The 57671-nt window shown below is 34.6% G+C and carries 60 protein-coding genes (2 of these 60 only partly in view); 40 read left to right on the forward strand and 20 right to left on the reverse strand.

Annotation, left to right across the window (positions count from 1 at the left end; genetic code table 11):
- From ligD to KI430_RS02860, 3 genes are all read right to left on the reverse strand, one after another.
- Positions 1-249, reverse strand: partial view of a DNA ligase D gene (ligD, locus tag KI430_RS02850; protein ID WP_248876769.1) — the 5' end (the start) only. The gene continues 1614 nt to the left of window position 1, outside the view; the window shows 249 of its 1863 coding nt (coding positions 1-249); the start codon lies at positions 247-249; its stop codon lies off the left edge, out of view.
- 65 nt (positions 250-314) lie between these two features.
- Positions 315-926: a DNA polymerase ligase N-terminal domain-containing protein gene (locus tag KI430_RS02855; protein WP_248876770.1), complete on the reverse strand. Its 612-nt coding sequence runs from the start codon at positions 924-926 to the stop codon at positions 315-317.
- Positions 927-986: 60 nt separating this feature from the next.
- Complete coding sequence (locus KI430_RS02860; protein ID WP_248876771.1) at positions 987-1766, reverse strand: Ku protein; 780 nt, start codon at positions 1764-1766, stop codon at positions 987-989.
- A gap of 167 nt (positions 1767-1933) precedes the next feature.
- On the opposite strand from KI430_RS02860, the gene KI430_RS02865 reads away from it, so the two are divergent.
- From KI430_RS02865 to KI430_RS02895, 7 genes are all read left to right on the forward strand, one after another.
- On the forward strand, positions 1934-2170 hold the full coding sequence (locus KI430_RS02865; RefSeq protein ID WP_248876772.1) for a hypothetical protein: 237 nt from the start codon (positions 1934-1936) through the stop codon (positions 2168-2170).
- Positions 2171-2373: 203 nt separating this feature from the next.
- The gene (locus KI430_RS02870) at positions 2374-2973 is read left to right on the forward strand and encodes a Crp/Fnr family transcriptional regulator (protein ID WP_248876773.1); all 600 of its coding nucleotides are present in this window, start codon (positions 2374-2376) and stop codon (positions 2971-2973) included.
- Between the two features lie 87 nt (positions 2974-3060).
- A complete protein-coding gene (locus KI430_RS02875; RefSeq protein ID WP_248876774.1) occupies positions 3061-4332 on the forward strand; it encodes an NAD(P)/FAD-dependent oxidoreductase in 1272 nt (423 codons plus the stop codon).
- Between the two features lie 18 nt (positions 4333-4350).
- The gene (locus KI430_RS02880) at positions 4351-4524 is read left to right on the forward strand and encodes a hypothetical protein (RefSeq protein WP_248876775.1); all 174 of its coding nucleotides are present in this window, start codon (positions 4351-4353) and stop codon (positions 4522-4524) included.
- 83 nt (positions 4525-4607) lie between these two features.
- Positions 4608-4838, forward strand: coding sequence for a hypothetical protein (locus KI430_RS02885; protein WP_248876776.1), 231 nt, complete (start codon positions 4608-4610; stop codon positions 4836-4838).
- 179 nt (positions 4839-5017) lie between these two features.
- Positions 5018-7162 (forward strand): catalase, encoded by a 2145-nt coding sequence (locus tag KI430_RS02890; RefSeq protein WP_248876777.1) that lies wholly within the window; start codon positions 5018-5020, stop codon positions 7160-7162.
- A 31-nt stretch (positions 7163-7193) separates the two neighbouring features.
- Positions 7194-8360: a zinc-dependent alcohol dehydrogenase gene (locus tag KI430_RS02895; protein WP_248876778.1), complete on the forward strand. Its 1167-nt coding sequence runs from the start codon at positions 7194-7196 to the stop codon at positions 8358-8360.
- A gap of 75 nt (positions 8361-8435) precedes the next feature.
- Here the strand turns inward: KI430_RS02895 and KI430_RS02900 are convergent, their stop codons facing one another.
- Complete coding sequence (locus tag KI430_RS02900; protein WP_248876779.1) at positions 8436-8891, reverse strand: PA2169 family four-helix-bundle protein; 456 nt, start codon at positions 8889-8891, stop codon at positions 8436-8438.
- A gap of 399 nt (positions 8892-9290) precedes the next feature.
- On the opposite strand from KI430_RS02900, the gene KI430_RS02905 reads away from it, so the two are divergent.
- The 4 genes from KI430_RS02905 (at position 9291) to KI430_RS02920 (ending at position 12995) form a co-directional block, all read left to right on the forward strand.
- Positions 9291-10346 (forward strand): KGG domain-containing protein, encoded by a 1056-nt coding sequence (locus KI430_RS02905; RefSeq protein WP_248876780.1) that lies wholly within the window; start codon positions 9291-9293, stop codon positions 10344-10346.
- An 82-nt stretch (positions 10347-10428) separates the two neighbouring features.
- Positions 10429-11037, forward strand: coding sequence for a ferritin-like domain-containing protein (locus tag KI430_RS02910; RefSeq protein WP_248876781.1), 609 nt, complete (start codon positions 10429-10431; stop codon positions 11035-11037).
- Between the two features lie 77 nt (positions 11038-11114).
- A complete protein-coding gene (locus KI430_RS02915) occupies positions 11115-11951 on the forward strand; it encodes a cyanophycinase (protein ID WP_248876782.1) in 837 nt (278 codons plus the stop codon).
- A 447-nt stretch (positions 11952-12398) separates the two neighbouring features.
- Positions 12399-12995 carry a Crp/Fnr family transcriptional regulator gene (locus tag KI430_RS02920; RefSeq protein WP_248876783.1) on the forward strand — a complete coding sequence of 199 codons (597 nt, stop codon included), beginning with the start codon at positions 12399-12401 and terminating at the stop codon, positions 12993-12995.
- Between the two features lie 7 nt (positions 12996-13002).
- Here KI430_RS02920 and KI430_RS02925 read toward each other — a convergent pair whose 3' ends face one another.
- Entirely contained in the window at positions 13003-13599 is a 597-nt protein-coding gene (locus KI430_RS02925) for a Crp/Fnr family transcriptional regulator (RefSeq protein ID WP_248876784.1), read from the reverse strand.
- A 177-nt stretch (positions 13600-13776) separates the two neighbouring features.
- Here KI430_RS02925 and KI430_RS02930 point away from each other — a divergent pair, with 177 nt between their 5' ends.
- The 11 genes from KI430_RS02930 to KI430_RS02980 all read left to right on the forward strand — a co-directional run bounded on the left by KI430_RS02930 (position 13777) and on the right by KI430_RS02980 (position 24706).
- A complete protein-coding gene (locus KI430_RS02930; protein WP_248876785.1) occupies positions 13777-14076 on the forward strand; it encodes a hypothetical protein in 300 nt (99 codons plus the stop codon).
- A 78-nt stretch (positions 14077-14154) separates the two neighbouring features.
- Positions 14155-14661, forward strand: coding sequence for a CinA family protein (locus KI430_RS02935; protein WP_248876786.1), 507 nt, complete (start codon positions 14155-14157; stop codon positions 14659-14661).
- A gap of 45 nt (positions 14662-14706) precedes the next feature.
- Positions 14707-15468: an SDR family oxidoreductase gene (locus tag KI430_RS02940; RefSeq protein WP_248876787.1), complete on the forward strand. Its 762-nt coding sequence runs from the start codon at positions 14707-14709 to the stop codon at positions 15466-15468.
- 17 nt (positions 15469-15485) lie between these two features.
- Complete coding sequence (locus KI430_RS02945; RefSeq protein ID WP_248876788.1) at positions 15486-16958, forward strand: alpha-amylase; 1473 nt, start codon at positions 15486-15488, stop codon at positions 16956-16958.
- 24 nt (positions 16959-16982) lie between these two features.
- On the forward strand, positions 16983-18500 hold the full coding sequence (locus KI430_RS02950; protein ID WP_248876789.1) for an FAD-dependent oxidoreductase: 1518 nt from the start codon (positions 16983-16985) through the stop codon (positions 18498-18500).
- 16 nt (positions 18501-18516) lie between these two features.
- Positions 18517-19173, forward strand: a complete 657-nt coding sequence (locus tag KI430_RS02955; protein WP_248876790.1) for a DUF6766 family protein — start codon at positions 18517-18519, stop codon at positions 19171-19173.
- A gap of 188 nt (positions 19174-19361) precedes the next feature.
- Complete coding sequence (locus KI430_RS02960) at positions 19362-19937, forward strand: ferritin-like domain-containing protein (protein ID WP_248876791.1); 576 nt, start codon at positions 19362-19364, stop codon at positions 19935-19937.
- A gap of 375 nt (positions 19938-20312) precedes the next feature.
- Positions 20313-20924, forward strand: coding sequence for a hypothetical protein (locus KI430_RS02965; RefSeq protein ID WP_248876792.1), 612 nt, complete (start codon positions 20313-20315; stop codon positions 20922-20924).
- Between the two features lie 15 nt (positions 20925-20939).
- A complete protein-coding gene (locus KI430_RS02970; RefSeq protein ID WP_248876793.1) occupies positions 20940-21473 on the forward strand; it encodes a hypothetical protein in 534 nt (177 codons plus the stop codon).
- Between the two features lie 85 nt (positions 21474-21558).
- Positions 21559-23895 (forward strand): TonB-dependent receptor, encoded by a 2337-nt coding sequence (locus KI430_RS02975; RefSeq protein ID WP_248876794.1) that lies wholly within the window; start codon positions 21559-21561, stop codon positions 23893-23895.
- A gap of 7 nt (positions 23896-23902) precedes the next feature.
- Positions 23903-24706 carry a DUF4249 domain-containing protein gene (locus tag KI430_RS02980; protein WP_248876795.1) on the forward strand — a complete coding sequence of 268 codons (804 nt, stop codon included), beginning with the start codon at positions 23903-23905 and terminating at the stop codon, positions 24704-24706.
- Here KI430_RS02980 and KI430_RS02985 read toward each other — a convergent pair whose 3' ends face one another.
- From KI430_RS02985 to KI430_RS03010, 6 genes are all read right to left on the reverse strand, one after another.
- Entirely contained in the window at positions 24707-25414 is a 708-nt protein-coding gene (locus KI430_RS02985) for a lycopene cyclase domain-containing protein (RefSeq protein WP_248876796.1), read from the reverse strand.
- A gap of 10 nt (positions 25415-25424) precedes the next feature.
- The gene (locus KI430_RS02990) at positions 25425-25880 is read right to left on the reverse strand and encodes a sterol desaturase family protein (protein WP_248876797.1); all 456 of its coding nucleotides are present in this window, start codon (positions 25878-25880) and stop codon (positions 25425-25427) included.
- Positions 25877-26350: an SRPBCC family protein gene (locus KI430_RS02995; protein WP_248876798.1), complete on the reverse strand. Its 474-nt coding sequence runs from the start codon at positions 26348-26350 to the stop codon at positions 25877-25879. Before KI430_RS02995 ends, KI430_RS02990 begins: the two co-directional genes overlap by 4 nt.
- 79 nt (positions 26351-26429) lie before the next feature.
- Positions 26430-27263, reverse strand: coding sequence for a phytoene/squalene synthase family protein (locus tag KI430_RS03000; protein WP_248876799.1), 834 nt, complete (start codon positions 27261-27263; stop codon positions 26430-26432).
- A gap of 5 nt (positions 27264-27268) precedes the next feature.
- Positions 27269-28738 carry a phytoene desaturase family protein gene (locus KI430_RS03005; RefSeq protein ID WP_248876800.1) on the reverse strand — a complete coding sequence of 490 codons (1470 nt, stop codon included), beginning with the start codon at positions 28736-28738 and terminating at the stop codon, positions 27269-27271.
- Positions 28735-29415 carry a MarR family winged helix-turn-helix transcriptional regulator gene (locus KI430_RS03010; protein WP_248876801.1) on the reverse strand — a complete coding sequence of 227 codons (681 nt, stop codon included), beginning with the start codon at positions 29413-29415 and terminating at the stop codon, positions 28735-28737. The genes KI430_RS03005 and KI430_RS03010 overlap by 4 nt, the downstream gene beginning before the upstream one ends.
- A gap of 214 nt (positions 29416-29629) precedes the next feature.
- Between KI430_RS03010 and KI430_RS03015 the strand changes: the two genes are divergently transcribed.
- The gene (locus KI430_RS03015; protein ID WP_248876802.1) at positions 29630-30139 is read left to right on the forward strand and encodes a tetratricopeptide repeat protein; all 510 of its coding nucleotides are present in this window, start codon (positions 29630-29632) and stop codon (positions 30137-30139) included.
- A 53-nt stretch (positions 30140-30192) separates the two neighbouring features.
- On the opposite strand, the gene KI430_RS03020 is transcribed toward KI430_RS03015, so the two are convergent.
- Positions 30193-31119 (reverse strand): DUF4349 domain-containing protein, encoded by a 927-nt coding sequence (locus KI430_RS03020; protein ID WP_248876803.1) that lies wholly within the window; start codon positions 31117-31119, stop codon positions 30193-30195.
- Positions 31120-31326: 207 nt separating this feature from the next.
- On the opposite strand from KI430_RS03020, the gene KI430_RS03025 reads away from it, so the two are divergent.
- A complete protein-coding gene (locus tag KI430_RS03025; protein ID WP_248876804.1) occupies positions 31327-32127 on the forward strand; it encodes a hypothetical protein in 801 nt (266 codons plus the stop codon).
- 62 nt (positions 32128-32189) lie between these two features.
- Here the strand turns inward: KI430_RS03025 and KI430_RS03030 are convergent, their stop codons facing one another.
- From KI430_RS03030 to KI430_RS03040, 3 genes are all read right to left on the reverse strand, one after another.
- A complete protein-coding gene (locus KI430_RS03030; RefSeq protein ID WP_248876805.1) occupies positions 32190-33782 on the reverse strand; it encodes a peptide chain release factor 3 in 1593 nt (530 codons plus the stop codon).
- 606 nt (positions 33783-34388) lie between these two features.
- A complete protein-coding gene (locus tag KI430_RS03035; RefSeq protein ID WP_248876806.1) occupies positions 34389-35915 on the reverse strand; it encodes a SulP family inorganic anion transporter in 1527 nt (508 codons plus the stop codon).
- 158 nt (positions 35916-36073) lie between these two features.
- Positions 36074-37258, reverse strand: a complete 1185-nt coding sequence (locus tag KI430_RS03040; RefSeq protein ID WP_248876807.1) for an MFS transporter — start codon at positions 37256-37258, stop codon at positions 36074-36076.
- 158 nt (positions 37259-37416) lie between these two features.
- Here KI430_RS03040 and KI430_RS03045 point away from each other — a divergent pair, with 158 nt between their 5' ends.
- The 3 genes from KI430_RS03045 (at position 37417) to KI430_RS03055 (ending at position 39912) form a co-directional block, all read left to right on the forward strand.
- Positions 37417-38328, forward strand: a complete 912-nt coding sequence (locus KI430_RS03045; protein WP_248876808.1) for a glycosyltransferase family 2 protein — start codon at positions 37417-37419, stop codon at positions 38326-38328.
- A complete protein-coding gene (locus tag KI430_RS03050; protein ID WP_248876809.1) occupies positions 38325-39383 on the forward strand; it encodes a hypothetical protein in 1059 nt (352 codons plus the stop codon). The genes KI430_RS03045 and KI430_RS03050 overlap by 4 nt, the downstream gene beginning before the upstream one ends.
- 184 nt (positions 39384-39567) lie before the next feature.
- Complete coding sequence (locus KI430_RS03055; protein ID WP_248876810.1) at positions 39568-39912, forward strand: hypothetical protein; 345 nt, start codon at positions 39568-39570, stop codon at positions 39910-39912.
- Between the two features lies 1 nt (position 39913).
- Here the strand turns inward: KI430_RS03055 and KI430_RS03060 are convergent, their stop codons facing one another.
- Entirely contained in the window at positions 39914-40963 is a 1050-nt protein-coding gene (locus tag KI430_RS03060) for an FUSC family protein (protein ID WP_248876811.1), read from the reverse strand.
- Between the two features lie 189 nt (positions 40964-41152).
- Between KI430_RS03060 and KI430_RS03065 the strand changes: the two genes are divergently transcribed.
- The 8 genes from KI430_RS03065 to KI430_RS03100 all read left to right on the forward strand — a co-directional run bounded on the left by KI430_RS03065 (position 41153) and on the right by KI430_RS03100 (position 48429).
- Entirely contained in the window at positions 41153-43480 is a 2328-nt protein-coding gene (locus KI430_RS03065; protein WP_248876812.1) for an ATP-dependent helicase, read from the forward strand.
- A 180-nt stretch (positions 43481-43660) separates the two neighbouring features.
- Positions 43661-44329: an ABC transporter ATP-binding protein gene (locus tag KI430_RS03070; RefSeq protein ID WP_248876813.1), complete on the forward strand. Its 669-nt coding sequence runs from the start codon at positions 43661-43663 to the stop codon at positions 44327-44329.
- Between the two features lie 64 nt (positions 44330-44393).
- Entirely contained in the window at positions 44394-44993 is a 600-nt protein-coding gene (locus KI430_RS03075; RefSeq protein ID WP_248876814.1) for a murein L,D-transpeptidase catalytic domain-containing protein, read from the forward strand.
- Positions 44994-45005: 12 nt separating this feature from the next.
- Positions 45006-45647: a hypothetical protein gene (locus KI430_RS03080; RefSeq protein ID WP_248876815.1), complete on the forward strand. Its 642-nt coding sequence runs from the start codon at positions 45006-45008 to the stop codon at positions 45645-45647.
- Positions 45648-45662: 15 nt separating this feature from the next.
- Positions 45663-46340 carry a RadC family protein gene (radC, locus tag KI430_RS03085; protein ID WP_248876816.1) on the forward strand — a complete coding sequence of 226 codons (678 nt, stop codon included), beginning with the start codon at positions 45663-45665 and terminating at the stop codon, positions 46338-46340.
- Complete coding sequence (locus KI430_RS03090; protein WP_248876817.1) at positions 46337-47242, forward strand: hypothetical protein; 906 nt, start codon at positions 46337-46339, stop codon at positions 47240-47242. Before radC ends, KI430_RS03090 begins: the two co-directional genes overlap by 4 nt.
- A 49-nt stretch (positions 47243-47291) precedes the next feature.
- Complete coding sequence (locus tag KI430_RS03095; RefSeq protein ID WP_248876818.1) at positions 47292-47801, forward strand: hypothetical protein; 510 nt, start codon at positions 47292-47294, stop codon at positions 47799-47801.
- 7 nt (positions 47802-47808) lie between these two features.
- Positions 47809-48429 (forward strand): inorganic pyrophosphatase, encoded by a 621-nt coding sequence (locus tag KI430_RS03100; protein ID WP_248876819.1) that lies wholly within the window; start codon positions 47809-47811, stop codon positions 48427-48429.
- Positions 48430-48603: 174 nt separating this feature from the next.
- Here the strand turns inward: KI430_RS03100 and mgtE are convergent, their stop codons facing one another.
- The gene (gene mgtE, locus KI430_RS03105; RefSeq protein WP_410744665.1) at positions 48604-49866 is read right to left on the reverse strand and encodes a magnesium transporter; all 1263 of its coding nucleotides are present in this window, start codon (positions 49864-49866) and stop codon (positions 48604-48606) included.
- Between the two features lie 123 nt (positions 49867-49989).
- Positions 49990-50565, reverse strand: coding sequence for a pyruvate decarboxylase (locus tag KI430_RS03110; RefSeq protein WP_248876820.1), 576 nt, complete (start codon positions 50563-50565; stop codon positions 49990-49992).
- Positions 50566-50699: 134 nt separating this feature from the next.
- Here KI430_RS03110 and polA point away from each other — a divergent pair, with 134 nt between their 5' ends.
- The 5 genes from polA (at position 50700) to KI430_RS03135 (ending at position 55749) form a co-directional block, all read left to right on the forward strand.
- Positions 50700-53534 (forward strand): DNA polymerase I, encoded by a 2835-nt coding sequence (gene polA / locus KI430_RS03115; RefSeq protein ID WP_248878253.1) that lies wholly within the window; start codon positions 50700-50702, stop codon positions 53532-53534.
- Between the two features lie 52 nt (positions 53535-53586).
- Positions 53587-53856, forward strand: a complete 270-nt coding sequence (locus KI430_RS03120; protein ID WP_248876821.1) for a YciI family protein — start codon at positions 53587-53589, stop codon at positions 53854-53856.
- A gap of 42 nt (positions 53857-53898) precedes the next feature.
- On the forward strand, positions 53899-54252 hold the full coding sequence (locus tag KI430_RS03125) for a bleomycin resistance protein (protein ID WP_248876822.1): 354 nt from the start codon (positions 53899-53901) through the stop codon (positions 54250-54252).
- A gap of 1 nt (position 54253) precedes the next feature.
- Positions 54254-54592 carry an SdpI family protein gene (locus KI430_RS03130; protein ID WP_248876823.1) on the forward strand — a complete coding sequence of 113 codons (339 nt, stop codon included), beginning with the start codon at positions 54254-54256 and terminating at the stop codon, positions 54590-54592.
- A gap of 131 nt (positions 54593-54723) precedes the next feature.
- Positions 54724-55749: a M28 family metallopeptidase gene (locus tag KI430_RS03135; protein WP_248876824.1), complete on the forward strand. Its 1026-nt coding sequence runs from the start codon at positions 54724-54726 to the stop codon at positions 55747-55749.
- Positions 55750-55806: 57 nt separating this feature from the next.
- On the opposite strand, the gene KI430_RS03140 is transcribed toward KI430_RS03135, so the two are convergent.
- Together KI430_RS03140 and KI430_RS03145 are read right to left on the reverse strand one after the other, a co-directional pair.
- Positions 55807-56574, reverse strand: coding sequence for an NUDIX hydrolase (locus KI430_RS03140; protein ID WP_248876825.1), 768 nt, complete (start codon positions 56572-56574; stop codon positions 55807-55809).
- Positions 56552-57671, reverse strand: partial view of an MFS transporter gene (locus tag KI430_RS03145; RefSeq protein WP_248876826.1) — the 3' portion only. The gene runs 44 nt beyond the window's last position; only the last 1120 of its 1164 coding nucleotides appear in the window; its start codon lies beyond the right edge, outside the window; the stop codon is at positions 56552-56554. Before KI430_RS03145 ends, KI430_RS03140 begins: the two co-directional genes overlap by 23 nt.

Consider the following 57671-nt stretch of genomic DNA (forward strand, 5'->3'; position numbering starts at 1 on the left):
AAGCCATTGGAAATTAGGCTTTCCTTTGTCATCATAAGCAACAATTTCCCCATCAAGAACCATATTGTGTTCCTGCAACTTGAGCGAATTGGTAACTTTTTTAAATTTCTGAGAAAAATCGATTCCGTTTCTGGAGTACAATCGGATTTCGTCTTTGCTCAAATCTGCAATAGCACGATAACCGTCCCATTTGATTTCGAACGCCCAGTCTTTATCATCAAAGGCTTTGTCGGAGACTTTGCAAAGCATCGGCTTAATGAATTCCGAAAGCTTTTTTGCACCCGAAAGAGCAGGTGCATAATTCTTAAAGGACTTTATTCCTTCGGATGCGTTATTTTTTTTTTACCGTCTTTCTCAGCGAGATAAGCAGTTACTTTAGAAGTTTTGAGCGTGTGTTCTTCAGCATCATAATCATCTTCCACAGCGTATTTATCTTTATGTTTAATCAGTAGCCAAGCGTTGTCATCCTTAGGATTTTTAATTTTAACCAATGCAAATTCGCCTTTCAGCTTTTTACCGTGGAGAATAAATTTTAAAGATTGTTTATGTAATTCTGCCCGCATTACCAAATCATCACTTTTTCCAGATACCTTTTCAATCGGCTCATAAGTTCCTTCATCCCAAATCTCTACTTCGCCAGCACCATAATTACCTTTCGGAATAGAACCTTCGAAAGTTCTGTAAGAATAAGGATGATCTTCCACCATCATCGCTAATCTCTTGTCAGAAGGATTAAGTGACGGACCTTTCGGAACCGCCCAGCTTTTCAGAACACCTTCCATCTCTAAACGGAAATCATAGTGAAGCCTAGAAGCTGCATGTCTCTGAATCACGAATTTCAATTTCTTTCCACTCGCTTTTTCTTTTCCTTCTGGTTCAGCTGTTTGCTTGAAATTCCGTTTTTTATTATAATCCTCGAGTGCCATAATATATAAATGATAATTGATGAATGATAGTTGATTTTTTTTCTTTTTTCTTAGGTGTTCCTAACCAACTTTTTTCTTTCCTTTCTCCAAACTGGCTTTCAGCATTGCCATCAAATCAGTTGTCTTACCTTCCGGTTCTTTCACTTCTGCCAGCTTGATTTTTTTGCCTTTTGCTTTTTGCTTGATGATTTTAAGAAGATCCGCATTGTAAGTATCTTTATATTTTGATGGATCAAATTCTGTTGCAAGAGATTTTATAAGCTGTTCCGCCATTTTCAATTCGGCTGGTTTTGGAGCGCTTCCGGAAGGGATTTTCAGATCTTCAAAAGTTCGCATCTCCTCAGGATAACGCATTCTGTTGACCATTAGGATTTTATCTTCGTAAGGTCTTATCAGGCAAAGAATTTCCCTTTCTCTCAAAACAAAAGAACCAATTCCTGCCATTTTTGTTTTGATTAAAGATTTTAATAATAATTTATAAGCCGCTTCACCGTTTTTCTGAGGTTCAAGAAAGTAAGGCGTTTCAAAAAGCGCTGTATCCACTTCAGATTCTTTGACGAATTGATTGATACTAAGAATCTTTGATTTCTCAGGACTTGCCGCAGCAAAATCCTCGTCTTCCAAAACGATATATTTGTCCTCTATTTTAAAGCCTTTCACAATATTTTCCCAAACCACTTCTTTTCCCGTATTAGCATTCACTCTTTTGAATTTGATATTACTCAAATCTTTGCTGTCCAGCATATCCAAATCCAATGTGCTAGAGTCTGTCGCCGAATATAATTTGATAGGAATATTTACAAGTCCAAAACCGATGGCGCCGTTCCAAATTGCTCTCATATTGATGATTTTGATTTGATATTAATAATGCAAAATAATTATCTACTTTCTACAATAAATATTCCATAAGTTGATTATCAATAAAATTTAATTGATTTAATTATGATTCAAATCATAAACTACTTATATGCTTCTCTCTAACTTTGGTCTTACCAAAATAAAATTTTATGAAAAAGTTAATCTTTGTCTCGGTAATCGGACTTGTGTTCAGTTGCAAAGACAACAAATCTCAAGAGAACTATAGGTCAGATTCTCTTTCCGTAGCTAATGACCAAAATGATTCTTTGGTCACCTCTTCTTCAATAGATAACACTGCGACTCCAGACAGCAGCAATCTCAATTCCAGCACAACAACTCCAATTGACAGTCTTTCCACAAGAAAAGATTCTGTGAGAAGACGTTAGTTGAAAATAAGATTTTTTTCAATCCGATAGATCATAGCCTTATTAATAATATTTAATGAGGTTATTTTTACGTGTTTGTATATAATTGATTATCAATTTATTGGAATGGTTTTTGTTTTTCTTTCAAAAATGAACTACAACCTTTATTATCATATTTTTCGTGTTTTTAAGAAGATGTAAACTTTTAAGTAAAATCATTAATTATGGTCATAGAAGAGTTAATTTTAGAATCGCTGGGAGCTGACACAGAACATCACGCTGCAGGCAATACGATTTTTTCGGAAGGCAGTACGCCAAATTATTATTTTCAAATCGTAGAGGGCGAAGTTAAACTTAACAATTATAGTGAGGATGGTAAAGAAACGATTCAAGATATTTTAGGAAAAGGACAAAGCTTTGGAGAATCTATGTTGTTCACAGATAATTCGTATCCTGTGAATGCCATAGCCTTGTCATCTTGTAAAATTCTGAAATTACCTAAACAAAAATTTTTAGAATTGTTGGAGAAACATCCTGAGAATTATTTGGATACAATAAAAAGTATTTCAAACTCTATGTATTTCAGGTATGTGATGGGACAATATCTCAGTTCTCAAAATCCTGTTTCTAAACTCCGAACTTTTATGGATTATCTGAAGGGTATGCAGACAGATTGTAGAGAACCTTACTCCTTCCAGATTCCATTGACAAGACAACAAATGGCGAGTTTTACTGGATTGTGTGTAGAAACTACTATCCGAACTTTGAAGGTGATGGAAAAAAATAAAATTGTGAAAATCAAAAATCATAAGGTTCTTTATTAAGTTTAAAATGGATTTTAGTTTTATCAATAGTCCATAATGAATCTTGTATAAGGCCAATTATTGTGAAATCAAACGATAATATTTAATATGAAAAATCGTCAGACAGTTGTAATTATAGGTGGTGGATTTGCTGGAGTTGAGTTAGCTGAGCGACTTCTAAAGGCTGATATCGATGTACACGTCGTATTAGTTGATAAAAATAATTATAATTTTTTTCCACCTTTATTATACCAAGTTGCCACAGGATTTTTGGATGTTTCTAATATCAGTTATCCGTTCAGAAAGCATTTCAGGTCAGCTGACAGATTTTCTTTCATTATGGGAAGTCTGGAAGGAATTATTCCTGAAGAAAACAAAATTATCTTGAATAGTGGAGAAATATCCTACACGAAACTGATTCTCGCAACCGGAACTGTCACGAACTATTTCGGAATTGAAAGCATTCAAAAAAATGCACTTCCAATGAAAACCGTTACGGATGCTATTAATCTTAAAAATACATTACTGGAAAGGCTGGAAAAAGCTTCTAAAACGGATGACGAAAATCTAAGAAAAAAACTGACGACTTTCGTTATAGCCGGAGGCGGTCCAACGGGTGTAGAAGTGGCAGGAATGCTGAGTGAGCTGAGAAAAAATATTTTGTTTAAGGATTATCCTGAACTAAAAAAAATAGCATTTGACATTTATTTAGTCGATGGTTTGCCTAATATTTTGGCGCCGATGAGCAAAGAATCGCAGCAATATGCACAGAAAACTTTAGAAAAAAGTGGTGTAATTATTAAGCTGGGACAAAATGTAAAAAATTATGTTGATGGCGTTGTTCATCTTGCAGACGGAACTTTTATAGCCAGTGAAAATCTGATTTGGACTGCTGGCGTAACTGCTCAAAAATTTAAAGGTTTGCCAGATGAGTTTTATGGCAAAGGGAACAGACTGATGGTCAATTCTTTTAATGAACTGATTGGAATAAAAAATATCTACGCTATTGGTGATACGTCTCTGATGACTTCTGACCCTCATTTTCCACAAGGTCATCCACAGCTGGCTCAGGTGGCTCTGCAACAAGGCAGATTATTGGCAAAAAATATTATAAACGAAAACCGAGGAAAAGACAAAAAATCATTCACCTATAATGATAAAGGTTCAATGGCAATTATCAAAAGGAATAGGGCAGTTGCAGACCTTCCCGCTCCATTCAAACATTTTAATGGATTCTTCGCCTGGCTGATTTGGATATTTGTTCACTTGATGTCGCTCATTAATGTCAGAAACAAAATTACAACTTTCTTCAACTGGCTGAATTCCTACATCACCAAAGACCAGCCATTGCGAATGATAATTGACCCATCCAAAAAGTAATTCAAATAACCATTAATTATGTTCATAAAAGTCTATACATCCGTCAACAATTTTATTTTGGTTAATGTCAACCATATTGTTTATATCAACCCGAGTAATGCTAATCGCGGATGCGCGCTCATTCTTGATACAGGTGTCCGGCTGGATTCTATAGAAGATTATGATGTTTTATTACAGCAAATGATGTATTAAATAAAATCTATGACTCAAATCATAAACCAGCCATAATCTTCTGGCTAACTTTGAAAATACCAAATACCAAAAAATAAATTATTATGAAAAAATTATTTTTAATCTTCGCTACGGGATTACTGTTTAGTTGTAACAGCAATAAATCTTCTGAAAACTCAGAATCTGTATCAATCGACAGTACATCTATGGATACTCAAACTTCTTCATCTATGAACAGCGACACTACAACAGTTTCATCTGGAGCTACCGGAACAACATCTTCTCCAACAGATAGTACTTCTACATCCAATCGGGATTCAGTGAGAGTACGCTAAGCCGAATTAATTACATTAACTCTACATATTTCTAAAGTGAAGTATGTTGACTTGTTTTAATAATTTTTTTCCTAATTATTGATATCAGGAATCAATCCTGATATCAATTCTTTCTATCAATCTCATTCAATGATTTTTGTGAGAAAGGAAAAGTATACCCATTTACCAAAATTTGCAATATGAAAAACGATAAAAATTTTAAAAATATAAAACTGAACCAGCTTCAAAATCACACAACGGATAATACAGATGAAAAACTCACGACCAACCAAGGTCTGAAAATCAACAACAATCAGGACTCTCTCAAAGCGGGAGAGCGAGGTCCGAGTTTATTGGAAGATTTCATTCTGAGAGAAAAAATTACACATTTTGACCACGAAAGGATTCCGGAAAGAATTGTCCACGCCAGAGGTTCCGGCGCACACGGTGTTTTCAAACTGAATCAAAGTCTGGAAAAATATACAAAAGCCAAATTCCTGACAGAAGTTGGAAAAGAAACACCGGTTTTTGTAAGATTTTCTACCGTTGCAGGATTCAGAGGAAGTACAGACTTGGCCAGAGATGTGAGAGGATTTGCGGTTAAATTTTATACTGAGGAAGGTAATTATGACTTGGTTGCGAACAATATGCCCGTGTTTTTTATTCAGGATGCAATTAAATTTCCAGATTTGGTACACGCTGTGAAACCGGAACCGGATACAGAAATTCCACAAGCTTCTTCGGCGCACGATACTTTTTGGGATTTTATTTCATTGATGCCGGAAAGCATGCATATGATTATGTGGCTGATGAGCGATAGGGCAATTCCTAGAAGTTACCGAATGATGGAAGGTTTTGGCGTTCATTCTTTTAAGTTTATAAATAGTGAAGGCGATTCTCATTTTGTGAAGTTTCATTTCAAGCCGAAGTTGGGTATCCATTCTGTTGCTTGGGATGAGGCGACAAAGATTTCGGGTAAAGATCCGGATTTTCATAGGAGAGACCTTTGGGAAGCGATAGAAAGCGGGGCTTTTCCGGAGTGGGATTTTGGCGTACAATTGATTCCGGAAGAGAATGAGCATGATTTCGATTTTGACCTTCTCGATCCGACTAAGATTGTTCCTGAAGAATTGGTTCCTGTTCAACTAATAGGAACTTTAACCCTTAATAAAAACCCGGACAATTTCTTTGCTGAAACAGAGCAAGTGGCTTTCCATCCGGGACATTTAGTTCCTGGAATCGATTTCAGTAATGATCCACTATTACAAGGCCGATTATTTTCCTATACTGATACTCAGTTATCGCGATTGGGTTCACCAAATTTCCACGAGATTCCAATCAACAGATCAATCAATACAGTTCATAATAACCAGCGAGATGGACATATGCGTCAGCAAATTGTTAAAGGTAAAGTTAGCTACGAACCGAATTCTATCGGTGGCGGATGTCCTTTCCAGGCAATGATGAAAGACGGCGGATTCACATCGCAGGCAGAACGTGTGGACGGAAACAAAGTCCGTGCGAGAAGCCAAAGTTTTGTAGATCATTATTCTCAAGCCAAATTATTTTACAACAGTCAATCTGAGCCGGAAAAAGTTCACCTTCAAAATGCATTAATATTTGAATTGTCCAAAGTGACGATTCCAGCCATCAGAGAAAGATTAGTTGGTCAGTTGTTATTCATCAACAAAGATTTAGCTTCAACTGTTGCTAAAAAAGTAGGTGTTGATGTAATTAAACTGAAACAACCGAACGCCAGTATTCCCGCAGATGCCGATCCAAAAACTTTACAGAGCAAGGAAAGAGAGCCAAACTTTCCAAGTTCCGAAGCTTTGAGTATGGCTAATACGGTAAAAGATACCATTAAAAGCAGAGTTGTAGGTTTTATTATGGAAAATGGTGTCAATGGAAAAGAAGTAAGTCAATTACAATCCAAATTAGAGAAAGAAGGTGCGATGGTTCAGATAATTTCTGGTAGTCTTGCACACATAAAAGCGGATGATGGAACGGTTTACGAACCAAAGCATACTTTGACCAATACAGCCAGTGTTTGCTTCGATGCTTTATATCTCTGTGGTGGAAAAGAATCAGCTAAAAATCTACTGAATCCGGAAAACAAGGCAGGAACATTACTTTTTGTGAATGAAGCTTACAAACATTGTAAGGCAATTTATTTTGGTTCTGATACAGACCAGATTTATATCGAAAGTAATATCAGTCTGAAACAGCACGAAGACTCTGCTATTGTACACGCTACGGAAAAAGATAGCGATAATCTCTTCATAAAAGCTGTTGCCAATCACAGGGTTTGGGAGTTTGAACAGCAAAGAAATAATCCTGCTTAAAGTAAAATCAAATCACCAAAATATTAAAGTTATGAAAGCAGCAGTTTTCCATATGCCGGGTAAGATTACCTGCGACACGGTAGATGATCCCATTATCGAGGATCCCAATGATATTATTCTTAAAGTGACTTCCACGGCCATTTGTGGCAGCGATCTCCATATGTATTCCGGAGGAATGCCTCAGCTAAAACCAATGGTTATGGGCCACGAGTTTATGGGAATAGTGGAAGAAGTCGGAGCTAATATTTCTCATCTTCAAAGAGGAGATAGAGTCGTTGTTCCATTCCCGATAGCCTGTGGTGGCTGTTATTTTTGCCAGCACGATCTTCCTTCGGCTTGTGAAAACAGCAATCAGGATCATTACGGACCAGAAGGTGGAATATTAACAGAAAAAGGCGGTGGAATGTTCGGTTACACAGATTTGTATGGCGGTTACAGTGGCGGACAGGCACAATATGTTCGTGTTCCCTATGCCAATTTTGGACCTCGAAAAGTTCCTGATGTTTTAACCGATGAACAAGTTCTTTTCCTGACCGATATTTTTCCCACAGGCTATACCGGTGTAATGTGGGGTGAACTGAAAGGCGGCGAGTCGGTTGCAATTTTCGGCGCCGGACCCGTCGGATCTATGGCGGTAAAAAGTGCTATTCTTCACAATGCAGGAAAAGTAATTGTAATTGATACTTTGCAATACAGACTGGACCAAATCAAAAAATTGACGGGCTGTGAAACGATTCTTTGGGAGGACGCAGAACAAACTGTGGAACAGATCCGGGATTTGACAGAAGGCAGAGGTGCAGATCTTTGTATCGATGCGGTCGGGTTTGAACCGGAAAGAAATTTATTGGATAAAGCTAAGGCCGTTCTCAATTTCGAAAAAGGCTCTATCAAAGTTTTAGAAGCCTGTATGAGCGGTGTTCGTCGTGGTGGAATTGTTTCTATTCTGGGCGTTTATCCAGTGAATTATGATAATTTTAAAGTCGGACAGATTTTTGACAAAGGAATTACTCTGAAAGCTGGTCAATCACCGGTTCACGCTATCGTTGACAAGCTTCTGAAATATGTAGAAACCGGACAGGTGAAACTAGACGATATCATCACGCACAGACTTTCTCTAGACGACGTTGCAAAAGGTTATGAAATTTTCCATAAGAAAGAAGACAATTGCGTTAAAGTTGTGTTGGATCCTTGGAAATAAATTTAATTATTAGATATCCAACGAGAACAGGAGACCTCAAAAAGTCTCCTGTTTTTTTATTTGCAATCAAGTCTTTTATTTTCTTAGCTCCAATTTCCCTTTGAATTCGTGGGAAGAATCTTTAATTTTTTTCAGCTGTTCAGATACTACTTCTTTACTTGCTTCATCCAATTCTCCAGTATCAAGCGCTTCCTGATAAGCTTGTATGGCTGCATTTTCTCCAAACAAAACATTTTCTAAGGTAGCAGATTCCAGACTACTAAGCAAGACAGAATTTTTAATATCAATCCAAGCTCTGTGGATCGTTCCTGCGACTGATGCAGAATCATCCGGTTTTCCGCCTCGCTCGGTAATTAGATTTATCAATTCATTTTTGAAAACTTTGGTCTGGGAAGTCATATGCTCATAATCGTCCTGCAGATCGTGATTCATTTCCCATATTTTACCTTCTACTTTTTCAAAACCTTCGAGCCTGTCGTTGCTAATATGAAGAAGGTCATTCAGTACTTCAATTGTCTTTTGATTTTCCATTTTAATATTGATTTAGTATAAAGTGAAACTTACAAGAATAATGCCTTTGATTTAACATAATATTTTTAATGAAAAATAGATTTTAAATTATTTAATAGAATGTTAAAATGCAATTTATTATGTTAAATGTTTGATTAACAATTGCAATCTAAATAGTATTAATTTAATTTTTAATTATCTGATTTGCATACAGTTATTGTTGGTTTGTAAATAATTTTGAAAACTTAATTAATACAAAATTTATAAATGGATTGATTAGTATGACTCAAATCATATGCTTACCGATGTCATTGTGTTTAGCTTTGGATTACCACTTTTCACAAACAAAGTTGCTGTTCTAAATACTAGTCACAGACCAGCAATTTTATCACTAAATATTAATATAAAAAATTCAAAGTTATGAACACTAGAAATTCAAACAGCCGTTCAAACAATTCGTCCAATTCTTCAAACGATGCAAAGTCTGTTTTTGAAGAGATTTATCAACTAGGTTACGACCACGGTTTCAATGATGCCTCGGAAGATGAGGATTACGATGATGACTTCTCAGATTACGAGGACGAATATGATGATTACGAAATATCAAATTATGATGACGACGATGAAGAAGATTATGATGATGAGGAATATGACGACGAAGAAGACTATGATGATGACGAAGAAGATTACGATGACGAGGATGAAGAATATGAGGATGACGACGAGGACGATGAAGATAGTCGTGGCGGCTCACGGGGCGGAAGAGGCAACCAGCAGCGTGACAGTCAAGGAAGATTTACATCTGGTGGTGGACGTTCTGGAGGATCACAAGGTTCTAGAGGCAGCTCACGGTCTGGTTCACGGGGCGGCAATTCCGGTTCAGGAAGCGGAACATCCAGAAGAGGTTTTGCATCTATGAGTAAATCAGAACGTACAAGAATCGCAAGAATGGGCGGTGAAGCGTCCCACGGCGGCGGCAGATCATCCGGCTCAGGAAGATCGGGTTCTAGTTCTTCCAATTCAGGTCGAGGAGGTAACTCCGGGTCTGGTGGAGGAAGATCCAATTCTGGAAGATCAGGAAGTAATTCTGGTTCAGGAAACGGAACATCCAGAAGAGGATTTGCATCTATGAGTAAAGCAGAACGTACAAGAATTGCAAGAATGGGTGGTGAAGCGTCTCACGGTGGCGGCAGATCATCCGGCTCAGGAAGATCGGGTTCTGGTTCTTCTAATTCAGGTCGAGGCGGTAATTCCGGATCAGGTGGAGGAAGATCCAATTCAGGAAGATCACGCGGAAACTCTGGCTCAGGAAACGGAACATCCAGAAGAGGATTTGCATCTATGAGTAAATCAGAACGTACAAGAATCGCAAGAATGGGTGGCGAAGCTTCTCACGGCGGTGGACGATCTTCTGGCTCAGGAAGATCATCAGGATCTGGTAGATCTGGCTTCGGAGGAAGAAGAAACAATTCTTAATTTTTAATCCTTCAGTTCATTATATGTTTGATTACCTCTCTTGGGAGGTAATCATTTTTAAACTCATTAAAAATCAATCATTATGGCTACCAAAACAGAAAATAATACAAGTTCTACAGTTAAGAAAGATATTGTAGAAAATTTAACTCAAACACCTTTACAATCAGAATCCAAAGATAAAGATCAAAGTATGGCAGAATCGCCTTTGCATAAGCTTTTTGTGGATGCTCTGAAAGATATTTATTATGCGGAAAATGCAATTGTGGACGCTTTGGAAAAAATGGAAGCAGCCGCTACAACGGAAGAACTGAAAGATGCATTTGAAGATCATCAACTTCAAACCAAAAAACACGTCAGCCGTTTGGAAAAAGTATTCAAACTTATTGGTGAACAACCAGAAAAAAAAGAATGCAAAGCTATTGTAGGCATCATCAAAGAAGGCGAAGAGATTATCAAATCTACAGAAGAAGGCTCTATGACCCGGGATGTAGGATTGATTATCGCTGCTCAGAAAGTGGAACATTATGAGATTGCAACTTACGGTGGTCTTGTTCAATTGGCGATTACAATGGGGCACGACAAAGCTGCTGATCTCTTGGAAAGAACGTTACAGGAAGAAGAGGATACAGATTTGTTATTGACAGATATTGCAGAGTCTTCTATCAATATCAATGCGGAGCAGGAAGATTAATTTTAAATTTTACAATGTTGAGCCATACAAACCTGCTTTTGTATGGCTTTTATTTATCAATTAATTAAATTAAAACTATGGTACCAAGAGGCAGATTAATAATTATTGGCGGAAAAGAAGACAAAAGCGAAACCGATTCTGAAATGGAGGACGTTAATCACGGTTTTATTCCCAAAGAAATACTTAAACTAATTATTGAATCCAAAGATGACCGAATCGAAGTCATAACAACCGCAAGGTCTGATCCGGAAGATATGAAAAAAACATATACGGATACTTTTAAAGGGCTTGGATACACCAATTTTGGATTTCTGTATATCACAGATAAAGCAGATGAAGAAAGTTTACAACGCATTGAAGATGCAGAAACGGTTTTCTTTTCAGGTGGAGATCAGTCAAAAATATGTAATGTTCTAAAAAAATCTAAGATTATTGAACAGATTCATAAAAAATACTTGAATGAAAAGGATTTCACAATTGCAGGTACGAGCGCTGGTGCAATGTGTCTGTCATCAATTATGATTTCAGATGCAGTTAACGGAGAAGCTATGGTTGGCTACGATTTGGAATTGGATGAAGGCTTGGGATTTTTGGATTGCATTATTGATACGCATTTTGTTCATCGCGGCCGTTTCGGAAGGTTAGCTCACGCTAATATTTTGCATCCCGAACTTTTAGGAATTGGTCTTGGACAAGATACATCATTGATTATAGAACAAGGTAAAATCGCAACATGTAAAGGTTCCGGAATGGTAATGATTATCAATTCAAAGCAAGTCAAACAAACCAATGTAGAAACTGTTAAGAAAGGTTGTCCAGTCTATGCAGAAAATCTTAAAATTGATATTTTAACAGAAGGTTGTAAAATTAATTTGGTGACACGCAAGATTGAAGTTCCAGAATTCAATAATTAGGTTTATAAAATTTTAAAACAAAACCATTTATTATTATCAAATTTCATTGTTTTTATGGCTTATTGTTAATTTGATATTGTGACATTTATTTATTTTAATAATTTCATTATGACTCAAGTCATAAAATTCTTTAGAAGTTCTGTATAATTTTGAACTCAACAAAAATAGACTATGAAATTATTATCCTTAATTTTTACAATGCGATTGATTCTTTGAATAAAATTACATTGATGATGCTTAGTTATTTCATTAACAGGCAAATAATACCAATATTTTAAAAGATTTTTATTAAGACTAAAAAGTTTTAGTTGCATAAGAATTTGTGAGAGTTTTGGGAAATTAAAATTAAGTAAGATAATAAACGACAAATAGATTATTTCAATTAATTAATTGATTTAAAGTGATTTAAAGGTTGTTGGGATTCTTTAGATTACAAGAGAGTAAAATATGGTTATAGAAGAAACTATTATAAAATCATTAGGGGCAAAAGTCGAGGAATACAATATCGGTGATGTTATTTTTTCAGAAGGTGGAACACCATTGTATTATTATCAGATCATTGAGGGTGATGTAAAGCTTAATAATTACAATGAGGACGGAAAGGAAATGATACAAAGTATTTTGACAACAGGTCAAAGTATTGGTGAGTTTTTGCTTTTTGTGGATAAAACTTACCCTGTTAATGCTATTGCTATTTCGCCTTGCAGAGTTCTGAAATTATCCAAATCCAAGTTTCTTCTTGTGTTAGAAAATTACCCTGAAGTTCATTTTGATATCATCCAAAGTCTGTCGGACACAATGTACTTCAAATTCGTGATGGGACAGATTTTTTCCACTCAGAACACATCAACAAAATTAAAAGCCTTGATGGATTATTTAAAGAGTTTCCAGAAAGATCAGACACCATTTTCTTTTCAGGTTCCATTGACCAGGCAACAGATGGCAAGTCTCACAGGTTTGCGTGTGGAGACGACAATCAGGACTTTAAAACAGATGGAAAAGGATAATATAGTAAAAATAAAAAATCGTAAGATTTTATATTGATTTTAGATCAATAATAAATTTTCCCTTGAACAATCTTCACTACATTTTGCTTTTCCAAAACCTTGATTGTTCGTATCGCCGTTTCTACCCTCAAACCGGTTAAAGAAGCTAATTGCTGTCTTGTTAAAGGTATTTCAAAAGAAAACCGGTCTGTATCGGAAGAAAAACTTTTATGATAATCAAATACTCCTAACAATCTCACATCAGGATGCAATGAGGAGTTATTCTCGAGCATTATGAATTTCTGATAAAGCCTTTCTGACAAAAATTTATTGAGATCTCGTGATACATCGGGGTTTTCATCCAGCATTTTAACAAAGTTTGATTTCGAAAGTTTGATAACTTCACTCGGTTCAAAAACTATAGCGTTCACAGGATAAGTTTTATCTATGAAGAGTAGTAATTCGCAAACGCTGAGACCGTGATGTAAAATAGCCAAAATCAGTTCTTTTCCTTCTTCATTGTAGTGATTCAGTTTTATTCTTCCGGAAATAATTTGATAATAGTATTTCGGTTTTTCATCTTCTCGGAAAATGATATCTCCGGCTTCATAATATTCGATTTTTGCACCATAGGATAGTAGCAGATCTTCAGCAATTATCATAATGTTAATTTTATATTGTTACAATAATTTCTGTATACAAACTTAAAACCAATTTTTAGAATTGATAATTTTATAGAGTTTAATAGAGTTTTTAAAGGCTTTATGATTCAAATCATATAATGACAGAAGTCAGTTTGCGTAATTTTGGTTTAATCCAAATCGAAAAAGTAGCAAAAAATGAATATTGAAAAACTATTAAAATCATTGCCTGGTTATGACTTTAAAAAATTGATCAATAAAAGTCAAAGGTTTGAACCGGGATCTACCATTTATGCAAAAGAAATAGAAAATGAGATTTTCCTTCTTTTCGTGGTTTTGAAAGATAAAAATCCAAAAGACATCCATTCTTTTATCGCTTATTTTGACAGCTTTGAACATATCGGAGTCCAGGAACCTAAAGAAATAATGTTTTATCAATTGATATCCAAAATTCAGGATTTTCATTATTTCGAGAAATATCTAAATGTTTATCATTAATAATCAACTGGAAAAGTGAAATTGTTGGACCGAAGTTATAAGGTTCTTTTATCCAATAACATTTAAAAAAATTAACTTATGGAATTTCCTAAAATACTATTGGACAAGATCAGCTATAATCTGAGAGAAAAAAATGAGTCCATTTCCATTGCAGAAAGCGTAACATCGGGATTTGTACAGATGGCGTTTTCTCAAATGCCATGTGCAGAACAATTTTTCAAAGGCGGAATTACAGCCTACACAATCGAGGAAAAAGTCAAACATCTAAACATTGATTTTGATGAAGCCAAGGCCACAAACTGCGTGTCCAGAAACATCAGCGAAATGATGGCTCTTAATGTTGCTTCGTTATTCGATTCGGATTGGTCGATTGCTACAACCGGTTATGCTACGCCGGTAAAAGAATCGGATAATCAGATATTTGCTTATTACTGCATCGCTTATCGGGGAACAATTATTAGAAGTGATAAAATAGAACTTCATCCGTTGACTAAGGCGTTTGATGCACAAAAATACTTTATGGAGTACATTTTAGGATGTCTCCGTTGCGAGGTCAAAAGAGACCATTCTAAAGTTACAATTTAAGTTTATCCACTATAAAAATGATGTAAAACCATTAAATAAAATTATATGGCTGGGGAAGATTTTTTACAATTGAAAAACAAATCAGTTTTAATTTCGGGAGCGGACAGCGGTATCGGAAAGGCGGTTGCATTGCTTTTTGCAAAAGAAGGTGCTGATATTGCGATTATCTATCACAGCGATGATAAAGATGCTGAAGAGACCAAAGAGGAGATCGAGCAATTAGGCAGAAAGGTTTTATTGTTTTCAGGAGATGTTAATAATTCTCAATTCTGTAAGGTTTGTGTCAATAAAACTATTTCCGAATTTGGAAAACTGGATATTCTGATTAATAATGCAGGCGTTCAGTTTCCCGCGGATAATATTTTGGATCTTGAGGAAGAAAATATCAGAACAACTTTCAATGCTAACATTATCGGAATGATATTACTGACGAAAGCGGCATTTCCTCATCTTAAACAAGGTGATTGTATCATCAATACAACTTCTGCGACAGCTTATCAGGGACATAAACAATTGTTGGATTATTCTGCCACCAAAGGAGCGATTGTTTCTTTCACAAGATCGTTGGCTTTACAGTCCAGAAAAAAAGGAATTCGTGTGAATGCTGTTGCGCCAGGTCCGGTTGCAACACCTCTCACCAAAGAAACTTTTGATGAGGAAGAAGAAGACCCGAACAAACCACCATTCGAAAGAAATGCAACGCCCGAGGAAGTTGCCGGAAGTTTCCTATTCTTGGCAACAGATGCTTCGGCTCAGATTACGGGGCAGGTTTTGCATCCAAACGGCGGATTAATTGTAAATGGTTAACTAATTGATTTTTAAATATGAATGGGACTATTTTACAGTTTTTCCATTGGTATCATCCGGGGAAACTATGGAATGAATTTATTGATAGGGCGGAGTACTTAAAAAGTTTAGGTTTTACTGCAGTTTGGTTTCCGCCGGCAATCAAATGTGCTCTGGGTACGGAAGGTCGAGGTTATGATGTTTATGATTTGTATGATTTGGGAGAATTTGACCAGAAAGGAACTGTTTCTACAAGATACGGAACTAAGGAAGAATATCTGAAAGCGATTGAAAAAGCTCACGAGTTTGGGATGAAAGTTTATGCCGATATTGTTCTTAACCACAGAATGGGAGCGGATGAAAAGCAAACCATAACTGTCCATCAAGTCAATGACGAGAATAGAAATGAAATTGTAAAAGAAGCTTTCGAAGCTGAAGCAATGACAAAGTTTACATTCCCGGGGAGAAATGGAAAATATTCTGATTTTGTTTGGGATTCTCGATGTTTTAGTGGCATCGATAAAGTTAAAACCGGCGACGAAGAATTGGAAGGCATTTTCAAAATCTATAATGAATATGGTACGGATTGGAATGACAGTGTGAGCCATCAATTCGGAAACTATGATTATTTGATGGGTGCTGATGTCGAATTCCGAAATCCTTATGTTGTAGAAGAACTGAAACGTTGGATTAAATGGTATATTGAAACAACCAAAGTAGACGGTTTGAGAATGGATGCTTTGAAACACATCTCAACCGAATTTCTGAAAGAATGGATAGATTACATCAAATCCGATATTGATGAAAACTTCTTTATGGTTGGCGAGTTCTGGAAAGATAATGTTGAAAAAATCAAAGATTTTTCCGAAAAGATGGATCATCGGATTTGTTCGTTTGATGTGCCTTTGCATTATAATTTCTTCCAAGCTTCACAGGAAAAGCAGAGTTATAACCTGAGCGAAATTTTAAAGGGAACTTTTCTGGATTGCAATCCGGAGTGCTCAGTTTCATTCGTCGGGAACCACGACACACAACAGCTTCAGGCTTTGGAATCCACAGTGGAAAACTGGTTCAGACCAATCGCTTATGCGATTATTTTGTTGTCAGAAAATGCTTATCCGTGCGTGTTTTATCCGGATTTGTTCGGGGTAGAATATGTTGATAAAAATGAACAGGGCGAAGATGAAAAGATTGTAATGCCAAAAGTCGAGATTCTTCCACGTTTGATGCAGGCTCGTTTGGAACTGGCTTACGGAGAGCAGATTAATTATTTTGACCATCCCAATTGTATCGCCTGGATAAGAAAAGGAGATGACAATCACGAAGCTTGTGTGGTTATCATTTCTAATAGCAAGGAAGGCTACAAAGAAATGGATTTAGGAAAAGAAAATGCTTTCGCAAAGTTTACAGACTTTCTGGGATTCCGAAAAGAAATAGTTGAGCTGGATTATAATGGAAAAGGAACTTTTTGGGTTAATCCGGAATCAGTAAGTGTTTGGCAAAAAAAATAAAAATTAATAATCAAAATTAAAGTTATGAACAGAGACGGCGTTAGAAAAAGTATTTGGCAGGAAGAGATCAAGTCTTTTCCTGCAACCATCAATTTCGAAGGCGAATATGATATTGCCATTGTTGGTGGCGGAATTACAGGCGTTTCTACGGCTTACGAACTTCAAAAATCCGGTAAGAAATGTATCCTGATCGAGGCTTCGAATATCGGATTTGGAACAACTGGCGGAACAACGGCTCATATCAATAATTTTCTGGACACGACTTATTCTCAGGCTATCAGCAAATACGGTTTGGAAGATGCTAAACTTCTCTTCGAATCGGTGAATGATGCTATTGGAATTATTGAAAAAAACATCAATGACAATAATATAGATTGTGATTTTGAGAAGAAAACGGCGCAACTTTTTGCGTTGGATGAGAAACAAGTAAAACAATTGGATGATATTTTAAAAGGTGCTGAAAAAGTTGGTTGCGAAATGAATTTGATTAATGATATTTCGTTCCCGATTCCTTTTATGAAAGCTGTAGGAATTCCTGGTCAGGCTCAGTTTCATCCAATCAAATATATCAGCGCACTTTGTCAAAGCTTTTTGAATTCCGGTGGAATAATTGTCGAAAATTGTTTCTGCCAAAGTCATTCGGAGGAAAAGGATTGGATTGTAATCGATACTTCAAAAGGAATTGTCAAAGCTAAAAATTTGGTTTATGCAACCCATATTCCGCCTGGAATCAATATGCTGCATTTTACCAATGCGCCTTACCGAAGTTATGCAATGGCTTTCACTCTTAAGAGTCAAAACTATCCTCAGGAATTGGGTTATGACTTGATGGATCCGTATCATTATTACAGAATTCAGGAAATCAATGAAGAAACTTTATTGATTGCCGGCGGAGAAGACCACAAAACCGGACATTCCGACGATACAGGTCTTTGCTTTACCAATTTGGAAAATTATGTCCGTCAATATTTTGATGTTGATTTGGTGAGATACAGTTGGTCCAGTCAATATTACGAACCTGTGGACGGTTTGCCATATATTGGGAAAATGCCCGAAACTTCCAAGATTTACTCCGCAACAGGTTTCCGTGGAAATGGGATGATATTCGGAACATTGTCTTCGAGAATTATTTCGGATTTAATTCTGGAAGGAAAAACCAAATATCGAAATTTATTCAGTCCTTCTCGTATTATGCCGATTGCCGGTTTTTCAGAATTTGTAAAAGAAACAGCAACCGTTGCCACAGATTTTATCAAAGACAAATTGTTTGTTGAGAAAGTTTCGTCTTTGGTAGAAATCCATGAAGGTGAAGGAAAAGTCGTAAAATATGAAGGTGAATCTTACGCAGTTTACAAGGAAAAGGGTGGAGATGTTCATCTTTTAAAAAGTACTTGTCCGCACGCCAAATGTGAAGTTCGGTGGAATAGTGCGGAGATTTCTTGGGATTGTCCTTGCCACGGTTCTCGTTTCGATGTCAACGGAAAAGTTCTCACAGCGCCTTCTGTGACCAATCTTACAAGGGTTAGAGAGAAGGATTTATAATTAAAATTTGAAAGTGATGTCTAAGAATAATTTCTTTTACCGTAACAGCTTGAGCATTGTTTTGATTGCGTTAATGCTGATTTTCTGGGTTGGTCAATTTTTTACAGGTTGGAAAACTGAAAATAAGGAACTGGCGGAAGAAGGTCAAGCTTTATTGAATTTTGGTCAATACATCCAGAGCGGACATTTTATTCAGGCGACTTTTGAGAATTGGGAAAGCGAATTTTTGCAGATGATGCTTTATATTTTGCTTACAGTTTCACTCAGGCAAAAAGGTTCCAGTGAATCTAAGTCTCTGACCGAAAAAGAAGATGTTGATGAAGAGCCGAAACCACATTCCAATGCGCCTTGGCCAGTGAAAAAAGGTGGCATTTGGCTGAAGATTTACAAGCATTCTCTGTCTTTGGTTTTCGGGGTTTTGTTTCTAATCAGTTTTGTGCTTCACTTTTTTGGTAGTTACAAAGATTATAATTCAGAACAGATGATAAAAAATAAAACAACAATTGGTGTCTATGATTATCTATTCGAGTCCAGATTTTGGTTTGAATCTTTTCAGAATTGGCAAAGCGAGTTTCTGGCAGTAGCATCTATTGTTCTCCTTTCTATCTGGTTAAGAGAAAAAGGTTCACCCGAATCCAAACCTGTCGATATGGCTCACGACGAAACGCCTTAGTGTGTTTTATTGAGCAAATTTTCCTCGGTTTTCTTTAGAAGTTGTTTTAAAATGACTTCCAATATGTCATGTATAATAATTAGTAGTTTAATTTATTTATAATTTATATATAAATAAATATTGTTAATTTATTTTGGTATAATGATTGTAATAATTGATTTATTCACATTAATTAATATTAAAAAATTATGGCAACTACAAAATCGGCACCAGCAACAAAAACAAAGACTGCTGCAAAAAGTACAACCGCAACAAAAAAAACACCTGCTAAAAAAGATGCTGCTAAGGATTTGAGCGATCTTTTCGAAGACAGTTTAAAAGACATCTATTGGGCAGAAAAAGCATTGGTAAAAGCTTTACCGAAAATGATGAAAAATGCGACCAATGAAAAATTGAAAACTGCTATCGAAAAGCATTTGGCCGAGACAGAAACACATGTTACTCGCCTGGAAGAGATTTTCGAATCTATGGGTAAAAAAGCTCAGGCTAAAAAATGCGATGCAATGCAAGGTTTGCTGGATGAGGCAGACAGTATAGTTGAGGAAACAGAGCCAGGAACTGTGAGAGATGCAGGAATCATTGCGGCAGCACAGAAAGTGGAACATTATGAGATTGCTACTTACGGAACATTGGCGGCGTTTGCCAAGATTTTAAAAGAATCTACACCATTGAAGCATCTGCTTAAAACTTTGGAAGAAGAGAAAACCTGTGATGAGTCTTTGACACAGCTTACGGACGTTAATCTTAATTCTAAAGCAAAATAGAAGTATAGGAATTTAGATTTTACAATAAAATGATACCAGTAGTTCATTTTGTACTCACGTAAAAAATAATTAAGAGTGGAGAGCAATCAATTGCTCTCTTCTTTTCATCTGATGTATGACTCAAATCATAATCCAAGACCTATGTAATTTATAGATTTGAGGATATTCTAATTATTGTATGAAAAAATTGGAATGATTTTTATCCCTGTATTAGTATCTGGTTGTTCAAAGAATAATGATTTCATAGACTCTAATGATTCGGATATAAACGGAATTTATTATGATAAAGTTATGGTTCCGGTAAATCATGGTAATTTATAAGGAATATCTGTGCATCAGCTTTTTAAAAAGAAAATAAATAGTATTAACCAAGACATGAAACCTAAGAAAGTCCCTGGCGTTCCGGAGCATTATAAAGGAGCTCATTTCGATACAGAAAGTGATCGGGTTTTTGATGATCCAATGCTCGCAGCTCAGCAATTCCAATATCTTAAAGAACGCTTTTTCAATATCAATCACTGGCAAGAATACTGTGGTAAGATGTCTGCGGAGTTCAAGCTTTGTGATAAACACGGTTTTTATGTAGATAGAATACCGAGGATGGGCGATTTTTTTAGAATTGATATTCCGGGACCTGGCAATCCGGAAACCAAAGGTTACGACTGGGTAGAAATAGTTGCTATGGATGATCATTGTTTTGGTGATGAATTAGAACGGCATTTGATTTCCTGCAGACCATCAAAACCACCTGGCAGCAGGGGCGACAATATTGCACATTTTTATTCTCCGGAAGCTTCATCAACATTCATTATTTCACGAGGACCGAATTATATCAAGGTGGGAATTTATGGAAGGAATGAAGTTGCCAATTTTTCCAGAACCGGAATTATTGGTAAAATAAGAAACACTTTCATTACAATCGGAGGATTTTTGAACGCTACAAAATTCCAGTGGAAAGGTCTTGCAGAAGGTTTTCTTGATTTTTAAACTTTAAATATTGTAATGATGTTAAATACGGCTTTCTGTTTTCTTGTTTGTGGGTCGTTTTGCTTTGGACAAACCTATGAACAGCTGATGTCCTATTCTTATTATTACAGAAAGGATATCGATGATTTTAAAGAATTTATTAATAAAGAGCCTGCAGCAACCCATTCAAATTACGGTATTCAGCAAGTAGTCTATGAATTTCATAATCATAGTGTGGGTTTGGAAGAGCATAAAAGTGATAATGGTAAAATTGGAGAAATCTATGTTTTCCAAACCAATGAAAATCATACAAAAGCTAATTATGAATGGAAGAAATACTTCGATTTTCTGAATAATAATCAATCATTTCAATTCGTCAAAGCTATTTTCGATAATGGAGTCATAAAAGATAATAATCTTTCTCTCGACGATTTTACAACTTTATTAAATTCAAAAAATATAAATTCTGATAGCAGCTACGGCGTTCGATATAAAAAATCCGATGCCTATTATTCTCTTTTCGTAATAAAGGGTAAGCTGGTTTTTACTGTGGATGATAAGAATTTTTGATTAAGTTTTTGTTATATTTTAAATTTTGAAAGTCCTCAAACAATCAAGAAGCAAATTAAACGTTTAATTAACGTAAATTTGTTCAATGCAGACATTATCCCTGAAAACTGCTACCTCCGTAGCGGCGATTTGTTTTAGTTCCATTGTTTTTGCACAGCAGAAATATTCGGTAAGCGGAATAGTAAAAGATCAGAAAAACGGTGAATTGCTCATCGGTGTTTCTGTAAAAGTTGCAGAAGATCCTACCATTTCTGTTGTCGCCAACGAATACGGATTTTACTCACTTTCACTTCCGAAAGGCTCTTATACTTTGGTCGTTTCCAATCCGGGGTTTAAAGATTTTCAGCAGATTGTGAATGTTGAGGATGATGTGAAGCTTAATTTACAGCTCAATCAGGAAGGAAGTGATGAAAGAGTAAAAGAAATAGATGAAGTCGTCATTTCCGCAGTGAAAAAAGACAAAAATCTTTCATCGGCACAAATGGGAACGGAAACCTTGAGCATTAAACAGATTGACAAACTTCCTGTTTTGTTTGGTGAAAAAGATGTGATGAAAACCATTCAGCTTTTGCCAGGAATTAAAAGCAACGGAGAAGGAAGCAGCGGATTTTCGGTAAGAGGTGGTGCAACCGATCAGAATTTGATTTTACTGGATGAAGCGGCAGTTTACAATGCATCGCATTTGCTTGGATTCTTCAGTACCTTTAATAGCGATGCTTTGAAAGATGTAAGTATCATCAAAGGAAACAGTCCTGCTCAATACGGAGGTCGACTTTCATCTGTTCTGGATGTCAAAATGAAAGACGGAAACAACAAAGATTACAACGTCAACGGAGGAATTGGTTTAATCAGCAGCAGATTGAGCGTGGAAGGGCCAATTCAGAAAGAAAAATCATCATTTATCGTTTCGGGAAGAAGAACGTACGCTGATTTATTTTTAAAAGCTACCGATGATTTTAAAGACAGCAAACTGTATTTTTATGATTTAAACTTAAAAGCCAATTATCAGATTAATGACAACAACCGTTTGTATTTGTCGGTATATTTTGGAAGAGATGTTTTAGGTTTGGGTGATACTTTCTCGACAGATTGGGGAAATACCACGGCAACTTTGCGCTGGAACAGTATTATCAACAGTAAATTATTTTCAAATACTTCATTTATCTACAGCAACTACAATTATAATGTAAGTTTAAGCAGCAACAACAATACTTTCGGATTGGATTCGGAGATTGAAGACTGGAATTTGAAGCAGGATTTCTCTTGGTTTGCAGGAAATAAGCATAATGTAAAATTTGGTTTTCAGTCGATTTATCATACGATTACTCCAAGCAGTGCTTCCGGAACGAGTGTAAGCAGCTTTCCGAGAAACCCGAGATATTCTTGGGAAAATGCAATTTATATTAATGATGATTTTAAAGCAACAGAAAAGCTGACCATCAATTACGGGGCAAGACTTTCAATATTCAGTGTTTTGGGTGGCGATACTTTTAATACTTACGAAAACGGAATTTTAACGAATTCTGAATATTTAGAAAAAGGAAAATTTGGTAAAACCTACATAAATCTTGAACCGAGAATTACTGCGAATTACAGAATTAACGAAGTAAGCAGTGTGAAAGGTGGTTATTCCCGAAACACGCAGAATTTACACCTTTTAAGTAACAGCGGAAGTGGAAATCCAACCGATCAGTGGATTGGAAGCAGCTACACGGTAAAACCTGAAATTGCAGACCAGATCAGTGCAGGTTACAGCCGAAATTTCAACAACAATAATTATGAATTGAATGCTGAGATTTATTACAAATCGATGCAGAATCAGATTGATTATAAAAACGGTGCGCAAATCAGTTTTGATACGGCAGCAGACGTAGAAAGCGAATTGTTGTTCGGAAAAGGAAGAGCGTACGGTTTGGAATTAATTGCCAAAAAGAAAAGCGGAAAACTAACGGGCTGGATTTCTTATACTTTATCTAAAACCGAGAGGAAAATCGAAGGAATCAACGACAATCAATGGTATAATGCGAGACAGGATAAAACGCACGATCTTTCTGTTGTCGCAACTTATCAGTTAAATCCAAAGTGGTCTTTTTCCGGATTATTCCTTTACAGCACAGGAAATGCTGTGACTTTCCCAACCGGGAAATATGAACTGAACGGACAAACAGTTTTCCAGTACAGCAACAGAAACGCAGACAGAATGCCTGCTTATCACCGAATGGATCTGAGTGCAACCTATGAACCGGTTTCTACTAAACGCTGGAAAGGCTCCTGGTCATTCGGAATTTACAATGTATATGGCAGACAAAATGCGTACACCATTAATTTTGAAGACAATCCAGACAAGCCGGGAACGACGAGAGCAATGCAGACTTCGTTATTCCGCTGGGTTCCGAACATTACGTATAACTTCAAATTTTAATTTAGCTATGAAAAATATATTTTTAATTATACTTTCATTATTTCTGGTCACATCTTGCGAAAAAGAAATCGATCTCGATCTGGAAGATCAAAGTGGGAATATTGTGATTGAAGGAAATGTAACCGATCAGGCTGGTCCGTATTACGTCAAAATCACAAAATCTGTTGCATTTACTCAGGCGAATCAATATCCAGCAATAGAAAATGCACAGGTTGTTTTAAGCGACAATACCGGACAAACCGAAACTTTACAATACATTGGAAACGGAAGATACCAAACATCAACTTTTGTAGGACAATCCGGAAGAACATACACTTTAAAAATTCAGGCAGAAGGAAAAGAATACACTTCAACAAGTACAATGCCTGAAGCGGTAACTTTTGATGGTCTTGAACAGGATTCTTTTATCGTTGGAGGTGAAACAAGTTATACGCTTTTACCCATTTTTACAGATCCGCAAGCCCTAGGAAACCGTTATCTTTTTATTTATAATGTCAACAATCGCTCTAAGAGTAACTTTCAGGAATTTTCAGATAACATCAACAATGGATTACCCAATCAAAGACCTTTGATATTACCCAATGATGACGAAGATGGAAGTGTGAAAGTTAAGGTGGGCGATACCATTAATGTAGAAATGCAGTGTATCGACCAAAACGTTTATACTTTTTACTCTGCGCTTTTACAGCTTTCAAACGGTGGAGCCAATGGTGGCGTTACACCAGCAAATCCACCAAGTAATGTCAGCAATGGTGCGTTGGGTTACTTTTCTGCACATACAGTAAGAAAAAGAAGTGCTATTATTAAATGATTATTCTCCCAAATAAGCCTCTTCCAATACATCTATTTTAAACTTTTCAAAGAAAAAAAGATTCCAAATAATTAATTCAAAACCATAGAAGAAATCTTCTATCGGGATGGTTATAATTCTAAAACCAATGAAATCTTGAGGATTATAATTGACGATTGGGTTTTCCAAACCTGAACCTGTCAATATCCCATTGACAAGTAGAAATCCAGGCAAAAGAATCAAATAAATTGTAAACGCTTTTCCTATCCACTGCACATTTAAAACAAATCTTAATACAATCATACTGACTGCTAAAGTCAAAAATGTGATGAATGTATAGATCTTATCATAAAATAATATAGCAAAAAAAATCGAAATTATTACAAATCCTAAAACAAAAACTTTATCACGCAAAGAATCCCAATCCATTGGGAAAAATTTAGTTAAACAATGATAAGTAAATATACAGGAAAAAGGAATACAGATAAAAAAAAGTAGTTCTTCAAGAGGTAATCCTAAAAATCTTATTCCAATCAAATAATCATTATTGAACCACCAAACGCCCATTTTTGTAAACCATGCATCCCAAATTACAAATACGATTGCTACTAAAAGGGATGAAAGTAGAAAGGCACGGAAATGTTTGTGGAAGTTAATTTTTGGATGAAAAGAGAATATAAAGCAGATAATAACGGTGAAGAAATCAATCAGCAAATAGGTAAATTGCATTATATAATGGTTATTTTTTTTTATTGAAATACATTTTGAAGTATTTGACAGGAACCCAAAGGAAACCGAAACATTCTCCGTGATCTTTTCCAAGATGTTTATGATGCTGTTTGTGAGCTCTTCTGATTGCAAGAAGATATGGATTTTGAGTGTTTTTTAAGATCTTAAATCTTTGGTGGATGAAGATATCATGGACAAAAAAATACGACATTCCATACAATGTTATTCCGATGCCGATATAAAAGTAATAATTGAAATTTTGTGTACTTCCATAGTACATTAAAGCTATTGCCGGAATTGCAAAGATCACAAAAAAGTAATCGTTTTTTTCCAAAGGCGGATCTGTAGAATGATCGTGATGATCTCTGTGGAGTGACCAAAGAAAGCCGTGCATCACATATTTGTGAACACACCAGGTAAAGCCTTCCATCAAAAGAAAAGTTGCTAAAACAATCAGAAAATTCATGAAGCTTCTCTTTTTTGATTGAATAATAATTCTAAAACCTCTTTCCTATAATCAAAAATGTGATGTAGCTTTTTCTTTACAAAAAGGTTGTGAGCGATTTCTCCAAGAAAACCAAAAGGCAACTCATAATCCACCACATCTTTTACAAGAACACCTTCATCATTTTCTACAAACTCGTGGTAATGATGCCACAATTTATAAGGACCTTTTACCTGAAAATCTATGAAACTCTTCAAATAATCTACTTTTATAATTTCTGTCTGCCAATCCATTTTTATATTGAACAAAGGAGAAACGTGATAATCTATTATCATTCCTTCAAAAATATCATCGTTCTCTAATTGTGTAAGCACAGTGAAGTTCATATCTTTGGGAGTGATTACAGAAAGATTATTAGCGGAGGAAAAAAAGTCCCAGGCTTTCTCAATATTACAATTCAGTTGTTGTTCTCTTTTCAATTGGTGTTTCATTTTCTTTCATTTAATTTACAATATCAGGATTGATAAAGTAATATTTGTGCATTTTTGACTAAACAAAATCAGTTCCAAATTATATGGAAAACTTATATTCTACATAACAGCCCATCATTAATGATATTTTCCGACTGTTAGAAATTCGGATTCTTTGATTAATAATCTTATTGGCTGATGTTTTTTTGATTTTATTGAATAACGAAACATAATATCTGTAAGCTAAGTAAACCCCAAATCTGGAAGAGTTAGGCAGTTTTTTAATCCCTTCTAAAGCTTGGGAAAATTCGTGTTCTATTTCTTTTTCAATTTCCGATTTTACATTTTGGTCAAAAGAAGTAATATCAACATTTGGGAAATAAGTTCTTCCCAAGATTTCATAATCGTCCTTCATATCTCGCAGGAAATTCACTTTTTGGAAAGCAGAACCCAAAATCATTGCAGAAGGTTTCAATTTTTCAAATTCTTCTTTATCACCATCAACAAAAATCTGGAGACACATCAAACCAACAACTTCTGCCGAGCCAAGAATATATTCTTTATACAAATCAGAATTATAATCAATCTTGTGAAGATCCATCTCCATACTTCTGAGAAACTGATTGATTAACTGATAATCAATTTCATATTTGTGAACTGTTTCCTGAAACGACTGCAGAATAGGATTAAGAGAAATTTTTTCTTCCAAAGCTAACATTGTTTCATCTCGAAATCTGGAAAGTAATTTTTGTTTATCAAAACCGTGAAAGCTATCGACAATCTCGTCTGCCAGTCGAACGTAACCATAAATGGCGTAAATACAATTTCTAATTTTTGGTGACAATGCCAAAATACCCAACGAAAAACTGGTGCTGTATTGTTTTGTGGTCGTTTTGCTTACTTTGTAAGAAAGTTCGTCAAATAATTTTTTCATAGTAGTTATTTTTTGTTGGCTTCTATTGCTGCTATTTTTCCTGAAATTATCGATGGTGGAACACCGGGTCCCGGAACTGTCAATTGCCCTGTGTAAAAGAGATTCTTGATCTTTTTATTTTTTAAAGATGGTTTTAAAACTGCTGTTTGCGACAAAGTGTTTGCTAAACCATAAGCATTCCCTTCATAAGCATTGTAGTCATTAACAAAATCATTTATGCAGTAACTTCTTTTATAATCTATTATGGATAGAAGATTAATAGTCTTTGTGTGTTTTTCCAATCGTGCTATCATCTCCAGAAAATATTTTTCTCTCATTTCCTCAGAATCTTTGATTCCCGTTGCGATTGGCATTAGTAAAAAAACATTCTCGCCATTTTCAGGTGCCAGATTATTATCCGTTTTAGATGGGCAACAAACATAGAATAGTGGTTTTGATGGCCATTTTTTATCATCATAGATTTCTTTGGTGTGGAGATCCAATTCGTTTTCAAAGAACAATGTATGATGTTTAAGATTCGGGATTTTTCCTTTGAAACCGAGATAAAATATCAAACAAGAAGGCGCAAAAGTCTTCTTTTTCCAATATTTCTCATCGTAATTTCTGTATTCTTTGGGGATTAGTTTTGATTCTGTGTGATGATAATCAGAGGAAGCAATAATTGTGTCAAACTTCAAGGTTTTTCCATTAACAATGATTCCGGAAGCTTTTTTATCTTCAATAATGATTTGTTCCACATTAGAATTAAGATGAAATTTCACACCTTGATCAGTAGCAATTTCAGACATCGCTTCAATCACTTTGATGAAACCGCCCATCGGATACCAAGTTCCTAATTTATATCCTCCATAATTCATCAGGCTATACAAAGCCGGAATATCTTTTGGTGCTGCACCTAAAAAAATTACAGGAAATTCCATCAAAGTAATCAGTTTCGGATTAGAAAAATATTTTCTTACGAATTGATGGAAATTTGACAATAAATCCAATTTCAAAGCACTTTTTGCAATCTTCGGAGAAACAAATTCAAACCAAGAAAAACAGGGCTTGTTTACGAAATCCTTCATCCCAACTTCATATTTATATTGGGCGTCTTTCATAAAATCATCCAGTTTCTCTCCGGCACCTTTTTCAGTTTGTTCAAAAAGGATTTTCATCTCTTCATAACTTTCCGGAATAGCCATCAAACCATCTGAAAAAACCATTTCGAATTGTGGATTAAGTGGAATCAATTCATAAAAATCAGACGCTTTTTTTGCAAAATCATTAAAAAAATTTTCGATAATATCAGGCATCCAATACCAACTCGGGCCCATATCGAAAGTATATCCATTTTCTGTCTGGAAACTTCTTGCACGTCCGCCCAAACTGTTGTTCTTCTCAAAAACGTGAACTTCATTCCCCATTTTCGAAGCATAAGCAGCAGCAGATAAGCCTGAAAATCCCGAACCGATAATTGCTATTTTTTTCTTCATAATTTATCTTTACCCAAAAAATAATCTTTGTAAACCGTGTCCAAAAGTTTCTGACTTTCAATATTTCTGGAAAAAATAGGATGATGGAATTTATCAAGTTTATCCAAAATTTTTATCAGTTCAATCTTTTCCTGATAATTAAGATTTCCAGTAACAATATTGGTAGCGTTCCGGATTTTATCCATTTGTAATTCCAGAGTATATAAACCTTTTTCAGTAATTTTCAGAACTTTGGTTCTTTTGTCGGTTGGTGAATTAGTTTGCTCCACCCAGCCTTGTTTTATAAGTCTGTTGATAATAAGAATACCTGTTGACTTGTCCTGAATATTCTTCTTAATCAATTCCATTTTCGTCATGGTTCCGGACGCTTTGAGATTGATTAAATAAATAAATTCTTCCTGAGTGTTGAATTCCGAATCGGAAATAGCAGATTTGGAATAGGTTTTAGCGTATCGGTTAAGATGAACCAGCAAAGTGCTGATAACACTTTCCGGCGTTCTTCCGTTTTCTTTACCTTCCCAAACTGGTTCATCGTTAACTGACTGTATTCTGCTGACCTCCTTATCGTAAATCCAATGTTTAAATCCATCGATATCATTAGAATAACTCTCTTTTGTGTTTTCAGAATCAAATTTTTCTAGAAGTTGAATAGTGTCTTTTATTATTTTAAAATTCATATTTGCATTTATAATAGTTAAAAAAAATACCAATAATCATACCTAAATACTATATAAATACACTTTATTTGGTTCTCTTTTATAGATTATTTTAAAATTTCTTAAATCATAAATTCATTTTCTTAAAAAAGTATTAAAAACTTTAAAGTTTTAAAATTTTTTGTATTTGTGGAATTGTACTTGCGATATACTTCACAACTTAAAATAAAAGGTTATGAAAACGAATATGAAAATTAAGGGACTATTATTAGGGTTCTCATTAATGACAGTAGGAATGATTAGTGCCCAAACTAGTCCGGCAACCAATGCAGAGATAGAAACGCTTAATCAAAAAATAGTTACAAATCCAAGTGATACAGAAGCTTTGGTAGGGTTGGCAACAGCTTATCAAAATGCAAATGATTGGACATCTGCTATTGCAACCTGGAACAAAATCACAGCAATCTTACCAGATTGGGCTCCTGCATATTACAGTATAGGTTATGCCAATCAATCAGCTAAAAATAATGCTGGTGCAAAAGCTGCTTACGAGCAATATATTGCTAAAGTTAAACCAGAAGAAGTGGATGCTGCGAAGCAAAACTTAGCTTATGCATATTTCTTCATCGCTTTCCAAGACAAGGATACAGATAAGGAAAAAGCAAAACAATATGTCGCAAAATCTTTGCAGTATGACAGCTCAAACCAAGATGCGCTTAACCTAAGCAAAAGCTTGATGAACTAGGAATCAAATTTTTCAATCATAGAAAAGACGCTTATTATAAGCGTCTTTTTATTTTATAAGTTCTCTGCAGAATCTTTGTTTGGTGGGTTATGATTTCCGTTACCATATTTCTTTTTATATAAATAATAACCAATGCCGCCAATCAGGAAAACCGGCCAAAAGGGTAGAAGGAAGAGTAAAATATCTCCAATAACTTTCCAACCGGAAGAAATCGCATCTGCAGATTTTTCTCCAAAACTTTGATTTGCAGATTCTTTTGGCTTCAGATGATTATCGTACAAAGTGATGTCCAGGCTGCAAAGTTTATTAGGATTGTAAGAATCACCTTTGACTTCTAAATTTTTGTTATGGAGACTACCCAACATTGATAAATCTTCTACCAAATAATCGAACTTATCATAAGGAACTTTTGTCGTCAGATATAAAGTCTGAAACTCATCATTGCTCACCAGATTTTCTGTATTGATGATTCCATCATATTTTCTGATAATATCTCTCACCGATTGTTTTGCCAGAGAAATATCGTCTACATTTAGTTCTACAGAACCATTTTTCACCATTGCGTTAACTGGCGCAACTGGTTCTTTTTTTACGGGTTTGTCTTTGTAGATAACTTTGGTGACGGTTTTCGGTTTTGGGATTTCTTTTTTGATTTTCTCTTGAATAGAATCAATCGTTGTTGCCACTTTTTTATCTTCGATATCTTTTTTGAATTTTTCAACATTTTCAGAAATAGAATCGATTTTATTTTTGCTATTCTCGAATGCTTTTTCGATTTCCTCTTTATTTTTAATCAAATCTTTAGCTTTCAAATTCACTGAATCCAAAACGGAATTGGTATCAAGATTATTTACAGTTTCAGAAGCTTTATCAATCAAAGAATCTGCACTGGCGATTGTATTATTAGCTTCCTGTAAATCTGCTTTTTTACACATCGTAAGTGTGCTCAAAATAACGGCGGTCAATATTAATTTTTTCATTGGGATAATTTTATGATGTAAAGCTATCCAACAACGAAAAGAATGATTTGTAAATGAATCCGAAACTTTTTGTAATTTTTTAAGTGGATGAAAATCAGATATTTAAATTGATTTTACAAATGATTTACAAAAGTTAAGAATGAAATTTTAAAGTTTAAAAGAGGATTTTACCGAATTAATTCTAAATTGCTTCTCAAACTAAATGTGATGATAAAATATTTCAAATACTTTCTGATATTGACAATTGCAGTTTCCTGTAAAAAGAAACAAGAAGTTCAAGAAGCTCAACCAATTAAAAAAGATTCTGTTATTGTTGAATCAAAAGCTGTAATTGAAAATCCAAGAGACCAAGTTCAGCATCTTTTCACAGCTAACGGCGGTTCTATTCTGTATCTAAAAAATGGAGATGTCAAAGGACAGGCGAGATTTGATACCGACGGCGATTTCATTACAGAACTGATGAAAACCGAAACGTATTCGCATTACACAGATTATGATGATTATTTGATAGATAAGAAAAATAAGGACACCACTTTTTTCTTTAATGACTTTGGGAGAATAGACGAAGGTTGGCGCATCTTAAAAGGTATCTCTATAGACAATCCAATGCAGGTCGTTTCTTACCAATCGCCGAAAAAACCAAATCCTTCGCAAACAGAAAACATTTCAGAAACCAGACTTATCATTTTTGATATAGAAACCAAGACTTTTGCGGATGAAAATTCACCAGAAGCAGAAACTTATTTCACAGTAATGGATGATTGGGGTTACTATTCACTAGAACTGAATGAGAGTTTTGAAAAGTTGGGCATAAAAACCCACTATATGAAAAAACGGTTTCTGAATCTTGATTTACCAAATCATAAAAGCATAACAATTGATACAAAATCAAAAATCAATGGAGATAATGTCTTGGCATTACTTTATAAAAAAGGTAAAATGCCGATTATCATTTCTTTGATTTTTGGTGATAATAATTTGGATGAAGTGAAGGAGTATTTGAAGTAGAAATTTTTTAATAATATTTTACGAATAAAAAAATCCGCAGAATTTTCTGCGGATTATATATTTTAATGATTCTGAAACTCACTAATAAAATGCAGTTTCACATTCGGAAACTTCTCCTGAGTCATCGTAATCGTAAAAGAAGAATCGGCTAAGAAAACCAATTGGTCATATTTGTCTCTTGCTAAGAAACGCTGTTTCAATCTCGCAAATTCTTTGAATTCCTCAGACTTTTCATCCGCTTCAACCCAACACGCTTTGTGAATACTAATTGGCTCATAAGAACATTTCGCACCATATTCGTGTTCCAAACGATATTGAATAACCTCGTACTGAAGTGCACCAACCGTTCCGATAATCTTTCTGCCATTCATTTCCAGCGTAAATAACTGAGCTACACCTTCATCCATCAGCTGGTCAACACCTTTCGCTAACTGTTTCGCTTTCAGTGGGTCATTGTTATTGATGTAACGGAAATGCTCCGGAGAGAAACTTGGGATTCCTTTGAAATTCAGTTTTTCGCCGGCTGTCAAAGTATCACCAATTCTGAAACTTCCCGTATCGTGAAGTCCGACAATATCGCCAGGGAAACTCTCATCAACAACTTCTTTTTTATCCGCAAAGAACGCGTTAGGAGAGGAGAACTTCATTTTTTTACCTTCTCTTACAAGGAGATAATTTTCATTTCTTTTGAAAGTTCCGGACACGATTTTCACAAATGCCAGACGGTCTCTGTGCTTCGGGTCCATATTCGCGTGGATTTTGAACACAAACCCTGTAAAATTTTGTTCTTCCGGCTTTACCAATCTCGTTTCACTTTCTTTCGGCTGAGGCATTGGTGCGATATCAATGAAAGCATTCAGTAACTCACGAACACCAAAATTATTAAGAGCAGAACCAAAGAAAACAGGCTGTAAATCACCATTCATATAATCTTCACGATTAAACTCAGGATAAACAGACTGTATCAAATCCAGTTCTTCACGCAGCGTTGTTGCCGCTTTTTCACCAACCAGTTCATCAATTTGAGAATCGTTGATATCATCAATTTTAAGAGATTCGCCAACTTTTTGTTTTTTCTCTTCCAAAAACAATTGGATGTTATTTTCCCAAATATTATAAATTCCTTGAAAGTTGCTACCCATACCAATCGGAAGAGAAAGCGGACAAACTGTCAAACCTAATTTCTGTTCCACTTCATCTAGCAAATCGAAGGCGTCTTTACCTTCACGGTCCAGTTTATTGATGAAAACAATCATCGGAATGTTTCTCATTCTACAAACCTGAACCAGTTTCTCCGTCTGTTCCTCAACCCCCTTTGCAACGTCAATTACAACAATTACAGAGTCAACCGCGGTCAGCGTTCGATAAGTATCTTCCGCAAAATCTTTGTGACCGGGCGTATCTAGAATATTGATCTTGTGGTCACGGTATTCAAAAGCCAAAACAGAAGTCGCCACAGAAATCCCTCTTTGTCGCTCGATTTCCATAAAGTCGGAGGTCGCTCCTTTTTTGATTTTGTTTGATTTTACAGCTCCGGCTTCCTGAATCGCACCTCCGAAAAGCAGGAGTTTTTCCGTAAGCGTGGTTTTTCCCGCATCGGGGTGGGAGATGATTCCGAAAGTTTTTCTTTTGCTGATTTCTTGTTGTAAAGACATAATAAAATTTGAGACTGCAAAAATCGTGATTTTAGTTGGATTTTGAAAATCGAGTTTTTCTCAAAGAAAATTTTTAAATAATAATTTAAACATCCCGAAGATTACTCAGATTTAGCAGATTGAAAACTCAATAGAAAAAAAATGCTTAATTTGCTAAATCTGCAAGAGAACTATTTCAAGCTTTTATTTTAGGAGCTTAATCCCGCTTTTCGCTATATCTTTTTTGTCTCAGAAGTTTTGTCATCAAAACAAAGTTTTCAGCTAAGACAAAAAAGGATGCCGCCGCAAAACGAAGTTTCGACGATTCAAATTATAAATAAAAAACTCAGAGTCAATAGGGGAATAGAGGCTATGGGTTTGGTCATCCAATCGAGTTTCTAAATAAAAAGCTCACAGGTAATCCTTTAAGAAAAACACTTCGACTTCGCTCAGTGTGACATCTCTAATACGAAAATCAATAGTAAGACATTATCAGTCTGAGGTAATCGAAGACATATAAAAATAAAATTCCTCATAAAATCCACTTCAGACTTAACAACTTTAAAAGCATTTTAATAAAAAACTTATACCTTCAACTTTATCGAATCTTTGATTTGCGATTAAATATTAATTCTTCAAAATGTTATATTCTGAGTCTTCAATAATATTAATATCCACAACATTCTCCGCATTCTTTATCAAGCGTTTGCATCTACGGCTCAGATTTATTAAACTAAGTTTTTTCCCTTGGTTTTTATAACGTTCAGTCAGTTTATGCAGAATATCAATAGCAGACATATCCACAACACGACTTTCTTTAAAATCGATAACGACTTCTTTCGGGTCATTCATTACATCGAATTTCTCAGCAAAAACTGTCGTAGAACCAAAGAACAACGGTCCAAAAATCTCGTAATGCTTCACTCCATTTTCATCAACAAACTTCCTTGCCCGAATTCTTTTCGCACTTTCCCATGCAAAAACTAAAGCCGAAATAATCACACCAATCAAAACTGCCAAAGCCAGATTATGAAGGAAAACGGTAATCAATGTAACAATTACCATCACAAAAATATCAGACTTCGGAAATCGCTTGACAGCTTTAAAACTTGCCCATTCAAACGTACCGACAGAAACCATAATCATTACACCAACTAAAGCTGCAACAGGCATTTTTCCAATAACTGGCGCACCAAAAAGAATGATAAAAAGAATGACCAAAGCCGCAATGATTCCGGATAATCTGGCTCTTGCTCCGGCTGATAAATTAACTAAAGTCTGTGCGATCATCGGACAACCGCCCATTCCGAAAAAGAAACCGTTCAGAATGTTGGCAGTTCCTTGAGCGAGACATTCTCGGTTGCTGTTTCCTTTGGTATTTGTGATTTCGTCAACGAGATTCAGAGTCAGCAAACCTTCTGTTAATCCAACGGTTGACATAATCAAAGCAAATGGAAAAATCACTTTCAAAACGTCAAAAGATAAAGCAACATTCGGAATGTGAAAAGGAGGAAAACCTCCCGCAATATTAGCAATATCATTCACGGTTTTAGTTTGAATCCCAAAGATCATTACTAAAGCAAAAGTGACAGCAATCGCTACCAAAGAAGCCGGAATTTTCTTTGTGAATTTTGGAAATATTAATACGACAGAAATCGTCAGTGCAACCAAACCAATCATTGTATAAAGTGGATTTCCTGACAGCCAATTCTCAGTTCCTTGAACTTTAAACTGATTAATCTGTGACATAAAAATCACAATTGACAATCCGTTGACAAAACCATACATCACAGGCTGCGGAACCAATCTAATGAATTTGCCGAGTTTAAAGATTCCGATAATGATTTGAATAATTCCGGCTAAGACAACGGTTGCAAAAACATATTCGATGCCGTGGGAGATCATTAATGGAATCAAAACGATAACCGTTGCACCAGCTCCACCGGAAATCAACCCTGGTCTTCCTCCTAAAATTGCCGTTACCAATCCCATTATGAAAGCGGCGTACAAGCCTGTCAATGGAGAAAATCCCGCAAGAATAGCAAACGACAAAGATTCCGGAATCATAGTCATTGCAACGGTCAATCCCGCAAAAATTTCGTTTTTATAATTTACTTTTTGAGAGAAATCAAAAAGATTGAGAACTTTCTGCATACCAATTAAAATGCGAAAATAGAAACAAACTTAATAGAATAAAAGATTTTTTATGTTTATCTCGCAGATTGATATGATTTTGAAGATTCATTTTTACATATAAAATTTGCATGATTTGCAAAATCAGCGTGAGTTTAAAAATCTAATAATTCATTTCATTATTTGCTTTGATTCATTTTTAAATAATAAGCAAGAGCCAGACCAAGCATCACAATCCCAATACTGAAAGGGAAAATATAGGGCAGACCAAACGTATCGGCAATGCCACCAATCAATGGACCTGTAACACCAAGAGAAATATCGATAAACAAACCATAACCTGCCAAAGCCGAGCCCTGATTAGAAGATGGAACCATTTTCATCGCCATTACGCCCAAAGCCGGAAAAATCAATGAAAATCCCAAACCTGTGATTCCTGCACCAATCAATGCAAAATAGGGATGGTAAGCCAATGTGATGATTATTAATCCTAATGTTTCAACAGCCAGACTTGCAATAGCAACATTGATTCCGCCAAATCTATTTATCGCATTACTGAAAACCAATCTGCCAGCAACGAACAAAATCCCAAAAACAGACAAACACATTGCACCATTTTGCCAGTGATAATAATCGTAATAAAGTGTTATAAAAGTAGAAATAGTCGCAAATCCTAAACCTCCCAAAGCCAGACAAAGTCCGAAAGGCGCTACTTTCCCAAGCACATCCCAGAAGGATTTCTGTTCTTCTTCAGATTGTTTTCCTGTTCGGTTTTCTTTGTTTTTTGCAATGAAAAATCCGATTAATCCTAAAAAAATAATTAGAATCCCTAAGCCATAAAAATTGAAGTGTTTAACAATCGTTACTCCTAGAGATGCACCTAAAGCTAAAGCGCCGTAGCACGCCACACCGTTATAAGAAATGATTTTGGCTGTATGTTTTTCACCTAACGCCATAATACCCCAGTTAATAGGACTTGCGCCAATCATGCCTTCGGCACAGCCTGTAAAAAATCTCGTGATAATCAAAAATGATAAACTGATGATAGGAGAGAATCTGAAATAGTAAGCCATTATCAGTATTAATCCTGTAAAAGCAAAACTTAACATACTTGCTAAGACAGCTGGCTTCGGGCCTTTGCTGTCAATTATTTTTCCGGAATAAGCCCGCATCAAAAATGTCATTGCATATTGCAAACTAATCACAATTCCCGCAACCAGCATACTAAAACCAAGACCTTTGTTAATAAAAATCGGCAACACAGATAATGATAATCCGATAATAAAATAGCCTATAAATGTGAAAAATACATAGGAAATAATAGAATATGAAAAGTTTTTGCTCTGCTCAATCGTTGCATCCATAACATTAAAATCAAAGATGCAAAATTACTTCTTATATATTTCTGAATAGGAATCTTTATGGTTAATTAAACAATAATTTTTTTATAGACGAAATCAATAATCATCAGAAATATTAGAAAAATCTGTAACTTTCGGCTTCTTAAATTTTTAAATCTAGTTTGAAATTTCTTATCATCATTCCTGCGCATAACGAAGAAAAAAACATTTCTCAATGTTTGGAATCTCTAAAAAATCAAAGTTTTCAAGATTTTGTTTGTGTTGTTGTGAATGATGGCTCAACAGACAAGACTGCAGAAATTGTCGAAAATTTTAAACTCCAAACTTCAAACTTCCAATTAGAAAATCTTCAAATTTCAGAGCATCAACCAGGTGCAAAAGTCGTCCGGACTTTTAATAAGGGTTTGGAAACTGTTGATTGGAAGAGTTTTGATGTGATTTGCAAATACGATGCAGATATTGTTTTTCCTCAGAATTATTTACAAAAGATCAATCAGACTTTCGAGTCAAATCCAAAAGCAGGAATAGTTTCTGGTTTGGTTTATATCAAAAATTACAAGCAAAATCCTGAAATCAAAAATCTGAGAAATCCGAATGAAAATTGGGCAGATTTTAGCAATAAAAATCAAGAATGGGTTTTCGAAAATCTATCTTCCAAAAATCACGTTCGTGGTCCTATAAAAGCTTATAGAAAAGAATGTTTCGAAGATATGAATGGCTTAAGAGCTGTTTTGGGCTGGGACAATTTGGATATTTTGTTAGCAAAAAAAAGTAATTGGCAAGTAGTCACAATTAAAGACCTTTGGGTAAAACATCTGCGCCCAACTGCTTATAAATACAAAGACCAAAAAGCAGAAAAATTGGGTCAATACTTTTATAATATTGGATTAAGTTTGCCTTTGGCAATGATTTCTTCTGCTAAATCCAGCTTTAAAAACCGTTCTGCGAAAGAGTTTTTCATTACAATCAATTCTTTTCTTGAGCAAAAAGATAAACGAAATCTCAGTAAAGAAGAAATCAAATTTATCCGAAATCTGCGTTGGAAAGAATTTTTCAAAAACTTTGGTTTATGAAAAAAATCGCTTACATAGAACTTGATACGCACGCAGAATTAGCAAATAATTTCTATGAACTCACCAAAGATTCTGATGAGATTTCAACGGATTTTTATTTCTCTGAAAAGATTTTCAAATTCCTAAATCTTCACGAAAAAAATGTTTTCCTGACGGATTATTCTCAACTTTTGGAAATTCTTGAAAAGAAAAAATATGATTTGATTATTATTGGAACTGTTCATCGACATTTCATTTTCTACAAAGCGATTGTAAAGAAATTCAATACGGCAATTCTTGTTCATAATCTTAATTTCATTAGAGCTTCAAAATGGGAATTGTTTAAGAGTATTTTCAAAAAAGATTTTAAATATCGGCTGAAATTATTCCTGAAAGAAGGACTTTTGGAAGCTCCAAAAGTTTATCAACAATCAAAACATCTTTTAGGAATAGACGAATTTGTTTCTCAAAAAAATAATCTCGAATTTTCACCGATTTATTTTAATCAATTCAATTCTCAAAATTCAGAAAAAGAAATAATCAGAATTGTGATTCCTGGTGCTGTTTCGCAAAGTAGAAGAGATTATGACTCGTTTCTTGACAAATTAAAAAACTTTGAAAATACCGGAATCAATTATGAAATTATTTTCTTAGGAAAAGCAATTGGAATAGAATTAGAAAAATTAAAGTCAATTGTAAATAAACTTCCGCAATTCATTAAAATACATTTTTTTGAAAATAAAATTCCTCAGCAAGAATTTGATAGTTGGATGAAAAAAGCAGATGTTTTATATTGCCCTATTCAAAATGAAACTGAATTTTTCTCTATCAAAGAAATCTACGGAAAAACTAAAATAAGTGGTAATATTGGTGACGCAATTAAATATGGAAAACTGGCTATTTTTCCAGAAGCATATGACTCTGATTTAGAATTTATCATCAAAGAAAAAAAGGATCTACAAACTCAATTTTCGGAAGTTAGAAATCAGGAATTTGATTTTCAATTATATTCATTGGAGAATGTTTCAAAAAAATTAGCGATATTAGTTGAAAGATTAACTACTAAAAATATTTAGATGAAAAACCACACACTAATAGCCATTATTTCTTTAGCAATTCTGACATTGACGCATTTGTTTTATATATTTCCTCAAGTTGGTTTTTCACAAAATACCTATATGATAACTAGTATGTTACAGGTTCTGGGTTATGCGGGATTAACCGCTTTTTTCATTAAATTATATCAAAAACAGAAGTAATATGAATGAAGAATTTAATGAATTATTCGATATAAAGGAGGACGAAGCTGAAAAACCAAATGTGCATATTAACACTCAAAAAGTTGTAATTCACACCTTGATTAGAGCTGTGATTCTGCTAGTTGGTGCGGCAATAACTTGTGTACTTTTGTTTATTGCAGCTTACGATTCACAAATTATGTTGGGAGTTTTAGCGCTTGTAATGGTTGTAGGTTGGTTTATTTTGATGATAATGGAATCAGTTAGATTGAAGAAGAGTAATAAAATTCAACTATATCAAGCTAATTCTGTTTTAATAGGAATAGCAACATTGATGATTTTGATACTGATTGTAGGTATAAGATAAATTATTTCTTCATCTTTTCTCTTTTAAAGCCTTTTCTCAAAACAACTTTTGATTTTCTCAGATGTTTGATGGAATTAAATCTAATTCTTTCATTGTATAAAAACCAGCCTCCGATACAACCAATTGCGCTTCCAATTAAAATTTCTAATAACCTCATTTGTAAAAGATAATCAGGATTAAGTGAAGTAGAACTTCCGGTTTCAGCCAGGAGAATTCCCATTGGTGTTAGGAACATTACAGCTAATGCATAATGTCTTGTAATCAACATTTCTACAATGATTTGAAGAATGATAATACAAACACAAATCAACAATGGAGAAGTGACGAAAGAGAAAATCACCCAAGCAATCCCAAGTCCGATTGTAGTTCCAATAATCCTGTGTAGACCCCGTTTCCAAATATGATAACTATTCACCCCCTGCAAAACTGCTAAACTGGAAATCGGAATCCAATATGGATAATCGAGATTAAAAAACTTTCCAATAAAAACAGAAACCAGCATACAAATCCCAATAATAAAAGATTCTACAAGATTGACGTAAGGATTGATATGGAAGGTCGTCAGGTTTTTCTTTGTTTCTTTTTTAGAATTTAAAACACAATAAATTAAACAAATAAGACAAGCATTAACCGTTCCGATGGTGAAAATCCCAATTCGTTTCGGAATCAATTCAGGATGATGCGGAAGCCCAATTGCCATAGAAGCCATCATAATAAAGAAAAAACTTCCTGGTGCTTTCAGATTAAAATATCTTGCAATATAATAAGCAATTGCCGAAAAAATCCCGAAAATCAAAGATGCAATCCAAAGATTAAAACTAAAAGTCAATCCTAAACCATAAGAAATAATCATCCCAAAAGAGCAGACAAACATTTTCATCATCGTCTCAATAAAATCATTACTTGTTGGAATATAAATAATTACTAGACCTGCCAAACTAGCTGTGAGAGAAGATTTGATATCGCCCAAAAAGTAGCCGAATATCAACGGAATTCCAACTGCTAATCCAGCCAAAAATGGAATATGCCAGCTTCTAGGCGAAGGTTTCAATTTGAAAAAAGAAAGAATTTCTTTCTTGATATAGTCAGATTTCAAGATTACTTTGATTGATTTTTAGAGTATATTAGATTCAATATTTTATTTGCAAAATTACCTATAAATGTTGAATTTCAAACTTTCAGTAAATGAGAAATTGCATAAAAAACGCTATTTTTGTTACCTTAAAATTTTGAGAATAGAATGGATTATCTGAAAGGACTGAATGAGCCTCAGTTAGAAGCAGTTACCACCTTGCAAGGACCTCTGATGGTTTTGGCTGGTGCAGGTTCTGGCAAAACGCGTGTGCTCACGATGAGAATTGCGCATCTGATTACGAATGGAGTAGACCCTTTCAATATTTTGTCTTTGACTTTTACCAACAAAGCGGCGAAGGAAATGAAGGAACGTATTGCGAAACTCGTTGGAGACAGTAATGCACGCTCGCTTTGGATGGGAACTTTTCACTCGGTTTTTGCGAGAATTTTGAGAAGCGAAGGTCATCATCTCGGCTATCCTTCAAACTTTACGATTTATGATATGCAGGATGCTCTGAATGTGATGAAGAAAGTCATCAAGGATATGAACATCGATTCAGAAATCTATAAAGCCAAGAAAGTTTTATCAAGAATCTCTCAGTATAAAAACAATCTAATAACGGTCAATGCTTATTTCAACAATCCTGACCTGATGGAAGCTGATGAAAAAGCGAATATGAGATTGATGGGTGATATTTATCGTAAATACGTTGAAGCTTGTTTCAAAAACGGTGCAATGGATTTCGATGATTTATTATTAAAAACCAATGAATTACTAACTCGCTTCCCTGAAGTTTTAGCAAAATACCAAGACAGATTCAGATATATTTTGGTGGATGAGTATCAAGATACGAACCATTCTCAGTATTTGATTGTGAAAGCTTTAGCATCTAAATTTGAAAATATTTGTGTGGTTGGAGATGATGCACAATCGATTTACTCTTTTCGTGGCGCAAATATCCACAACATTCTGAATTTCAAAAAGGATTATCCAGATGCAGTGACGGTTTCTTTGGAACAAAATTACCGTTCAACTCAAAATATCGTGGATGCGGCGAATGTTGTGATTTCGAAAAACTTACAGCAGTTCAAGAAAAATGTTTTCAGTGAGAATGAAATTGGAGACAAAATAAAAGTTTACCGAAGTCTTTCCGATGCGGACGAAGCGAATTTCGTTTCTGCCAACATCTTCGAATTACACAATACGCAACAGCGTCATTTCTCAGATTTTGCAATTCTTTACAGAACCAATTCGCAGACTAGAGCATTTGAAGATGCATTACGAAAAAAGAATATTCCGTACAAAGTTTATGGCGGACTGTCTTTCTACCAAAGGAAAGAAGTGAAGGATTTGCTCGCTTATCTTAGGATTTTGGTTAATGAAAATGACTCCGAAGCGTTGTCAAGAATCATCAATTATCCGGCAAGAGGAATCGGCGAAACTACCCAAAATAAGCTAGTTGTTTTTGCAGATTCTCAGAATGTTCCTGTTGCTCAAGTTCTTGATAATCTCGGTTTTTATGCACCACAATTAGGATTAAATAATGGCGTTCTTACCAAGTTAGGTGATTTCTGGGCAATGATAAAAGCGTTCCAAGTGATGTTGAAAACAGAAAATGTTTATGATGTAGCGATGGAAGTAGCAAAGCGAAGCGGACTAATCAAATTTCTGAAAGAAGATGCAACACCGGAAGGTATTTCCCGAGTAGAGAATATTCAGGAATTGCTGAACTCAATGCAAGGTTTCATCGAGGAGCAAATTCAGATTGAAGGTGGTGACCCAAGTTTGTCCAATTTTATGGAAAATATTGCGTTGTCTGCAGATACTCAAACTGATAAAGAAGATGACGGAGATAAAGTATCGTTGATGACCATCCACTTATCAAAAGGTTTGGAATTTCCTGTGGTTCACTTAGTTGGACTCGAGGAAAATCTTTTTCCAAGCTTTATGAGTTCATCAACAAGAGAAGAATTGGAGGAAGAAAGACGTCTGTTTTATGTAGCATTGACGAGAGCTGAAAAACAAGTATTTTTCACTTACGCCGTTTCCAGATTCCAATGGGGGAAAATCACTGACGCTGAACCTTCAAGGTTTTTAAGCGAAATAGATGACAAATATGTAGAAATGATAAATCCTGTAACGGAATTGAAATTCATCAACCGTTCGGGAATCAATTCTAATATCTTTGATGATACACCTTCAGAGCCTCGATTTTTCAAGAAAAAAGAAGAAAAGAAAACAATTGAACGGAATATAAACACTCCAGTCCCTAAACAATTAAAACCAATTGCTACTGCAAGAATCATCAATCCAAGTGGTTCTTCTTCAGAAGATATTCAGGTAGGAGACAATGTGAGACACGACCGTTTCGGGATTGGAAAAGTGGAATTTTTGGACGGAACAGACCCGCAAAATATCAAAGCAAAAGTTATTTTTGCCAACGAAGGTGAGAAAAATCTTATCCTGAAATTTGCTAAATTGACGAAGATTTAATAATAAACAAGAATCAAGCAAAAGATTCAAAATGATGAGTTTTTAATCTCGCAGATTTAGCAGATCAGGCAAATTTTAGTAAAATAATCTGCAAAATCTTTTTAATCAGCGAGAGAAATTTACTAAAAATGTTTAAAATAAAAAGCTGAAAGCAAATTGCCAGAAGCCAAAAGCCAAACTATGATTCGAGCAAAAAACATACACAAATCTTATGGAACTTTAGAAGTTCTAAAAGGTGTTGATATTCATATAAAACCAAGTGAAGTAATTTCTATTGTTGGAGAATCCGGAGCCGGAAAATCAACTTTGCTTCAAATTTTGGGAACATTAGACCATCCTTCTAATATTGATAAATATGGAACAGAAATCAGTCTGGATGGTAATTCTTTCTTGAAAATGAAAGATAAAGAATTGTCGAAATTCCGTAATAAAAATATCGGTTTTGTATTTCAGAATCATCAATTGTTACCAGAATTCACGGCTTTAGAAAATGTTTTGTTGCCTACAAAAATTGGTGGAATTGCTGAAAAAGAAGTTATTGAAAAAGCGTATTCTCTTTTCGAAGATTTGAATATCGCTAGCCGATTGCATCACAAACCATCAGAACTATCCGGTGGAGAAGCACAAAGAGTTGCTGTTGCAAGAGCCTTGATCAATTCTCCAAAAATTATTTTTGCAGATGAGCCAACAGGAAACCTCGATTCCAAAAATGCGGACGCACTTCATCAGTTATTTTTTGACTTGAGGGACAAATACCAACAGACCTTTGTAATTGTCACGCACAATTCTGTTTTGGCGGAAAGTACTGATAGAAAGCTGGTTATGAAAGATGGGCAGATTGTTTTGTGATTTATAAATTAAGAAATATTATTTTCCTTAATTTATACGTTTAGATTGGTAAGACACATTTTCCTTGAAAACATTTCTATTATTAATTTTATCTTTTTTTCTTATTTCCTGCGAAGTAAAATCTCAGGAAAGTCAATCTGTTCATTTTACTAATTCACAAGATAAATTAGCTAATAAAATATATGAAATAAAGGATTTTATAAAAGATTCAGATTACAATTCGGATAAAGCTTTTCTAATTGATTTTTCAATTGCATCTTCCAAGTTTCGATTTTTTGTCATTGATGTTAAGACTGGAAAAGTTCTGCAAAAAGCTTTGGTGGCACACGGAGATGGCTCAGAAAATGGAAAAACAAAGAATGGTTTGAAATTCAGTAATCTTGATGGTTCGCATTGTTCGTCATTAGGAAAATATGTAGTTTCGGAGAAGTATAAAGGAAAATTTGGTTTATCTTACAGATTGGATGGACTCGATGAAACCAATAGCAATGCTAGAAATAGAGCTATTGTTCTTCACAGATTGAGTTGCGTTCCAGATATCGAGCAAAAAGATGATATTTGTTTAAGTTTTGGCTGTCCAATGGTTTCTGATGATTTTTTTAAAATTTTGGAGCAGCATATTGATAAATCGAATAAAAAAATAATACTTTACGCTTATCATTAATCTTGACAAAGTATGAAAATATTTCTTCAAATCTTAAAATGGATTTCGATTTCAATTCTTGGGATATTTGTTATTCTTGTAATTACATTTTTTGTGTATGAAGGATTTTTCTATAAGAGAGAAATGAATCAAATAAAAAAAGATTTAAATAAAATTGAAAATGTAGAAGTTTTAGAAATTTGGGGACACGAAGATATAACTTTGGAAGAAATTTCTACACGTCTAAGAATTAAAGATAAAGGAGAAATTGTTTTATACGGCTTAAGTAAAGATGCTTTTAATTATCCTAAAAATATACAAATAACTGAAATTGGAGGTTACTCATTTACAACATTTTCTTGCAATGGTGAAATAGGCTCAAATATAAATATTGGAAATGAGAGTGAATTATTTCTATTAATTAATAAAGAATTTAAAACTGTGAAAGATGTAGTTGAGAATTATGATCTTATTTTAGAAAAAATCAAAAATTTAAAAAAGTCTCCAGAAATAAACTATTTTGAATCACAAAATTCCGAAAATTACATTTTGGTACATAACAAAAAGTCAGTTGATCAAGATCCAATTTTTAATTTAGTTGGTATTGAAAGCTTGTTTGATTATGCAAAGACATTGACATGGAATAATCCTAATTGTTATTATAATAAAAATTAATAAAAACTTTAAACTTTGAGTATCAAATCCCTTGCGGAAGACGACCGCCCAAGAGAAAAATTCCTGTTGAAAGGAAAAGCCTCGGTTTCGGATTCGGAACTGCTGGCCATTATTATGGGAAGCGGAAATCGTGAGGAATCTGCTGTAGAATTGGCAAGAAGAATTTTGAATTCGGTTGAAAACAATTGGCACAGGTTAAGTCAATTATCAATAAAAGATTTGATGAAATTCAAAGGTGTAGGCGAAGCAAAAGCCATTTCCATCGCAACAGCTTTGGAAATCGGTAATAGAAAATCGCAGCAGGAAGTTTTGGAAAGACAACAAATCAGCAGTAGCAAAGATATTTTTGAAGTTTTACAACCACATCTTTCAGATTTGTCAACAGAGGAATTTTGGGCGATTTTCCTGAATCACCAAAACAAGATTTTATATAAAACCTGCCTTTTCAGAGGTGGAATTGCAAATTCTGTAGCGGATGTAAGAGTGATTTTCAAAACAGCTTTGGAACATTTTTCTACTAGAATCATTGTTGCGCACAATCATCCTGCAGGAAGTCTAAAGCCAAGTCAGGAAGATATTAGTATTACAAATAGGATTAATGAAGCCGGAAATTTGTTGGACATAGAATTACTAGACCACATTATTATTGCTCAAAATAAATTTTATAGTTTCAAAGAAGAAGGGATTTTATGATTAAACGACTGAAATATCAAGAAATTGATTTTGAAAAATACAACAGATGTATTGAAAATTCTGTTCAGAAAAAATTTTACGCTGAACGTATTTTCTTAGACATTAGCACAGATAAAAATTGGGAATTATTGGTTTATAAAGATTATGAAGCGGTGATGCCTGTGCCTTTAATAAAAAAGTATGGTTCTCAAATTGTGCACAACCCGAAACTTTGTCAACAATTAGGTGTTTTTTCTAAAATTGATTCATTACAAATCAATGATTTATTTTATCATTTTCTTACAAAAAATTATGCTATTAGATATTACACCTTTAATGATATTAACGCTCTGTCAGAATCATTAATAACGAGAAAAAATTTTTTAATTTTTCCGGATAAATATGAAACTGTAAGACAAAAATATTCACCAAAAAGAAAAAGAAAACTTAGATTGGATCAAGAGGTTTTGGATAATTCTGAAATTGTTAAAAATTTTGATTTAGAAACTGTTAAAAATTTTATCCGAAGTACAGGTTTAGGTGCAGATGCTAAAGATTTGGAAGAGTTTATTAATCTTTTATCAAAATTTTACCTCAATGATAAGCTAGATTTCTACGGTTTTTTCTATCATCAAAAGCTAATCAATATGATTGCTGTTTATCGTGAAAAGTATTCTTTAGCTCTTTTAGGAACTTTTAATGACAGAAACTATGTAAAATTGAGCGGATCGTCTTATTTAATTGATAAAGTAATTTCTGAAAATATAGAGACTAAAATTTTTGATTTTGAAGGAAGTGAAGTACCTGCTGTAGAAGAATTTTTCAGAGGATTTCGTCCTGAGTTGAGACCTTACTCATGTATTCAGGTTAGCAAAAAGGACCTAATCTTGAAGATTACTAAGAAATTATTCTTTCTAAATTAAAGTTCTATATTAAGTCAAAAAGTATTAATTTTGCAATCCGATTTCAGATATGTTTGATTCAGATTATTTCCCTTACGCTGTTGCAGTTATCATCTCATTGCCATTCTTGGTTTTTGCGAAACAATTCGTGAACAGTTTTGTCAGACTCAAAAAACAGGAAATTAATTTTCTGGCAACCAAGTCCAATAGCGAAATCAAACTTCAGGCATTGGAAAGAATGACTTTGTTTTTGGAAAGATTGAAACCATCCAATCTTGTAATGAAATTTGATAAAGGCCTTCAACCTCATGAATTCGTTTTTCTTACTGAAAAAAATATCACAGAAGAGTTTGAATACAATGCATCTCAACAACTTTACATTTCGAAATCTTCTTGGCAAGATATCTTGACAAGTAAAAATAATGTTATTCAAGCACTTCATAAGACGTATGAAGAATTGAATGAAAACTCAAAATTAGAAGACTTTAAAACTGTTTTCCTGATGAGTTATCTTAACTCCGAAGATTATATTTCGGACACGATTGAGAATCTTAGAAAAGAACTTAACAAAATAATATAAAATAAACATGATTCCTAGTTTTAAAGCACATCCTTGGCACGGGATTTCTGCTGGAGAAAATTCTCCGGAAGTGGTCAACGTTTTTGTAGAAATCGTTCCAACGGACACTATAAAATATGAAGTAGATAAAGAAAGTGGTTATCTGAAAGTGGATCGTCCACAGAAATTCTCCAACATTATTCCTGCGATGTACGGTTTCGTTCCAAGAACTTATTGTGAGGATGAAGTTAAGAATCTAGCGGTTTCAACTGGCGCAACAGACGTTACAGAAGGCGATCACGACCCTTTGGACATCTGCGTTCTTAGCTCGCACAACTTCACTTCTGGTAACATTCTTTTGCAGGCTATTCCAATTGGTGGTTTCCAAATGATTGACAAAGGAGAGGCTGACGACAAAATTATCGCAGTTTTGGTAGAAGATCAGGTTTATGGTCACATCAGAGATATTTCTGAGTTGCCAAAAGCAGAAGTTAACCGTTTGTTGCACTATTTCTTGAGTTACAAAAACTTGCCAACAGAACCTGCAAAAGTTAAAATCGATTTGGTTTACGGCGCAGATCAGGCAAAACAAGTCATTGTTGCTTCACAAAAAGACTATACAGATAATTTCGTTGAAAAATTGAAATAATCAAAAATACCAAATGCCATCTTTTATAAGGTGGCATTTTATTTAATATTAATTTGGGCGCCTTTATCCGTCCTCCGTTCCCGCTTTTTTCTTTCCAAGAAAAAGAGCTCCACTCAGGCCGGGGCGCGCTTCGCCAACGTCGAAGATTTCCCTACAATTAGAAATTTAAACAAATTATAGAAGTTTCCCCGTAAGGAACAATCCTGCAACAGAGAAATAGATAATCAATCCTGTAACATCCACAAGTGTTGCGACAAAAGGAGCAGAAGAAGTCGCTGGATCAAGTTTTAATTTTTTAAGAACAAAAGGAACCATAGATCCGGAAATTGTTCCCCAAAGAACAATCAACATCAAGGAAACGCCGATGCTTAATCCAACAAAAGTCCAATGTTCTCCATAATTAAATAATCCGACTTGTTGCCAAAAAGCAATTCTCATAAATCCTATAATTCCAAGAATACTTCCCAAGAAAATCCCTGTGAAGATTTCTTTTTTCATTACATACCACCAATCCTTCAGTCCAATTTCTTGAAGAGCCATTGCACGGATAATCAAAGTTGCAGCTTGCGAACCCGTATTTCCTCCACTCGAAATAATTAATGGAACAAACAAAGCCAAAACAACAGCTTTCTGAATTTCATCTTCAAAATGTCCCATCGCAGAAGCGGTCAACATCTCGGAAAAGAAAAGCACAACTAGCCAAAATCCTCTTTTCTTTACCATTTCGAAAACCGAAGTTTGAGTATAAGGAAGGTCCAATGCATCCAAACCTCCAAATTTTTGGATATCCTCTGTATTTTGAGATTCAATTTGATCCAAGATATCATCAATGGTTACAATTCCCACCAAAACTCCATTTTCTGTAATAATTGGCAATGCACTTCTATCATATTTCTCAAAATATGGAACCGCATTTTCTTTGGAAGTTGTTGTCTTAATCGCAACAAAATGATCGTCACAAAGCTCAGAAATCAATTGCTCTTCATCAGCCAATAGGAGAGAGCCAATTGTAATATCATCTATCAAACGATTTCTTTCATCAACAACATAGAGGAAATTGAGCGTTTCAACTTTCTTACCCACTTTTTTTATTTGCTGAAAACATCTTTTAACGGTCCATTCTTTTCGGATCTGAACATAATAAGGCGTCATCAAACGTGCGATTGAATCCGCTTCATAACCTAAAAGTTTTAAGGCAACTCTGCGTTCTTGCGGATTAAGAAGATTGATAGAATATTTGATTAGTTCATCCGGAAAATCCTCAAAAAGTTGAGTTCTGTCGTCAGGCGACATTTCGTTCAGGATGTCAGAAACCTCGTGACTTGCAATACTTCTGATAGTATCTTCTTGAAAATCAGGATCAAGATGCGAGAAAACTTCTGCCTTCTCAGATCTTTGCAATTTCAAAAACTGCAAAATACGTTCTTCCGCTGGCAATTTGCTCAGGGATTCGGCAATATCCGCAGGATTTAATATGATTTCTTGATTCTCGATATTTAACTTTTTTGCATTGCAAAAGTATTAAAATCTTAAGAAAAAAAGTATTAAGATTACGTAAAATTAAGATGCTTTTCTTAGGATTACTTGTCGGTTTCTCAGTTCTTTTTCCATTTTTCGGATGGCTCCTTTTGTACCGATTATTACAGAGTTTTCTGCACTTCCCAACAATCTGGCATTTCCTTTATAAGTATCGTAGGAAGTTTCCATCACAAAATCACCATTAGCATCATAAAGCTTCAAACTTACAACCACTTGATTAGAAAACACATACTTTCCAAAGCCAACTTTGAAATATTTTACTTTTGGTATAACGGCCACATCTGCATTATTGTTTTTACAGATTTCTTTTACTGTTTTAGAATCAACTTCGTCAAAAGGAATAGAAGTGTTTACTTGTAGATATTTTACATTTCCTATAGCTTTCATCTTGTCAGAAGTTGCATTATAGAAAGCAGAAAATGTAGGATCTTTAATCTCAGTAATATCAGGAAACACCTCTGGTTCAAAGTAAAGAACAGTTTTTATAGCATTGATTTTTGCATCTTTATTAAAATAAAGAAGACTATCCCCATAACTGGCACAGGAAACAAAAAAACAAAGGATAAAAACAGAATAAAAAGAGTAGTTTTTCTTCATCGTATTGATGTTGCAAAAATACAACCAAATTTCCTTATTCGTAATAAAAATTTAAGATTTTTTAACAGACACATTTTTTATTTTTTCGATGTAACCATTCACAAAATCGATAACAATTGATTACTTTTGTTTCTATGACTTCTACAGACAAAAGATTATACCTTATAGATGCTTATGCTATGATTTTTCGTGGCTATTTTGCATTCATCAAGAATCCGAGAATTACTACAAAAGGGATTAATACTTCAGCAATCTTCGGATTTACCAATTCATTGATTGAACTTATCAAAAGAGACCGACCAACACATCTGGCAGTGGTTTTTGATGTTGGAAGAACCAATGTTCGTCATGATGATTATGCAGAATATAAAGCCAATCGTTTGGAAACGCCTGAACCGATTTTGTTGGCGAAACCTTACATCAATAGTATTTTGGAAGCGATGCATATTCCTATTTTGGGAGTTGAGGGTTATGAGGCAGATGATGTTATCGGAACCATTGCCTGCAAAGCGGAAAAGCAAGGTTATCAGGTTTTTATGGTGACACCGGACAAAGATTTTGCGCAATTGGTAACAGAAAATATCAAAATCTATAAACCTGGATTGAAAGGTGGCGACATCGAAATCTTAGGTGTTGAAGAAGTTAAAGCTAAGTATGAGATTAGTGACCCAAAACAAATCATTGATTATCTTGGAATGATGGGCGATGCTGTGGATAATATCCCAGGTCTGGAAGGTGTTGGAGAAAAGACTGCCAAGAAGTTTATACAGGAATTTGGATCGATGGAAAATCTTTTGGCTAACACACATACATTAAAAGGAAAGCTTAAAGAAAAAGTTGAAGCCAGTGCAGAAAGAGGTTTATTATCCAAAAAGTTAGCAACAATACTTTGTGATGCTCCCATAGAGTTTTTGGAAGAACAATATGACCTTGATGTTCCGGATTTTGAGAAAGTAAAAGAAATTTTTGATGAATTGGAATTCCGAAGACTTTATGAAAATCTTTACCGCGCATTCTCCAATAAAGAATATGTGGAAGAATTGATGGAAGTAGACAATCCTGTCGGTGGAAAAATTGAAACAAAAGTTGCTTCTCATAAAAACGGGACAATGGATCTTTTTGCAAGTTTCGAACAATTGGAACAAGCAACAACGACTAAAACGAATATAGAAGAGAATGATCACCTTTATCAATACATTGATTCTCCAAAAGCTCAGAAAATCCTTGTAGAAAATCTTATCAAACAAAAAGCGGTGTGTTTTGATACAGAAACAACTTCTCTTAATGAGCTGGAAGCTGAATTGATCGGGATGAGTTTTTCATACAAAAAAGGCTTGGCTTATTATATTCCGATTTCTGAAAATCAGGAAGAAGCGCAGGGAACGGTTGAGATTTTCCGTCCGTTTTTTGAAAATCAAAATGTTCTGAAAATTGCTCATAATATGAAATATGATGCTAAAGTTCTTCAGAATTATAATATAGATGTGACTGGCAAATTGTTCGATACGATGATTGCCCATTATCTTCTGAATCCAGATGGCAGACACGGAATGGATTATCTTTCCGAAATGTATCTGGACTACAAACCTGTTTCCATCGAGACTTTGATTGGAAAAAAAGGGAAGAATCAATTGACACTTCGTGAAGTTGATTTGGTAACTCAAACCAATTATGCAGCAGAAGATGCTGATGTAACATTTCAACTATATGAATTGTTTGCGCCACAATTAGTCAAAGAAAATTTGGAAGAATTGTTTTATAATGTCGAAATGCCGTTGATGAAAGTTCTTGCCAAAATCGAATTGACAGGTGTTAAACTTGATGAAAAATGGTTGGCTCAGGAAAGTGTTGATCTCGAAAATGATTTAAGAATTCTTGAATCAAAAATATTCGAATTATCTGGAGAAGAGTTCAATATGAATTCGCCGAAGCAATTGGGTGAGATTTTATTTGATAAAATGCAATTGGATCCGAAAGCTAAAAAAACCAAAACCGGACAATATGCAACCTCTGAAGATGTATTGCAAAAATTATCCTCGAAACACGAAATTATCACTTCAATTCTGGAATACAGGACTTTACAGAAGCTGAAATCGACTTACGTTGATGCTTTGCCAGGCCAGATTGATAAAAAAGATAATCGTGTTCATACAACTTTTGCCCAAACGGTTGCCGCAACAGGCCGTTTGGCGAGTGTGAATCCGAATCTTCAAAATATCCCAATCCGAACTTTGAGAGGACAACAAATCCGTGGTGCTTTTGTTTCTGATGAAGGAAAAAAAATCATTTCTGCCGATTATTCTCAAATTGAATTAAGATTGATTGCAGAAATTTCCGGCGAACAAAATATGATAAAAGCGTTCCAAAATGGCGAAGATATTCACGTTTCAACGGCGGCAAAATTGTTTGATATTCCTCTTGAAGAAGTGACGAAAACTCAGAGAGGTCAGGCAAAAACCGTGAATTTTGGAATTATCTATGGTCAAGGCGCATTTGCTTTAGCAGAACAAACCGGACTTTCCAGATCGGAAGCTAAAAAAATGATCGATTCTTATTATGAGAATTATCCAAGACTGAAAGAATATATGGCAGAGCAAGTCAAAAAAGCTCAGGATTTTGGTTATGTAGAAACCATTCTCGGTAGAAAACGCCATTTAAAAGATATTAATTCCAGCAATTTTGTAGTTAAGGCTCACGCCGAAAGAAATGCCGTGAATGCACCAATACAGGGAAGTGCAGCAGATATCATTAAACTTGCAATGATAAAAATTGACCAAGAACTGGAAGCTCAAAATCTTGAAACAAAAATGCTTTTACAGGTTCATGATGAATTACTTTTCGAAGTTCCTATCGTTGAAATAGAAACCGCAAAATCTTTAATCAAAAAAGAAATGGAATCTGCATTTGCTACAAGCGTTCCGCTTTTGGTGGAAGTTGGCGTTGGCGATAATTGGTTGGAAGCACATTAATATAAATTATGAATTATAAGTTATAAATGATTAATTATAAAAACATAAAAATATGAAAGCAGTAGTATTTTACGAGCACGCAACGGATAAATCAATGGATGAGTTTATGGCTGTTTTTCCTCGTCACGAAGAGTTTGAAGCGGAATTTATAAAGTCCGGAAGAGTTTTGGGAACAGGCGCTTTTGCCAATCCTGGAGAAGGTGCAATGGCAATTTTTGTAGACAGACAAGCTGCAGAAGATTTTGTAAATGGTGATCCTTTTGTTCAGGAAGGTTTGATTGCAAAAACAACTATCAGGGAATGGAATGATGAATTGGCATAATTTGTTCTGTTTAATTGACTTTAAACATTAAAATTCAATATTATGATTTCACAAATAATTCCAAAATTACCTTTTATCGACAAAGAGAAAACATTGCAATATTATCAGAATTTAGGTTTTGAATTTCCTGCAGATTATGGTCAATATTTGATTGCGGTTTATAATAATTCGGAGCTTCATTTTTTTGAGTTTGAAAGTTTGATTCCTGAAAAATCAGATTTTATGCTGTATCTTAAAATTTCGAATAACATTGATAAATTTTATCAGCAAATTCAGGATAAAGGAATTGCGATTCATCCCAATGGAAGCCTCGAAACAAAACCTTGGGGAATGAGAGAATTTTCTTTGATTGACCCGAATGGAACTTTGCTAACTTTCGGAGAGAAGATGAATTAATATGATAGAAAAATTGATGTTAAGTCCCAATATTATTGGATTTATTTTTATTTTGGCAGGATTAATCCAAATGATATTTCCACCAAAAAAGATCAACAGTCTTTACGGTTACAGAACGCCTCGGTCTATGAAAAATATTGAGGTTTGGAATTTTGCACAGAAATTATCATCCAAAATATTAATTCTAATAGGCTTTTTCTTAATTCTCTTTGGAATCATTGCCTTATTTTTAGGATTACAAGAAGTACTGATCAATTCGGTTGGAATTGGATTAATGCTACTATTTGCAATAATTCTATTTTTCTATATGGAATCAGCAATCAAAAAAAAGTTTCCTTAGGAATTGTAACATTACTTTTATAAAACCGACTTAATTATAAATTAAATTTATGAAATCGCCATTGGTATTTAAACATAATTAATTTGGCAACTGCGATTCCATATGACAATAAGAAAAATAAATATCTATATATGAAAAATATAAAACTATACGGATTTTTTATTGGAGCAGCGCTTTTGACAAGTTGTGCGTCGAGTAAAAATTTCGGTTATGAAGGAAAGGGTTTCAAAGATGCCTATAATAGTATTACTGCAGAGGAACTGAAAACCAATCTTTATGTGATTGCCGGTGACGATATGGAAGGTAGAGATACCGGAAGCGCAGGGCAGAAAAAAGCCGGCGTTTATATGATTGAGCAATACAAGAAAAATGGTATTGGTTTCCCGGCGGCATTAGGTTCTTATTATCAAAAAGTACCTTCTGAAGCTATGAAAAAATATGGTGAAACTCTGCCAGATTCTGAAAATATAATGGCTTATATAGAAGGTTCTGAGAAACCAAATGAAGTAATTGTAGTTTCTGCTCATTACGATCACGTAGGAATGAAAAAAGGTGAAGTTTACAACGGTGCAGATGACGACGGAAGTGGAACTGTGGCTGTAATGGAGATTGCTCAAGCTTTTCAGGAGGCTAAGAAAAAAGGTTACGGACCAAAGCGTTCGATTCTTTTTCTACACGTAACTGGCGAGGAGCACGGACTTTTTGGCTCAGAATATTATTCTGATCATCCGGTTTTTCCTTTGGCTAATACTGTTGCAGACCTTAATATCGATATGATTGGAAGAGATGATCCAGAAAACAGAGGTAAGCAATATGTTTATGTTATTGGATCTGAAATGTTGAGCACAGAATTGAAAAAAATCAATGAAGAGGCTAACAAAAAATCTGTAAATCTGGAACTGAATTATAAATATGATGATCCAAAAGATCCACAAAGATTATACTACAGATCAGATCATTACAACTTTGCAAAGCATAATATTCCGGTTGCTTTTTTCTTTGACGGAATCCACGAAGATTATCACAAACCGACAGATACGCCTGACAAAATTGATTATCCATTATTGCAAAAAAGAACCCAATTGGTTTTTACTACTGCTTGGGAATTGGCAAACAGACCAGACAGAATCGTAGTTGACGGAAAGAATACAAGATAAAATAATAAACTATAAAAAATAAAACCAGCTTACTATTAAGCTGGTTTTTTATTGGAATTAATTACCAAAATCATTATTCTTGACTTCAGGATTATCTAAAAATCTATAGAGATAAGGCGCCTTGTTTGCTGAACCACTATAATGCTTTTCAAGTCTTTCCAAGATATTCATACTCAATATTTTTCTTTGGAAATTATTCCTTCTGAGTGGTTCTCCTAAGATAGATTCATAAAGATTTTGAAGTTCTTTCATCGTGAATTTATCAGGCAAAAGATTACTTCCCATCACCTGATAATCAATATTTTTTCTGAGATAAAGAAGACCTTTTTCAATCATTTCTTTGTGGTCAAAAGCGAGATTCGGGATTTCATCAATATCAAACCATTGGCAAACCTCATTGAAAGAATCTGGGAAAGTGTAGGTCAAAGTATAGTCAATCAAAGCATAATAGCCTACAGAAATGAAACGCTGATAAATCCAATGATTGGTATCAACCTTGATATTTTTGTTTTCTAAAAGTTTTTGGTGTGTATTGTTTTCTGTCCTCTTGATATCACCAAAAGTGTAGAATTGCTCCATATAAACATCCGAAAGATGTGTTCTCTCGTACAAAGTTCTGGCAGCAGCGTCATTCAGATTTTCATCATTGAAAATAAATCCTCCGGGAACTGCCCAAAGATCCAAATCATGATATTTTAATAACAAAACCTTAAGTGTATCCTTATGAAATCCGAAAATGACACAATCTACAGACACGTGTTCCACGAAGTCTTTTGTGTCTATAAGCTCCCTTAAATTCTGTTTATTCTTGTTGGTTTCGGTCATAGGTTATCGTTGTTTTATTGAGAAAAAAAGTGAGACCAAATATAATTAATAATGGGAATAAAATAAATATTGGATAAAAATTACTTAGATTTTTATGAAAAACCCCAGCCATATACAGAGAACCGACTGAACTTCCCAAGGATGAACAAATCATTACGATTGATATTAGCAAGTGTGTTTTTTCCTTTGGAACTTTATTCAAAACTTCTGCATTGTATAGTGGAAACAAGGGCGCTAGAAATAATCCAATCAAAGGCATTAAGAATATAAGCAGGAATTTGTAATCCAAATAAAAATTTGAGATGATGATTTGACAAATTGATAAAATGGTGAAGACCATTAAAAGACAAATCAATACAAGTTTGAACCAATGTAATCTTAAAATCAATCTGCTATTAATTAATCTACCAAAGAAAGAAAACAAAGCTAAAAATGCTGAAGCCTGCAATGCAAAATAAGAATTGAGTTTCAAATTATTTCTAAAAAAACTAGGCAGCCAGGAATTAAAACTCTGCTCTACAAAAACCATAAAAAACACGATGATGAAGAAATAAATAATTTTTGGATTAAGGAAAAACTTCCATTCTCCAGATTTTTTCTCGGTGTCAGAAATTTTTACTTCATCTATTTTTAGTGGTTTTAGCATCAGAATATTAATAATACTTAAAACTGCAATTACCCAAAATCCGAATTTCCAATATTCGGAAAAAGAACTAGTTAACAGACTTCCGAAACCAATATTGACAAAAAAAATCCCAATCATAAAAGATGCATCCACACTACTTATTGCACTCGCCAACTGTTTATCCTGGAAATTATTTTTGATAATACTGAAAACAGAGATTTTAGCCAAAGCAAAACTTACCCCAACAATACTGAGCCAAATCTTGAAAAACCAAAAAGCATCTACAAGAGGAAGCGCAATACAGCTTGTAAGAATAAAAATCAATGAAAAAATAAGAGCATTTTTATTTCCTGTTTTAGCAATCAGATTAACACAAAACAACGAAACAACCGCCATCGGAATATCTTTAAACGACTCCAAAACACCCAAACCTTTGTATGATATTTTCTCCGAAAGTTGCAGAATAATTACT

It is taken from the genome of Epilithonimonas zeae (assembly GCF_023278365.1).
GTDB classification, from domain to species: domain Bacteria; phylum Bacteroidota; class Bacteroidia; order Flavobacteriales; family Weeksellaceae; genus Epilithonimonas; species Epilithonimonas zeae_A.

What these genes read in the sequence shown, in the direction of transcription:
- KI430_RS03100 (WP_248876819.1), top strand. Translation starts at nt 47,809, where the DNA reads ATGATTCCTAGTTTTAAAGCACATCCTTGGCACGGGATTTCTGCTGGA.
- KI430_RS02910 (WP_248876781.1), top strand. Translation starts at nt 10,429, where the DNA reads ATGGCTACCAAAACAGAAAATAATACAAGTTCTACAGTTAAGAAAGAT.
- KI430_RS02970 (WP_248876793.1), top strand. Translation starts at nt 20,940, where the DNA reads ATGATGTTAAATACGGCTTTCTGTTTTCTTGTTTGTGGGTCGTTTTGC.
- KI430_RS02860 (WP_248876771.1), bottom strand. Translation starts at nt 1,766, where the DNA reads ATGAGAGCAATTTGGAACGGCGCCATCGGTTTTGGACTTGTAAATATT.
- KI430_RS03135 (WP_248876824.1), top strand. Translation starts at nt 54,724, where the DNA reads ATGAAAAATATAAAACTATACGGATTTTTTATTGGAGCAGCGCTTTTG.
- KI430_RS02865 (WP_248876772.1), top strand. Translation starts at nt 1,934, where the DNA reads ATGAAAAAGTTAATCTTTGTCTCGGTAATCGGACTTGTGTTCAGTTGC.
- KI430_RS03110 (WP_248876820.1), bottom strand. Translation starts at nt 50,565, where the DNA reads ATGAAGAAAAACTACTCTTTTTATTCTGTTTTTATCCTTTGTTTTTTT.
- KI430_RS02935 (WP_248876786.1), top strand. Translation starts at nt 14,155, where the DNA reads ATGGAATTTCCTAAAATACTATTGGACAAGATCAGCTATAATCTGAGA.
- polA (WP_248878253.1), top strand. Translation starts at nt 50,700, where the DNA reads ATGACTTCTACAGACAAAAGATTATACCTTATAGATGCTTATGCTATG.
- KI430_RS02855 (WP_248876770.1), bottom strand. Translation starts at nt 926, where the DNA reads ATGGCACTCGAGGATTATAATAAAAAACGGAATTTCAAGCAAACAGCT.
- KI430_RS03040 (WP_248876807.1), bottom strand. Translation starts at nt 37,258, where the DNA reads ATGGATGCAACGATTGAGCAGAGCAAAAACTTTTCATATTCTATTATT.
- KI430_RS03015 (WP_248876802.1), top strand. Translation starts at nt 29,630, where the DNA reads ATGAAAACGAATATGAAAATTAAGGGACTATTATTAGGGTTCTCATTA.
- KI430_RS02870 (WP_248876773.1), top strand. Translation starts at nt 2,374, where the DNA reads ATGGTCATAGAAGAGTTAATTTTAGAATCGCTGGGAGCTGACACAGAA.
- KI430_RS02900 (WP_248876779.1), bottom strand. Translation starts at nt 8,891, where the DNA reads ATGGAAAATCAAAAGACAATTGAAGTACTGAATGACCTTCTTCATATT.
- KI430_RS03055 (WP_248876810.1), top strand. Translation starts at nt 39,568, where the DNA reads ATGAATGAAGAATTTAATGAATTATTCGATATAAAGGAGGACGAAGCT.
- KI430_RS02945 (WP_248876788.1), top strand. Translation starts at nt 15,486, where the DNA reads ATGAATGGGACTATTTTACAGTTTTTCCATTGGTATCATCCGGGGAAA.
- KI430_RS03070 (WP_248876813.1), top strand. Translation starts at nt 43,661, where the DNA reads ATGATTCGAGCAAAAAACATACACAAATCTTATGGAACTTTAGAAGTT.
- KI430_RS02875 (WP_248876774.1), top strand. Translation starts at nt 3,061, where the DNA reads ATGAAAAATCGTCAGACAGTTGTAATTATAGGTGGTGGATTTGCTGGA.
- KI430_RS02940 (WP_248876787.1), top strand. Translation starts at nt 14,707, where the DNA reads ATGGCTGGGGAAGATTTTTTACAATTGAAAAACAAATCAGTTTTAATT.
- KI430_RS02880 (WP_248876775.1), top strand. Translation starts at nt 4,351, where the DNA reads ATGTTCATAAAAGTCTATACATCCGTCAACAATTTTATTTTGGTTAAT.
- KI430_RS02925 (WP_248876784.1), bottom strand. Translation starts at nt 13,599, where the DNA reads ATGATAATTGCTGAAGATCTGCTACTATCCTATGGTGCAAAAATCGAA.
- KI430_RS02930 (WP_248876785.1), top strand. Translation starts at nt 13,777, where the DNA reads ATGAATATTGAAAAACTATTAAAATCATTGCCTGGTTATGACTTTAAA.
- KI430_RS02920 (WP_248876783.1), top strand. Translation starts at nt 12,399, where the DNA reads ATGGTTATAGAAGAAACTATTATAAAATCATTAGGGGCAAAAGTCGAG.
- KI430_RS02985 (WP_248876796.1), bottom strand. Translation starts at nt 25,414, where the DNA reads ATGCAATTTACCTATTTGCTGATTGATTTCTTCACCGTTATTATCTGC.
- KI430_RS03030 (WP_248876805.1), bottom strand. Translation starts at nt 33,782, where the DNA reads ATGTCTTTACAACAAGAAATCAGCAAAAGAAAAACTTTCGGAATCATC.
- KI430_RS02895 (WP_248876778.1), top strand. Translation starts at nt 7,194, where the DNA reads ATGAAAGCAGCAGTTTTCCATATGCCGGGTAAGATTACCTGCGACACG.
- KI430_RS03050 (WP_248876809.1), top strand. Translation starts at nt 38,325, where the DNA reads ATGAAAAAAATCGCTTACATAGAACTTGATACGCACGCAGAATTAGCA.
- KI430_RS02890 (WP_248876777.1), top strand. Translation starts at nt 5,018, where the DNA reads ATGAAAAACGATAAAAATTTTAAAAATATAAAACTGAACCAGCTTCAA.
- KI430_RS02915 (WP_248876782.1), top strand. Translation starts at nt 11,115, where the DNA reads ATGGTACCAAGAGGCAGATTAATAATTATTGGCGGAAAAGAAGACAAA.
- KI430_RS03095 (WP_248876818.1), top strand. Translation starts at nt 47,292, where the DNA reads ATGTTTGATTCAGATTATTTCCCTTACGCTGTTGCAGTTATCATCTCA.
- KI430_RS03125 (WP_248876822.1), top strand. Translation starts at nt 53,899, where the DNA reads ATGATTTCACAAATAATTCCAAAATTACCTTTTATCGACAAAGAGAAA.
- KI430_RS02955 (WP_248876790.1), top strand. Translation starts at nt 18,517, where the DNA reads ATGTCTAAGAATAATTTCTTTTACCGTAACAGCTTGAGCATTGTTTTG.
- KI430_RS02905 (WP_248876780.1), top strand. Translation starts at nt 9,291, where the DNA reads ATGAACACTAGAAATTCAAACAGCCGTTCAAACAATTCGTCCAATTCT.
- KI430_RS03010 (WP_248876801.1), bottom strand. Translation starts at nt 29,415, where the DNA reads ATGAATTTTAAAATAATAAAAGACACTATTCAACTTCTAGAAAAATTT.
- KI430_RS03005 (WP_248876800.1), bottom strand. Translation starts at nt 28,738, where the DNA reads ATGAAGAAAAAAATAGCAATTATCGGTTCGGGATTTTCAGGCTTATCT.
- KI430_RS03020 (WP_248876803.1), bottom strand. Translation starts at nt 31,119, where the DNA reads ATGAAAAAATTAATATTGACCGCCGTTATTTTGAGCACACTTACGATG.
- KI430_RS02995 (WP_248876798.1), bottom strand. Translation starts at nt 26,350, where the DNA reads ATGAAACACCAATTGAAAAGAGAACAACAACTGAATTGTAATATTGAG.
- KI430_RS02960 (WP_248876791.1), top strand. Translation starts at nt 19,362, where the DNA reads ATGGCAACTACAAAATCGGCACCAGCAACAAAAACAAAGACTGCTGCA.
- KI430_RS02965 (WP_248876792.1), top strand. Translation starts at nt 20,313, where the DNA reads ATGAAACCTAAGAAAGTCCCTGGCGTTCCGGAGCATTATAAAGGAGCT.
- KI430_RS03090 (WP_248876817.1), top strand. Translation starts at nt 46,337, where the DNA reads ATGATTAAACGACTGAAATATCAAGAAATTGATTTTGAAAAATACAAC.
- KI430_RS03130 (WP_248876823.1), top strand. Translation starts at nt 54,254, where the DNA reads ATGATAGAAAAATTGATGTTAAGTCCCAATATTATTGGATTTATTTTT.
- KI430_RS03080 (WP_248876815.1), top strand. Translation starts at nt 45,006, where the DNA reads ATGAAAATATTTCTTCAAATCTTAAAATGGATTTCGATTTCAATTCTT.
- KI430_RS03140 (WP_248876825.1), bottom strand. Translation starts at nt 56,574, where the DNA reads ATGACCGAAACCAACAAGAATAAACAGAATTTAAGGGAGCTTATAGAC.
- KI430_RS03120 (WP_248876821.1), top strand. Translation starts at nt 53,587, where the DNA reads ATGAAAGCAGTAGTATTTTACGAGCACGCAACGGATAAATCAATGGAT.
- KI430_RS03065 (WP_248876812.1), top strand. Translation starts at nt 41,153, where the DNA reads ATGGATTATCTGAAAGGACTGAATGAGCCTCAGTTAGAAGCAGTTACC.
- KI430_RS02885 (WP_248876776.1), top strand. Translation starts at nt 4,608, where the DNA reads ATGAAAAAATTATTTTTAATCTTCGCTACGGGATTACTGTTTAGTTGT.
- KI430_RS02980 (WP_248876795.1), top strand. Translation starts at nt 23,903, where the DNA reads ATGAAAAATATATTTTTAATTATACTTTCATTATTTCTGGTCACATCT.
- KI430_RS03000 (WP_248876799.1), bottom strand. Translation starts at nt 27,263, where the DNA reads ATGAAAAAATTATTTGACGAACTTTCTTACAAAGTAAGCAAAACGACC.
- KI430_RS02975 (WP_248876794.1), top strand. Translation starts at nt 21,559, where the DNA reads ATGCAGACATTATCCCTGAAAACTGCTACCTCCGTAGCGGCGATTTGT.
- KI430_RS03035 (WP_248876806.1), bottom strand. Translation starts at nt 35,915, where the DNA reads ATGCAGAAAGTTCTCAATCTTTTTGATTTCTCTCAAAAAGTAAATTAT.
- KI430_RS02950 (WP_248876789.1), top strand. Translation starts at nt 16,983, where the DNA reads ATGAACAGAGACGGCGTTAGAAAAAGTATTTGGCAGGAAGAGATCAAG.
- KI430_RS03025 (WP_248876804.1), top strand. Translation starts at nt 31,327, where the DNA reads ATGATAAAATATTTCAAATACTTTCTGATATTGACAATTGCAGTTTCC.
- KI430_RS02990 (WP_248876797.1), bottom strand. Translation starts at nt 25,880, where the DNA reads ATGAATTTTCTGATTGTTTTAGCAACTTTTCTTTTGATGGAAGGCTTT.